Source organism: Aquabacterium sp. CECT 9606 (assembly GCF_918741295.1).
In the GTDB taxonomy this organism is placed as follows: Bacteria; Pseudomonadota; Gammaproteobacteria; order Burkholderiales; family Burkholderiaceae_C; genus Aquabacterium.
This window is the reverse complement of the sequence record NZ_CAKKNB010000001.1, coordinates 1,077,715-1,134,204: the sequence shown is the minus strand read 5'-3', so window position 1 is coordinate 1,134,204 and position 56,490 is coordinate 1,077,715. Positions and strand designations below refer to the sequence as shown.

Below are 56,490 nucleotides of genomic sequence, written 5' to 3'. Positions count from 1 at the left end.
AGTCCACTGCGTTTTCTGGCTGGCCATCCAACGGTGCAAATTGACTTTGCGGCCACTTTGCAGGTCGCTGGCCTCCACGATCTTGCTGATTTTCAGGACACACTCGCGACCCAGGGCATCGCACCACACGGTCAGGCGCCGCAGGTCGGTGTGCAAGGTGATGACCCGCATGGTGGATCGCTGCAACATGCCGTTGTCGTCGATGTACATCACTTTCCAGTAGAAAGGACCTGGGTCGGGCTGATGGGGCGCCGGGCCACTGGGTTTGAACAAAGCACGGCCCAGACCGTCCATCAGGGCAAACATGCCCATCGCTGCCATAGGGTTTGAAGTCAGCCTCATCGCACTCTCCTGCACACGTCTTGGTGATGCAGGAATCGTAGCCAGCGGCCGGCCACTTGAAACCCCCACAAAGAGCGACTGGGCCATGCCAAGTTAGGGGGGGCATGGCGGGCGGTGTCAGTCCCTGATGCCCAGGCTTCGCCAGCTGGCAACCTCGCGCTCGGCAGCGTCCTCCGGCCCCAGGCTGGGAGAGTCGCACCAGATGTCGGCGGCCAACTGCTCGGCCTCATCAGGGCTCAGGCTGGGCCGGAAGGCACGCAGCTCGGCAGAGCAGCGGTCAATCCAGGCGTCACGCTCGTCATCATCATTCATGGTGATACATCGTGTGAGCACTCGCGCAGTGCTGGTCGTGTCCAGTCTAGCCCGAGGTGCAGCATCCGTGCCAAGAATCTACCCAGGCGTGGGCTTCAAGCACAATCGTTGCGCACAGCGTGCTCAAGGAGATTGAATTGGATTGGAGTCAAGAGCTGGTTGCCAGCCTGGTGTGGTTGGCCCAGGCGTTCGCGCTCACCAGCGTAGGGTTCGTGGCCGTGGGATTTGTCGTCACGCGCAGCACCCGCTGGGGGCGCCAATTCCTGCGCCTGGGCTGGCCCTACCTGACGCCCCGGCGCAGTTGGAAACCCACCCTCACTGTGGCCCTGATCCTTTTCCTGGCGATGTTCTCGGTGCGCATGAATGTGCTGTTCTCGCTTTGGTACAACGGTTTTTACAGCGCCTTGCAAGCCTTGGATCAAAAGGCTTTCTGGTTCTTCCTGGGCATCTTCAGCATCCTGGCCACGGTGCATGTGCTCCGGGTGCTGCTCAACGCCTATGTCAGCCAGGTCTTCGACATCGACTGGCGCACCTGGCTGAACGAGCGGCTGACCAAGGACTGGCTGGAGGGCGACGCCTATTACCGGGGCCACTTCCTGAGCGAGCCGGTGGACAACCCAGACCAACGCATTCAGCAGGACATCACCACCTTTGTCACCTCATCGCGCAAGCTGTCGATCGGCACGGCCGATGCGGTCGTGTCGCTGGTGGCCTTCACGGGCATGCTGTGGGGCTTGTCGGGCGCCCTGGCCATCATGGGGGTGGAGGTGCCCCGCGCCATGGTATTCCTGGTGTACATCTATGTGATCGTGGTCACCGTGGTGGCCTTCAAGCTGGGCCGTCCGCTGATCAGCCTGAACTTCCTGAACGAACGCCTGAGCGCCAACTTCCGGTACGCCCTCATGCGCTTGCGCGAGAACGCCGAGAACATCGCCTTCTACCAAGGCGAACACGTGGAACGCACCACCCTCATGAATCGCTTTGCCGCGGTCATCGCCAATGTGTGGGCGCTGTTGTTCAGAAGCCTGAAGTTCGATGGTTTCAACCTCGCCGCCAACCAGTTGGCCGTGGTGTTCCCCTTCATCTTGCAGGCGCCTCGGTTCTTCAGCGGGGCCATCAAGCTGGGCGATGTGATGCAAACCTCGCAGGCCTTTGGGCAGGTGCAGGATGCGCTGTCTTTCTTTCGCATGTCGTACGACGAGTTCGCGCAATACCGCGCCGCCCTCGACCGGCTGACCGGCTTCATGGACGCCAACCAGCAGGCGCGCGCCCTGCCCAGCATCCAGGTCAACGGCCGTGATGATGCCTTGGTGATGAAGGGTGTGGGCGTGTCGCGACCCGATGGCCGCCCCTTGGTGCAGGGCCTGAACCTCACACTGCACGCTGGCGAGAGCATGCTGATCAAGGGTGCGTCGGGCAGCGGCAAAACCACGCTACTGCGCACCCTGGCGGGGCTTTGGCCCCATGCCCAAGGCCAGGTCGACCGGCCGCTGGGCCCCCACGCCTTGTTTTTGTCGCAACGCCCTTACCTGCCACTGGGCAATTTGCGCAGCGCCCTGATTTACCCATCGTTGCTGCTTGAAGACGCCTTGATCAAGGACGCCCTCATCAAGGTGCACCTGGGCCATTTGCAAGCCCACCTGGACGAACCGGCCGACTGGTCCAGCATCCTGTCGCTGGGCGAGCAGCAGCGCCTGGCGTTTGCCCGCGTGCTGTTGAACCAGCCGCGCATCGCCTTCCTGGATGAGGCCACCTCGGCCACCGACGAAGGCCTGGAGCACGCGCTGTACACCTTGCTGCGCAACGAGCTGCCGCACTGCATGCTGGTGAGCGTGGGCCACCGCAGCACGCTGGACGCGTTTCACTCTCACCGGCTGGCCTTGACCCCTGGCGGCCAATGGGCCTTCACCACGGCCTGACTGCGGGTGGCGGTGTAGGATCATGGGCCAGCTTTGACCTGCCCTTGGCGGTCTGTCCTCCATCCTAGATTTGTTGCCACCATGTCCATCCAAGACCGCCTCAACACCTTGGGCATCACGCTGCCCCCCGTGGCCGTGCCAGCCGCCTCTTACCTGCCCTTCACGCGCACGGGCAATCTGGTGTTCTTGTCGGGGCACATCGCCAAGAAGGATGGGCAAGTGTGGGTGGGCCAGCTGGGCAAAACGATGACCACCGCCGAAGGCCAGGAGGCCGCGCGCGCGGTGGCCATCGACCTGATGGGCACGCTGCAGGTCGCCGCTGGCGGCCTGGACAAGGTGGTGCGCATCGTCAAGGTCATGAGCCTGGTCAACAGCACCCCTGATTTCACCGAGCACCACCTGGTCACCAATGGCTGCTCCGAACTGATCGCCCAGGTGTTTGGCGAGCCTGGCCGGCATGCGCGCAGCGCTTTTGGCGTGGCGCAAATCCCGCTGGGCGCTTGCGTCGAAATCGAACTCATCGCCGAAGTGGCTTGACCGATGGATTCGCGCCTTCACCGTTCGCCCGCCACATCGCCCCGCAAGGTGCTCGCCTTGGTCGCACTGGCCAGTTTGGCGGCCGTGGGCTTTGCCCTGTTTGCCCAATACAAGTTGGACATGCAGCCCTGCCCTTGGTGCATCTTGCAGCGCGTGCAATTCTTGCTGATTGCCATCCTGGCCGGGCTGGGCGCCTTGATCGGCGGCCGTGTGATCACCGTGCTGTCGTCATTGCTCATCGTGGCGACCTCGGCATCCGGTGCCGCCTCAGCTTGGTACCAGCACTTCGTGGCTGCCAAAACCTCGTCGTGCAACCTGACCTTGGCCGACCGCATCGTCTCCAGCCTGCACCTGGACACCGCCTTGCCTGCGGCCTTTGAGGTGCGCGCCTCGTGCGCCGATGCCGCCACCAAGCTGGTCGGCGTGCCTTTCGAATTCTGGAGCCTGGCGCTGTTCGTGGTGTTGGGCCTGGCAGGCCTGTGGTGCGCCCTGCGCGCACGCGGCTGAAACCTGCGCCCTTCGTTGGCATGAGCATCCATGGGGCGCCCTCGCCAACGCTGGCGGCCCTGCTTGATTTCCCGGCTGCCCAAGGCGGCCGCCAGCGGCTCGCGTTTGGCCCGGCGATGACCTGGCTGGTGGCCACCGAACTGGCCCAGGTGCGCTCTGTCATCGACACGGCACACGAGCAGGCTCGCCAAGGCCGTTGGTGCCTGGGCTGGGTGGCCTATGAGGCCGCCCCCGCGTTTGACGATCACCTGCCCGTTTGTGCGCCCCAACCAGGCCAAGCGTTGGCCATGTTCGCCGTGTTCGACCAGGCCCTGGCCTGGCCCTCGGCGGCCCAGCAAAGCGCCTGGCAAACCGCACCGTGGCAATCCGCCTTGAGCCCCCACGCTTTCACGGCCCAGGTAGAGGCCATCCATGAGTTGATACGCGCGGGCGAGGTCTACCAGATCAACCTGACCACGCCACTGCGAAGCCGGCTGGAGCCCCAAACCCCCGAAACCGCACTGCAGTACTTCCACGCCCTGCACCGCAGCCAACCCGATGGCTACGCGGTTTACCTGGACGCCACCGCGCAACCCGCCGCCGCGGGCCTCAGCCATGTGCTGAGCGTGTCGCCCGAGTTGTTCTTCCACTGGCAAGGCGACCAGATCACCACCCGCCCCATGAAGGGCACGGCAGCGCGTGGCACCACGCCCGATGAAGACGTGGCCGCCGCCCGGCACCTGCAGACCAGCGACAAGGAGCGGGCCGAGAACCTGATGATCGTCGACCTGCTGCGCAACGACCTGTCGCGCATTGCGCAGGTGGGCTCGGTGCAGGTGCCATCGCTGTTCGATGTGCAGGCTTTGCCCACCGTCTGGCAGATGACCTCGACCGTGCAGGCACGCACGCGCGAAGGCCTGCGGCTGTCCGATGTGTTCGCGGCGCTTTTTCCTTGCGGCTCGATCACCGGGGCGCCCAAGCGGCGTGCCATGCACCACATTGCCGCCCTGGAAGGCGCGCCACGGGGGGTGTATTGCGGCGCCGTGGGCCTGATGGCACCGGGCGGCGAGGTGACCTTCAACGTGCCCATCCGCACCGTGGTCTTGCAGCCAAGCACGCACGCTGGCTGGGATGCCCGTTGTGGCATTGGCAGCGGCATCACCCTGGACGCCACGGTTGAGGCCGAGGCCAAGGAGTGGCGGCACAAGCAGGCCTTTCTGAAACGGGCCGCCCAACCTTTCGAAGTGCTGGAATCGCTGAGGCTGGAAGATGGCCACATACCCCGGCTGGACGCGCACCTTCAGCGCATGGCGCGGGCGGCCAGGCACTTTGGTTTTCCCTGGGATGCTTCAGCGGTTCGTGATGCCTTGATGCAGCATGCCCAGTCGCCAACCCAGGGCATCCACAAGATCCGTCTGCTGCTGGACGCCCAGGGCCAGGCGACATTCGAATCCAGCCCACTGGCTCTCAGCCAGTTGCCCATCCGGGTGGCCTTGGCCCGCCAAGCCATGCCAGTGGCCGACGAGTTCATCGCCCACAAGACCACCCAACGAACGGCCTATGCGCCCTTCAACCCACCGCCCGGCTGCTTCGACACCCTGCTGTGGAACGGCCAAGGCGAGCTCACCGAATTCACCATCGGCAATGTGGCCGTGAAGCTGGGAGGCGAGTGGTTCACGCCGCCCTTGTCGGCCGGGCTGCTGCCTGGCGTGATGCGTGAAACCTTGCTGGCCGAAGGCCGCTTGCGCGAGCGCACCATCACCGTGGACGAGCTTCGGCACGCCGAGGGCATCGCTTTGATCAACAGCGTTCGCGGCTGGATGGACGCCGAATTGCTGCCCACCGAACAACCTGCCGGAGATTGAAAATGCGCTTTCTGCACACCATGCTGCGGGTCACCAACCTGCAACGATCGATTGATTTTTACACCCAGGTGCTTGGCATGACCTTGCTGCGCACCACCGACCGGCCCGAGCAGCAATACAGCCTGTCGTTCCTGGCTTTTGGCGGCGGCAATCCCGGACAGGCCGAGCTGGAGCTGACCTACAACTACGGTGTCGATCAATACGAGATGGGCACGGCCTATGGCCACATCGCCATTGGCGTCGATGACATCGTGGCCACCTGCCAGGCGGTGCGCGACAAGGCCGTGGCCCTGGGTGGTGCCATCACGCGCGAGCCGGGACCCGTCAAGGGCGGCAACACGGTGATCGCCTTCATCACCGATCCGGATGGCTACAAGATTGAGTTGATCGAGCGTGCCATCACGGACTGATCGGTTACTCGGGGCGTTGCGCCGCGATCTGCGGCGTGCTCACCACCACATCGGCGCATTGCGCCCGGTGCATCAGCACATGGTCGATCAGCACCAGCGCCAGCATGGCCTCGGCGATGGGCGTGGCACGGATGCCCACGCAAGGGTCATGACGGCCAAAGGTTTCAACTGTGGCGGGCTGGCCCTCCAGGTCAATGGACTGGCGCGGCACGCGGATTGAGCTGGTGGGCTTGATGGCGATCGACACGCGCAGATCTTGCCCGGTCGAGATACCGCCCAAGACGCCGCCCGCGTGGTTCGAGCCAAAACCTTCTGGCGTCAGTTCGTCGCCATGCTCGCTGCCCTTTTGGGCGACCACGCCAAAGCCGTCGCCAATTTCAACCCCCTTGACGGCGTTGATGCCCATCATGGCGTAGGCAATGTCGGCGTCCAGCTTGTCGAACAAAGGCGCACCCAGGCCCACCGGCACCTTGGTGGCCTCGACCGTCAGGCGCGCACCGCAGGAGTCACCCTCCTTGCGCAGGGCGTCCATGTAGTCTTCCAGCGCCTGGATCTGGCTGGTGTTGGGCGCGAAGAAGGGGTTTTGGTGCACGTGCTCCCAGCCCTCGAAGGCGATGGGCACGTTGCCAAGTTGGGTCATGCAGCCACGGAACTCGGTGCCGTATTGCTCGCGCAGCCACTTCTTGGCCACGGCGCCGGCCGCCACCATGGGTGCGGTCAGGCGGGCCGAGGAACGGCCACCGCCACGCGGGTCGCGCAGGCCGTATTTGTGCCAATAGGTGTAGTCGGCATGCCCGGGGCGGAAGGTCTGCAGGATGTTGCCGTAGTCCTTGCTGCGCTGGTCTGTGTTGCGAATCAGCAGGGCGATGGGTGCCCCGGTGGTCTTGCCTTCGTAGACGCCACTGAGGATTTCGACCGCGTCTGGCTCATTGCGCTGGGTGACATGGCGGGACGTGCCCGGACGGCGGCGGTCCAGTTCGGGCTGGATGTCGCCTTCGGACAAGGTCATGCCGGGGGGACAGCCATCAATCACGCAGCCGATGGCCGGGCCATGCGACTCGCCGAAATTGGTGACGGAAAACAGAAGTCCGAGGGTGCTGCCAGCCATTGCGCGAACCAGGTAATTGCGAAAAACGCGAGACCGCCATTGTCCCCCATGACGACAACGCCCGGACAAAGCCGGGCGTTTTGGGTGGAAGCAAGCCGCTTTAAAGCAGGGCTTGACGCTCGCCGGCTTCTTCTTCCACAGGCCAGTCGCGGATGTAGGCCTTGAGCATGCGATTTTCAAAGTCTTGGCTGTCAACCACGGCCTTGGCCACGTCGTAGAACGACATCACGCCCATGAGGGTTTTTTGCGTCATGACCGGCATGTAGCGTGCGTGGCGGCTGAGCATCATGCGGCGCACTTCGTCGATCTCGGTGTCGGGGGTGCAGGTCAGGGGGTGGTCGTCCATCACCGAGCGCACGCGGGTGTCGCCAATGACACCGCCATTGCGCACCACGGCCTGGATCACCTCTCGGAAGGTCAGCATGCCCACCACGTCGCCGTGGTCCATCACGACCAGGGAGCCAATGTCGAACTGGGCCATGGTGTTGACCGCCTCGGACAGGGGCTGTTCAGGTTGCACGGTGTAAAGGGTGCTGCCTTTGACTCGCAGGATGTCGCTGACTTTCATGGTCGGTCTCCTCTTGTTCAGGGGTTGCACAGTGCGTCTGACGCCGTTGCCTCATATTGCCGCAATATGAGGCAAACGCCAATGGGTGATCAGGCTCAAACGCGCGCAAATTCAAGGCTTTTGAAGCGCAAGCCGTGCAGGAATGCCCATCCAGATCGCCACTGGCTGGGGTTCACCCTGACTTGCGCCACACAATATTAGTTCAGGGATTGTCGCAGGGTCAGCTCGTCCAATTTGGCAGCCGCCCAGAATCCATCCGTGAAACCATCGGGCTTGAGCAAAAGGCGCCCGACCAGTGGCGCCATGACCGTCTGGTCAGGATCACACAGCAGCACAAAACGGCCCCCACCTTCTGCATCGGGCTCATCCAGGCGCGCCACCCAATCCAATTCCACCAAGGTTTCCAGAATGGGCTCGATCTGCAGCGGATCGGTGCGCAGCAAGGCTGCCAAAGCCTCGGCCGAGTGGCCCTTTGGCTGTTCGTGCTGCACCGCGGCCAAAGCCTTGAGCAAGGCCAGGCTGAGCTGGAATCGGTGCCCCGGCGTGTCAGGCCAACGCTTGACCCGCGACAACAGGCTGGGTGTGTAGGCCGCGATCACCGCCCCCATCAGCACGATCACCCAACTCAGGTAGATCCAAACCAGGAAAATGGGCACAGCCGCGAACGCGCCATAAATGGTCGAGTAGATCGGCACCTTGCTGAGGTACAGCGCCAACACCTTTTGACCCAACTCCAGGCTGCCCGACACGAACAGGGCCCCACCCCAGGCGTGCTCCCATCGCACATGCGTGTTGGGCACGAAGCGGAACAGCGCGGCAAACCCACCGGTCTGCAGGCTGAACACAATCAATCCCAGAAAAAATTCGACGCCGCCCGGCAACTCGTCCACCAAGCCCCGGGAGGCCGACAGCAGGTACGAGGTGACCGACAAACTGGCCCCCAGCACCAACGGGCCCAGGGTGAGTGCCGACCAGTACACCAGCACCTTTTGCGCCACAGGCCGGGGCGTGCGCACACGCCAGATCGCGTTGAGGGTGCGGTCGATGGTCAGCATCAGGGCCAAGGCGGTCACGGCCAGGGCGATCAGCCCCATGCCGCCCAACTGGCTGGCCTTGAGCGCGAACTTGGTCAGCGACAGCAGCACGGGCTTGGCGATGGCATCGGGCACGAAGCCCTGGATGAACTGCAGCTCCAGTGTCTTGCGAAAGCGAGCGAACACAGGGAAGGCGCTGAACAAGGCCAGCATCACGGTGAACAGCGGCACCAACGCGATCGTGGTGGTGAAGGTCAGGCTGCCCGCGGTCACGCCCAGGCGGTCCTCCCGAAAGCGCTGACGCAGGGTCACCAGGGTCTCGGCCCAGGGCCACTGCTTCAATGCCAGGATCAGGGCCGACCAACTCTGGTGCGCCGCCTTCCACACAGTCAATTTCGAAATCATCTGGCTATGATGCCAGCCATGCCCGATACCTTTGATCCCTTGCCCGTCATTCCCCTGGGCCAGCACCCGGCCTCGCGCCTGCGCACGATCAACCTCGTGCGCTGGATCGCTTTTGGTTCGCTGGTTGGCCTGATCGTGTTGGGCCTGTTGTGGGAGCTGCAACTCGCCCCGCTGAAAGGCGGCACGGGCATGCTGGCGCTCAAGGTGCTGCCTCTGGTCTTCGGGCTCACGGGCCTGGTCAAACACCGCATGTACACCTTCCGTTGGCTGTCCCTGCTGGTCTGGCTGTATTTCACCGAGGGCGCCATGAGGGCCACCAGTGACACCGGTCTCAGTCAGGCTCTGGCGGGCATCGAGGTGGCCTTGAGCCTGAGCCTGTTCACCGCCTGCGCGGTCTATGTGCGACTGCGCCTCAAGGCCGGCAAGGCCGACCCTGTCAAAACCGCTTGATCACCCATGGCCAGCGACCACGCCTTCCTGGAAGCCTTGCGCCATGTGTTGGGCACTGAGGGGCTGGTCTTGCCTGGCGACGATGCGGATTCAACAGATCTGACAGCCTTCCTGCGCGACTGGCGCGGGCGTTATGTGGGCAAAGCCCTGGCCATTGCCCGCCCACGCGACACCTTGCAAGTGGCCGCCGTGGTCAAGCTGTGCGCCAGCCACGGTGTGAGCCTGGTGCCACAGGGTGGCAACACCAGCCTGGTGGGCGGGTCCATCCCGGATGGCAGCGGCAGCCAATTGCTGATCAACCTTCAGCGCCTGAACCAGGTCATCGCGGTGGATGCCGCCAACCTCTCGATGACCGTACAGGCAGGTTGCCTGCTGGCGCAAGTGCAAGAGGCCGCCTTGCAGGCTGGCCTGCTCTTCCCCTTGAGCTTGGCGGCCGAGGGCTCGTGCACGATCGGCGGCAACCTGGCCACCAACGCCGGCGGTACCCAGGTGCTGCGTTATGGCACGGCCCGCGAACTGTGCCTGGGCTTGGAAGTGGTCACGGCCCGGGGCGAGGTCTGGGATGGCCTGACCGCCTTGCGCAAAGACAACAGCGGTTACGACCTGCGCGACCTGTTCATTGGCAGCGAAGGCACTTTGGGCATCATCACGGCCGCCACGCTGCGCCTGTTTCCGCAGCCTGTCGGGCAAGTCACCGCGCTGGCCACCTGCCCCAGCCTAGACGCCTGCGTGGTGCTGCTGCAAAGCGCTCGTGCCCGTCTGGACGCTGGTTTGACCGGCTTCGAGGTCATGCACGCCTGGCCCATCGCCCTGGTCCGCCAATACCTGCCGGAGCAGGCCCGCGCCATGGCACCCTTGGTGAACGATGCGGTGGAAACCGCCACGGGGCCCGTCCCCGAATGGACGGTCCTCATCGACACTGCTCACACCGACTCAGACCTCGCAGCCCGGGCCGCTCTGGAAGCCTTGTTGGCCCAGGCGGTGGGCAACGGCGTCGTCCTGGATGCCACCATCGCCCAGAACCACGCCCAAAATCAAGCCATGTGGGCCCTGCGCGAAGCGATCCCCCTGGCCGAACGCCAGGAAGGGCTCATGGTCAAGCACGACATCGCCGTGCCCACCTCGGCCGTTCCAGAGTTCGTGCGGACCACGCAAGCGCAACTGGCCCATGCCTTCCCGGGTTGCAAGGTGGTCTGCTTCGGGCACCTGGGCGATGGCAATCTGCACTACAACGTGCAAGGCCCGCCCAGCGCGTCCTGCGCCAGCTTCGTGGCCGACCACGAAGCCGAGGTCAACCGGCTGATCTATGACACGGCCTTGCAATTGGGCGGCACCCTGTCAGCCGAGCATGGCATTGGCCAACTCAAGCGCGACGAACTGGCGCGGCGCAAATCGGAGGTGGCGTTGGACATGATGCAGGCCATCAAGCAGGCCCTGGACCCTCAAGGTCTGATGAACCCGGGGCGCGTTCTGCCCACCTCTCGGTGAGCATTGTTTCGCCATCAAACGGTCACACCCGTTTGCTATCTTGGGGCTTTGTACCCTGATCTTTTGAACCTCATGCGCCTCCAACCCGCTTGGTGGACGACAGCCTTTTGCACTGTCGCCGCAGTCGCCAACGCCCAGACCTCAGACCTTGAGCCCATTGCCGTCCAGGGTCACTACGACAACGCCGTCGGCAGCTCGGAGGCCGCATCGCAAGGGCGGATACGCAGCGAATTGCTCAAGAGCCGCCCCGCCCTTCGGCCCGGCGAATTGCTGGAGTTCGTGCCGGGCCTGATCGTGACCCAGCACAGCGGCGACGGCAAAGCCAACCAGTACTTCCTGCGCGGCTTCAACCTCGACCATGGCACGGACTTCGCCACCTCGGTCAATGGCATGCCCATCAACATGCCCACGCACGGCCACGGGCAGGGCTACACCGACCTCAATTTCCTGATTCCCGAACTGGTCGATCGCATCGACTACCGCAAGGGCCCCTACTTCGCGCGCGACGGCGACTTTGCCTCGGCCGGATCGGCCAGCATCGTCTACCGCCGCAAGCTGGACCAGCCCTTTGCGCAGCTCACCTTGGGTGAGCACCGGTACGCACGCGTGGTTGCGGGCGGCTCCACCACCCTGGCCAGCCAGCAGACCGTGCTGGGCCTGGTCGAGGCCACCCACAACGATGGCCCCTGGACCTCGCCTGAAAGGCTGCGCAAGCTGAACGGCGTGCTCACGGTGAGCGAAGGCAGCCAGGCCAAAGGCTGGTCGGGCAGCTTCATGGGCTATGACGCGCGCTGGCATTCCACCGACCAGGTGCCGCAGCGCGCCATCGACGCGGGCTTGATCAAACGCTTCGACGCCATTGACACCTCGGACGGCGGCGGCACCTCACGCTACAGCGTGTCGGGCGAATGGCGAGACCATGGCCCGGAAGGCGGCCTGCGCTTGTCGGCCTACCTGATGCGCTATGAACTGGACCTGTTCTCCAACTTCACCTACACGCTGGACCACGGCGCCGAGGGCGACCAGTTTGAGCAACACGACCAGCGCACGGTGATGGGCCTGACCGCCACGCGGGACTGGAACCACACACTGTGGGGCCTGCCCTCGCGCAATGAAATCGGTGCTCAACTGCGGCACGACAACATCCATGTCGGCCTGTTCGACACCGTGCAACGCCAGCGCACCGGCACGACGCGCGACGATGCGGTCAAACAAACCAGCCTGGGTCTGTACGCCGAGAACGAGTTGACATGGTCACCCTGGCTGCGCACGGTGCAGGGCCTGCGCGCAGACTCGGTGCAGTTCGACGTGAACAGCTCGCTGGCCGCCAATTCAGGCAGCACCTCGGCCACGCAGCTGTCGCCCAAGTTTTCTGCCATCTTCGGTCCCTGGGCCAAGACCGAGTTCTTCGTGAACGCGGGGCGCGGTTTCCACAGCAATGACGCGCGCGGCACCACGAGTCGGGTCGACCCCAAGACTGGTGGCGCCATCGACCAGGTGCCCGGAATGGTGGCCAGCAAAGGCCACGAGATTGGGGCCCGCACGGAAGCCCTGCCTGGCCTGCAGAGCTCACTGGCCTGGTGGCGCCTGGAATCCCAGTCCGAGCTGGTTTATGTGGGTGACGCAGGCACGACCGAGGCCAACCGCCCCAGCCGCCGCACGGGCATCGAGTGGAACAACCGCTGGATTCCGCAGCCCTGGCTGCTGGTGGACGCCGACCTGGCGTGGACGCGCGCGCGCTTTTCAGACACCGCCCCCGAAGGCGACCGCATTCCCGGCTCCGTCTCGCACGTGGGCTCGGTGGCCATCACCTTGCGCGACCTGGGCCCCTGGTCCGCCAGCCTGCAATGGCGCTACCTGGGCCCACGCGCGCTGGTCGAGGACAACAGCGTGCGTGCGGCCTCGACCCTGCTCACCAACCTGCGCGTGTCGCGCAAGCTGGGAAAGGACATGGACCTAACCGTGGACGTCTTCAACCTGGCCAATCGCAAAGTGAATGACATCGAGTACTTCTACGAGTCCCAACTGGCCAGCGAAGTGGCGCCTCAGGAAGGCCGCCACATTCACCCCGCCGAGCCGCGCACCATCCGCCTCACCTGGACGGCCCGCTTCTGATCCGGACGCCGATTCAATCGGCGAGTTGAAGGCGAAGTTGCACGGCCTCTGGCCGCATCGGCTGCACCCTGACCAGCTCGTCGAGCAGCGCACGGCCGGCAGAAACATCGCTGTTCAGCAAGGCCCCGGCCATGTGCAGCAGCGGATCGTAAGCGGGGCGGAAATCGGGGCTGATGTGCAGCACGGCCAGCAAGGGTTCACGCACTTGCGACAACATGTCCTGGACATCGCTTGAAGGACGCACCAGGCGACCGGCTTCGATGAACTGCTTGCGCGCCACCCAATAGGCGCTCAAGCGGCCTGCCCATGCGGGATCGACGGGCGCCGCCAACACCTCGTCCGGGCTGAGCGAGACTTCATTCAGGAAGGCCAGCAGCCGGTCTCGCGGCAGCGAATCGGGGGCATAGGTGATCCGCGGTGCGCGGTAGGCCACCACCGGAAGGTCATCCGTGTTGGGCAGGGCCTGCCCTGCGAAATGCGCCAAGGCTTTCGGCCCGGCCACCACGCTGCCCAGCAATGCCAACTCATCCTCGATCCCAAAGGCGGCTGGCGGCATCCGCATCTGGCTGGTGGCCAGACGTTGACGCAAACGTTCGACATCAAGGCGACCACCATCGGCCCGTCCCACCAAGCCCAGCACCGGCGTCTCCAGGCTGTTGCTCGCCAGGATGGCAAAACCTTGCGGGTACACGGCGATGAAGGACTGCACGATGCTGCGCAAGGTGGCCAGGTCCAACTGGTGCAATGGCAACCATTGGCAGAACGTCCCGCCCTCGGCCAGGCGCCCACGCACCGCGCGAAAGTGCTCCACGGTGTACAGCGCGCCCGAACCGCTGCGCGCTGGCTGGAAGTTGTCCGAGACGATCACGTCATAGGATTGGGCACTGGTCCGCACATAGCGCCGCGCATCGGCCGCCATCACGTGCATCTGGGGCAAAAGCCCTTCGCCATCGAAAACGCGCTTGAAGTGCTGCGAGGCATCGATGACCTCGGGCAACAACTCGACCACATCGACCTGCAGGCTGGGATCCTGCGCGGCCGAGCCCGAGGTCACGCCGGTGCCCAGGCCCAGAAACAAGGCCCGCTTGGGCGCCGGGTGCAGCAGCAGGGGCAGCAAGGCCTGACGTGCATCGACCAGGCGCGACGAGGTGCTGCCTTCCTGTTGCCGGTTGTTGATGCGCAAGCGCGCCACGCCCTGCGCGTCTTCCACCACGCTGACGGCGGCCATGACGCCCTCACGGTAGCTGACGATGTGGCCACCTTCAGGGATGTCGATGAAGGCCAGTTGCGGGGCCCCGACCACCATGGCCAAGCCAGCCAGCGCGGGGACCCAGGCCCATGGGGTGGACCAAGTCCGCCTCGTGGCCATCAGCAAGTAGGCCAATGCGATGATCAGCAAAGCCAGCTTGGGGCCCAGTGCCGGTGCCAGTAGCACGCCGAACAACGGCGGGGCCAAGGCCGCCGCCAGGGTATTGACACCCAATGAACGCCCAAAGCTGACACCTGCCTCGCGCGCACAGATGCACAGGTGGCTGAACAAGGCCCCCATCACGACCGTGGGCAAGCCAAATGCCATCAGCGCCAGGAAGGCCTCGGCACCAATGGCCAAGGCCATGCGATCACCAGGCACGGCGTGCAACACCCAGGCCTGAAGCCATTCAGCCGCCCACAGGGTGGCCGTGCCCAGCAGACAGGCCACGGCCAGCGCGCACAGCAGGCGGTCGGTCAAGCGCGCGGCATCGGCCATGCGGGCAAGCCAGCGCTGGTAAGCGGCGGCGCCCAGCGAGGTGCCCACCAGGTAGACGGCCAGCAGCATGGCGAAGGTGTAGACCGTGTCCTCGGCCACCTGACTAAGGACACGCACGACGACGACCTCGTAGCCGATGCCCAACAGGCCAGTCATGGCCAAAGCCAACTGAAGACGTTTTGAGCCTGGTACCAAGCACGGGTCTGCTCGATTCGAATTTTCAGGCGCCTCGCCAGGTGCCGGCAAAGTCGTCAAGGCCAGCACTGCACACAGCACATTGAGGCCGACACAAACCATGGCCGTGCGAACCAGGCCGATGTCAGGCACCAGCCAGAACGTGGCCCCCAGCACGCCCAGCACTGCACCGAAGGTGTTGCAGGCATAGAGTGCCGCGATGGAACGCGGGCCCGTGCGCATTTGCGATGTCACCCGCTCCATCGCTGGCAGCGTCGCCCCCATCGCGGCCGTGGCGGGTAAGAGCAGCAAAAAGGTGCCACTGAATGCCAAGCACCATTGCCGCCAAGGCGTGGGCTGCACCCCCGTGAGATCAAGCAGCCAAGCACTGAAAGGCGCCATCACCAACAGCAGCAACAGCCCCCAAGCCGCGATGACCGCTTCGCACACCGCGTACCAGCGCAGGGCTTGCGCACTGCGCTCGATGCGCGGCCCCATGAGCAAGGCGCCCAGGGCCAAGCCGCCAAAGAAAGCCGACACCACAGCCAGCACGGCGGCGGATTCGTGGCCAAGCCACAGCGCGCTCTGCTGGGTCCACACGATCTGGTAGCCCAGGCCGGCAAAGCCGGAAGCCGTCATCAGGAGCCGGGCAGCCCCTTGTCGCCAGACGGTGTTCATGTCAGCCGCTGAACTGGATGCCGTAGCCCCAGGAATCCAGTCGAGCAGGTATCGCATTGAACGCCATGGTCACGCGCCGCGGGCCTTCATTGGGCGGCACAGCATGCATCAGGTAGCTGGGAAATAGCACCATGTCGCCAGGCTGTGGCATGGGGCTGATCCACTTTTCGGCGTTGAAGGGGCCGGTGGCGATGCCGGCATGGTCGTTCTTGAAAGAGAAGTCCGTGCCGCCTGGCGATTTCATGAACACGGTGCGCGACGATTCATGTGTCGGTGTCAGGTACACCACGCCCGAGATGAAGCTGTTGGCATGGTTGTGCATGGCTTGGCGCCCGCCCGTGTCCAGCAGGTTGACCCACATCTCCTTGACCGACCAGCCCATGCGCTCACCAAAAAGCAAGGCCCCCAGCTCGCTCAGCTTGGGCGTGATCAGGGCTGCGGCTTCAACCAACAGGCCGCTGTCGCTGGGGCGCAGCATTTGCGTGTGCGAGAGTTGGGACGAGGCGTTGTTGTCGTGCACCGCCAAGCCGCTGAAGTGCTCCAACAGCCCCGCCAGCAATGCAGGCGGCAAGGCGCCAGGCACCCGCAAGAAGGGCGTGGGGAACAGGCTGATGACCTCGTCCATGGAATCAATCCAACTCAAATGAAAATGGCGGCCACACGTGACCAGGCCCAAAACGCCGCCATGGTGCCGATGCCATAGAGGGCGGCCGTGCGGGCCAGCGACACCGATGGCCAGCGCGACACCGCGCGCCACAGCGCCCAGGCCGCGGCCACCGTCATCAACTGACCGATCTCGACGCCCACGTTGAAGGTCAATAGCGCGACCAGCATGTGGCTCTCAGGCAGGCCGATCTCCTTCAGCGCACCAGCAAAGCCAAGCCCATGCACCAGGCCGAACAAGAAGGCCACCAGCGCGGGCCAGCGCTTGGCGAGCGTCTGCTTGCTGTGCAAGGCCTCAACGGCCACCAGCACGATGGACAGGGCGATCGCAGCCTCGACTGGCGGTGGGCGCAGCGCCAGGAAATCAAGCGCGCTCGCGGCCAGGGTCAGGCTGTGCGCCGCGGTGAAGGCGGTGATCGTCCACAGCAGGCGGCGGTTGAATCCCACCAGAAAGAGCAAACCGATCACGAACAGCAAGTGGTCGATGCCCCCGAGGATGTGCTCGACACCCAACGCCACATAGGCCGTGGCGATCTCGCCCATGCCGCGCCGGTCCTCGGCTGATCCGTAGAGGTGAACCGTGGGCTGCCCAGCGGTCAATGTGTAGACGCGCGTTTGCCCGTCCAGCCAGAAGACCTTCACGAGCGCGGCCGAGTAGGTCTTGCCCACCCCATCGATCGAGAGCGTGCCCCGCATGCCTGACTTGCCACAATGAAGGACGTTCAAGTCGACTTGGCAGCCTTCTGGCCAGATGGGCTTGAGGACGTCGGCGACACCGCCCTTCTCACCGGCCATCCATTGCCACAGGAATTCACCGGGCGCCATTTCACGCAACTGCATTTCGGCCATGCTCATTTCATGGGCCGACGCCGTGCCAGCCAACAAGGCCAAGCCCATCAGCAGGCCATTCAAACAGCGCCTCCACATCATGATGAGGGCCCTTCAAACCTGACCTTGTACTTTTTCTCAAGCGCACGCACGGCCGCGCTGCGTTGCGCAGCCAGGGTGGCATCGATCCAATCCTGCATGACCACTGGGCGCAAGACATCGAAATTGGCCGTTTGCGGGTGCGTGATGCCGTCGACACGGATCGCGCGCCAGCCTTCCTTGGACTGCTGTGCGCGCCATTCGCCCACAGGCGATGCTTCAAGCGCCTTGGCAAAGTCGGCGCCATAGCTTTGCACCAGGTTGGCCAGCGGCCTGGCCTTGAACACACGCAGGCCCGCGTTCACATCGCCCGGCGTGCCAGCGTTCAAAGCCGCCACGAATGCGCGCACGGCCTCTTCGGAGGGCTCGCCAGAGAGCACCGCCTCTTGAAAATCGAACCGGGCGGGCTCGTCGTACTTGGCGCGGTGGCTGTCAAACCATTGGCGCAGCACCTTGTCATCAACCGGCGGCAATTTGGTGTTGGCGTCCACCACGCTCAAGGCCTTGAAGATCACACGTTCGCGGATTGCTGTGTCGCCCTTGTCGACCTGCAGGGCCAAGCCTTCGCGGTACAGCACCTCGTTGTCAAGCCAGACACGGCGCAGCGCCGCCATCTCTTGCGGATTCGGATCGTGGCCGCGCGTGGCCTTGAACGTGTCGCGGGCCTCCTTGTCCACGGCAGCGCCCACCACAATGGTGTTGGGGTCATCGGCCTGGGCAACCAGGTAGTGGTCTACGGCGAACAGCAGGCCACCCAGGACCAGGAAGTGCAAAAGGGGTTCGCGCAGCCAATCAGGCCAGGAAGCGGTGGATGTTTTTTGAATCTGTACTGCACTCATCACATTCAGGCCGGCATGTAGTCAACGCTGAGCTCGGCATCCATGGCGCCCCCCTTTTCAAAGTACAGGCGCATGGCATAGCTCCGTGAGAGCAGCAAAGGCTGGGTCAGTTTCACCAGGCGCAGCTGCACGCCCGTTTCGCCCAACACGGTTTCCTGTCCGGGAAAGACCAGCAGGTTCACGCCAGAGCGCCCTTCAATGCCGATGATCTCGGCGCCTTCGGCCACGGGCGTTTCCACCCCGATCAAGCGGTCAAGTCGGCTGACCTGATCGATCTTCATGCAGACGATGGCTGACGTGGCATCTTTCACCGAAGCACGCGTCCACGGGTGGGTGACCCGCAAGGTGGGCGTGAAAAATTCGCAGGCTCGGGCCGAGGGCAACGCCCAGGTGAGCCCCATGGCCACGCCGGTTTGCAAGACGTGCCGGCGGCTGATGATCTGGTTCTTCATGTCAATTCACCTTTCGATGATGGATTGTCCAAAAGCAATGTGACAAAACACTCAGCCCGCCGGATGGCGGGCTGACAACGCCCCGAACAGCGGGGTGTCCCAGGTCGTTGAAGACCGATTACTTGACGCCCGCCACCAGCGTGGAGCCGCCCACTTCAACGTAGATGGGGTTGCTGTAGAACCACAAGTCCGCCCAGGCGGCCACGTCATACGCGACCATCTTGGTCCCGCCCACCACCGGCAAATGCGCCGGGCAACCGTTGATGGCCCCCGCGCTGGCTGGCCAGCTGACCGCATTGGTCGGCACGTTGGTGCCAGGGGTCGTGCAAGGGATCTTCAGCATCGCCGTGTTGCTGGCGTTGGTGTAGATGTCGGCCAGGGGGTTGCCGTTGGCATCGGTCTCATAAGGCACGGCCGCCGGCAGGTTGGTGCCGCGCAAGCGAACGTACTGCGATGCCGACACGGCCGGGATGCGGTAAGTCATCTTTCGGAACTGGCTGCCGTCCACGCTCGAAGCGAAGGCCGTCCAGGGCGTCGTCGTGCTGCCACTGAAGGTCTTGATGAGGGACGCCGTGGTGTTCTTGGCCGCAGCCGGAACCACCGCCAGACCCGCCGTCGTGCCATCGGCCTTCAGCCAGTTGAGGTTGCGCGGCCATTCACCCGCGTAGTCCGCCGAACCGGGCGTCTTGTAGCCACTGACCATGCCGCGGATCAGATCAATGTGATCGAGCACGGGCGCGTTCATGGGCTGGTTGACGCCAATCTGCGCCAGGGACGGGTTGGGGAAGGAGTACGGCGAGTTGTTCGTGCCGACGGGATCGCGCACGACCACCGAGACCACGATCTCGGCACCCGGGCGCACCACGAGCTTTTCACCCATGGTGGCGCAGCCGCTGGCCGTGATGTCGGTGTTGGTGGTGGCCGCGTTGACCGCCAGAGACTCGACCGACGCGTTCGAGCGTGCGCCCAGGCCAGGGTACGACGCGCAGGCGATGAAGGCCAGGCGGTCGATGATCTGGCCGCTGGCGGCCCAGTTGTTGCCGGTGCGCAGTCCGTCGACGATGGTCTGCGGACGCAGCTTGTCTGCGCCATTGCGAACCATCGTGTAATTGCGCTGGTACTCGCCGGGCAGGAAATCCTGGGTCGAGCGGCGGTCATCCGGGCCAAAGGTGCCCCGGTTATGCCAGTCAGAGCTGGCGAAGAACCAGAAGTTGCGGCCCTCGCCCAACAAGGCATCCCACACACCGCCGATCACCGCGCCATAGACGCCCGTGCCACCGTAGGTCGTGCCTCCCACAGAGTCGACGTTCGTGGTCGAACCCGTGAAGCCGCCATTGCGCAGCGGACGATACTCGCCCCGGTCGCTGGAGGCGCCATGGCCAGGCTGGGTCTCGAAGCCGAAGGCCACATTGGGCGCCGTGTTGTTGAAATTGCGCAGGTGCTCAACGTTGAAGCCGTTGTTGCCATCGGGGTTGAACGGACCGGCGCGCTCCAGGTGAGCAGGCACGTAGTAGCTGCCGTTGGCGTGCTTCTCGGCCATCCACTTCAGCGCTTCCAGCGTCTTGTTGTGGCCCCTGGTCCCGGTGCCGGCGCCGCTGGCGGGCATCAGCTTCTGGGCGGTGGCATTCCAGCTCACGTCGGCGGCGTTCAAGCTGCCCGTGACCGAGCAGTTCCAATTGTTGCCCACAACCGAGTTGGTGGTGTTGCCCCGGCTGGTGTCGGTGTCGCCACGGTCAAAGCAATAGCTCCATTGGGCCAGTGCATTGGCATTGCCCTGAGGCGTGTAGCCAGGCGTGGTGGGCAGGATAGCGTTGTCCAATGAAGCTGGGACCTGTCCGGTGATGATGGACATCGAGGTGTGCTCGTGACCGGCCACCACCGACTCCAGCCCCAGGAACACGGGCTGGTTCTTCTGCGCCCCCAGGTATTCCACCACGGGGTATTGGAACTCCTGCAGGGACTGCCAGCGCCACATGTTGCCCGTGCCGCCCACGCCGCCGCCCACGCCCTTGATGTTGGCCGCGCCAATGCTGTTGGCCCAGGTCGTGGTGGGGCCGCTGCCCGAAACGAAAGGATAGGCCGGTGTTTCCAGCGTCGCGTCTTCCACCAACGTGCAATTGCGGTTGCCATTGCCGCCGTGGCCCGCTTGCACGAACCAGTCCAAGCCAAAGTTGCCTGCGCTCTTCTCCGTGGATTTCTTGATCAATTTCTGCATCGAGATGGAGCCATCCGAGCAGGTCGTGTGGTTGTGAAAGTCGCCAGCCACATACTTGCCAGACACTTTGGCAGCGGTGGCCAAAGTAGGCGCGCTGGCCAGCGTGGCCGCGCCGATGACCGCGATCACCGCGAGGGTGACCTGGCTCTTGCTGAATTTGAATTCCATTCTGACTACTCCTGGTTCGATCTGACTTGGCAAGGCGCCGATAGACCGGACAAGGTTAGGCATCAATGGTGACGTGCCCGTGACGGCACACATGGGCGAATGATCCCATTTGCCCCGGTCCTGCATTCATGAATTTGTCGCCATTGCTCCATAGACTGGATTGGCATACCCATCCACTGGAGTTCTGAATGAAGCTGTTAACCGCCCTCCCTTTCCTCGCTGCGCTCGCCACCGCCCCCACCATGGCTTCGGCTTCCACCGTTGTTCTGGACTTCGAGCAAAACTGGCAATACGGTGAGTCCATCGACAACGTCTACGCCGCCAACGGCGTGTCGTTCACCAACGTGTTGGGCCTGTCCAATGACAACGACTTCACTTACTACAGTGGCGCGCCTTCTCCCGTCGGCGTGGCCATGGCGCAACTGGATGGCGTGGTGAACACCTCGGCGTTCATGAACGTGGCAGCCGGCGTCAATGGGGCCATCTCTTTTTACTACGCCAGCCCGTCTGACGTCTTGGGCGCTGTGAAGGCTTACTCTGGTCTCAACGGGACGGGCGAGCTGCTGGGCACCTTCGACCTGGTGAGCAATGGCACCGGCTACGACGTCTGGACGCCCACCACGTTCAGCTTCACCGGTGTCGCACTTTCATTTGATCTGACGGGCAGCGCCAACAGCGTTGGCCTGGACAACATCAGCATCAATGCCGTGCCCGAGCCAGAAAGCTATGCCCTGGCCTTGCTGGGTCTGGGCGTGGTGGCCGCTTTGAGCCGCCGCACCAAGCGTCAATAAAACAGCCCTTCAGTCGGCGGCGATCTGCCAGTCCAACTGGCAGACTCCCGCCCGCCATTGCTTGAGCCACATCATCCCGACGATGGTCTTGGCATCGGTCAGCAAACCCTGTTGCATCCACAGGTCGAGCTCTTCGGCCGTGGCCGTGAACACGTCCAGGAACTCGCCGTCGTCCAGGTGGCGTTCGCCCAAGGTCAAGTCGTCGGCAAACCAGATCTCGATGATCTCGGTGGCGTAGCCGATCACGGGGTGCATGATGCCGGCCTTGGCCCAGCGCTTGGCGCGGTAGCCGGTTTCTTCCCACAGCTCACGTTGGGCGCAACTCAGGCCACCCTCACCCGCATCCAGCTTGCCAGCGGGAAACTCGATCATGGTCTGGCGCACGGGATAGCGGTATTGCCGCTCCATCACCAGGCCGCCATCGGGCAGCATCGCGACGATCATCACGGCACCCGGATGAACCACATACTCTCGCCCTGCTTCACCGCCATTGGGCAAGCGCACGCGATCACGGCGCAGATCGATGAAGTGGCCTTGGTAGACCTGCCGCGATTCGATGGTCTCTTCGCGCAGGTGGTCATCGTTGAAAGCGGGCTTGGCGGAATCCATCAGTTCAGTGCACCGCGTTGCGGCGCAAATAACGCCATACAAACCCGGGAAAGGCCAGGGTCATGAAGGTCAGTGTGCCCACGGCGTAGAACTCCCAGCGCTGCGGACTGGCCTGACCCAGCTGCGCCTCAAGGGCCCGCCCCAGGCCAAAGACCAGGCCGGCATACACCAGCATCTCCAGCAAGCGCACGAAGAGCGACTTGGGTACCCGCCGGGGGCCCACCAGGAAAAGGCGGTTGTTCAGGAAAGGCGCGTTGGCGGCCAGGATGGCCACCGCCAGCACGGCGACCACCGCCCAGCCTGGGATCAGACCGCCCATGCGCGGTCAGCCCGCCAGCGACTGGGTGATGGCGCGGGCGCACAAGGCCATCAAACCGCCTGGCAGGATGCCCAGGCCCAGCACCGCGATCGCGTTGACGGACAGCAAGGCACGGGCCTCGCCATTGGCCGTGACAGGCGTGGTGTCGGTGGGCTCGTCGAAGTACATGACCTTGACGATGCGCAGGTAGTAGAACGCCCCCACCAGCGACAGCATCACCGCGGCGATGGCCAACTGCAGGTGCAAAGCCGAACTGGTGGTGACCAGCGATTGCAGCACCGCCAGCTTGGCATAGAAGCCCACCGTGGGCGGCAAGCCCGCCAACGAGAACATGAAGATCGCCATCACGGCGGCCATCTGCGGACTGCGCTTGTTCAAGCCCGCCAGGTCAGAGACCTGCTCGGCCTCGAAGCCAGGGCGCGACAGGAACATGATGATGCCGAAGGTGCCCAGGGTGGTCAGCACGTAGGTCAGCACGTAGAACAGCGCCGAGCCATAGCCGTTGCTGGACGACAAGGTGTTGCCCGATACCACGCTCGGCACGAAGCCCAGCAGCATGAAGCCCAATTGCGCGATGCCCGAATAGGCCAGCATGCGCTTGAGGTTGGTCTGCGCGATGGCCGCCAGGTTGCCCAGCGCCATCGAGGCCACGGCCAGGATCATCAGCATCTGTTGCCAATCGGTGGCCGTGTTGATCAGGCCTTCCACCAGCAGGCGGATGGTGATCGCAAATGCGGCCAGCTTGGGCGCACCGGCCACCATCAAAGTGGCGGCCGTGGGCGCACCCTGGTACACGTCAGGGATCCACATGTGGAAAGGCACGACCCCCAGCTTGAAAGCCAGGCCTGACACGATGAACACCAGGCCAAAGACCAGCACCTGTTTGTTGATCTGGCCCGACAGCGTGGCCTTGTAGACCTCGCCCAAATCCAGCGACCCGGTGGCGCCGTACATCATCGACAGGCCGTACAGCAGGAAGCCGCTGGCCAGCGCGCCCAGCACGAAGTACTTCATGGCCGCTTCGGTCGATTGCGAATGGTCGCGGCGCAAGGCCACGAGTGCGTATGACGACAGCGACATCAGTTCCAGACCCAAATAGATGGTCAGGAAGTTGTTGCCGATGATCATGATCGAGATGCCCAGCAAGGCGAACATGCTCAGCGTGAACAGCTCACCCTTGAGGATGTCTCTCGCCCCAGCGTAGGTCTGCGAATAGACCAGGCTGGCCATCACGGCCAAGGTGGCGCACAGGCTCAGCAAGTGCCCCATCGGGTCGGTCACGACCATGCGCTGCATGGCGTAGCTGGAGCTGCTGGCATCCAGCGCACCCAGGTGCAGGCCAGCCACGGCGGCCAGCGAGATCATGGTGAGAATGTAGGTCGGCAGGCGGCGCGGGTGCGTCACGAACAGGTCCACCAGCGCGACCACGCAGGCCATGGCCAGCAACAGGATCTCGGGGGCGACCACGAGCCAATTGAGTTGTGTCATGTTGTTCTCGGGCCTTTAGTTCAACTTGCTTTGTGCAACGTGCTTGAGCAGCTCGGTCACGGACACGTGCATCGCGTCGGTGAAGGGCTTGGGCTGGATGCCCATCCACAGCACGGCAACGGCCAGGATGGCCATGATCAGGAATTCGCGGGCATTGATGTCGGTCAGGCCGCGCACATCGTCATTGGCCACATCGCCCAGGTAGACGCGCTTGTACATCCACAGCGTGTAGGCGGCGCCGAAGATCAGCGCGGTGGCGGCCAGCAGACCGATGAGGAAGTCGAATTGCACGGCACCCAGGATCACCATCCATTCGCCGACGAAACCCGCGGTGCCCGGCAGGCCGCAATTGGCCATCGAGAACAGCAAGGCGAAGGCCGCGAACTTGGGCATGGTGTTGACCACGCCGCCGTAGCTGGCGATCTCACGCGAGTGGACACGGTCGTACAGCACACCGATGGACAAGAACATGGCGCCCGACACGAAGCCGTGGGCAATCATTTGCACCAGGCCGCCGGACATGCCCAGCTCGTTGAAGATGAAGAAGCCCAGGGTGACGAAGCCCATGTGCGCGATGGACGAATACGCCACCAGTTTCTTCATGTCCTGCTGGACCATGGCCACCAGGCCGATGTAGATCACGCCGATCAATGACAGGGTGATCACGATGGGCGCGAACTCGCGGCTGGCGTCCGGCACGATGGGCAGCATGAAGCGCAGGAAGCCATAGCAGCCCAGCTTCAGCATGATCGCGGCCAGCACGACCGAGCCACCCGTGGGCGCCTCGACGTGGGCATCAGGCAACCAGGTGTGCACCGGCCACATCGGCACCTTCACGGCGAAGGCCGCGAAGAAGGCACCGAACAGCAACGACTGCGCCAGGGCCGGCAAAGGCAGCTTGTGCCAGGTCAGGATGTCGAAGCTGCCGCCCGACTTGTAGTACAGGAAGATCAGCGCGATCAGCATCAGCAGCGAGCCAAGCAGCGTGTACAGGAAGAACTTGAACGCCGCATACACGCGGCGCGGTCCCCCCCACACGCCGATGATGATGTACATCGGGATCAGCGTGGCTTCGAAGAAGACGTAGAACAGCAGACCGTCGATGGCCGAGAACACACCGACCATCAGGCCCGACAGGATCAGGAAGGCGCCGTAATACTGGTGCGGTCGGTCTTCAATGACCTGCCAGCCGGCCAGCACCACGATGATGGTGATGAAGGCCGTCAAGGGCACGAACCACATCGAGATGCCGTCGACCCCCAGGTGGTAGAACACATTGAAGCGCTCGATCCAGGCCGATTTTTCGACGAACTGCATGGCCGCGGTGCCGTTGTCGAAACCGGTCATCAAGGGGACGGTGACCAGGAAGCCGACGATGGCGCCGATCAGCGCGATCCAGCGGGTGACTTTGGCGTTTTCCTGCCGGCCGATGGCCAGCAGCAAGGCCCCGAATGCCACCGGAATCCAGATGGCCAGAGAAAGGGTATTGGACATTGTTTGCATGAACTGGCCCCGCGCTCAATGGTGCATGAACACGAACCATGTCATGAGGGCGAACACCCCCAGGATCATGACCAGCGCGTAGTGGTAGAGGTAACCGGTCTGGAACAGGCGGACCAGCGAACTGATGAGGCCGACCAGCTTGGCCGAGCCGTTCACGGCCAAGCCGTCAATCAGGGTCTCGTCGCCGACCTTCCACAGGCCACGGCCCAGCAAGCGTGCGCCAGCGGCCAGCACCTTCTCGTTGAACCAGTCCAGGAAGTATTTGTTCTCGCCGATCACGATCAGCGGGCGCAGCACACGGGCGAAGAAGGCCGGGATCTGCGGTGCAACCATGTAGAACACGAAGGCCGTGACCACACCGCCCAGCGCCAGCCAGAACGGCAAGGTGCTCAGTCCGTGCACGGCCATGGCGGTGGCATCGTGGAACTCGTGGGCGAGCTCTTCCATGGCCGGATGCAGCTCATGGTTCACGAAGATTGAGCTCTTGAGGAACTCACCGAACAGCATGGGCTCAATGGTGAACCAGCCGATCAGGACCGAAGGAATGGCCAGCAGCACCAGCGGCACGGTCACCACCCAGGGCGATTCGTGCGGCGTGTGGGCGTGGCCATGGCCATGGTCGTCATGTTCGTCGTGGTGATCGTGCTCGCCCGGGAAAGGCTTGTGGTGGAAGTGTTCCTTGCCGTGGAAGACCAGGAAGTACATCCGGAAGCTGTAGAAGGCCGTCACGAACACACCGATGATCACGGCGTAGTAGGCGAAATGCGCAGCCGGCAGGTGGCTGGCGTGCACCGCTTCGATGATGCTGTCCTTCGAATAGAAACCCGAGAAGAACGGCGTGCCGATCAGGGCCAGCGAGCCCAGCAGCGACGTGATCCAGGTGATCTTCATGTACTTCCACAGGCCACCCATGTTGCGGATGTCCTGGTCGTGGTGCATGCCCATGATCACGGAACCGGCGCCAAGAAACAGCAGGGCCTTGAAGAAGGCGTGCGTCATCAGGTGGAACACGGCCACGTTGTAGGCCGAGGCGCCCAGGGCCACGGTCATGTAGCCCAACTGCGACAGCGTGGAATACGCGACCACGCGCTTGATGTCGTTCTGGATGATGCCCAGGAAGCCCATGAACAGCGCCGTGATCGAACCGATGACCAGGATGAAGTTCAGTGCGGCGTCCGACAGCTCAAACAGCGGCGACATGCGCGAGACCATGAAGATGCCGGCGGTCACCATGGTGGCGGCGTGGATCAGCGCTGAGATCGGGGTCGGGCCTTCCATCGAATCAGGCAGCCACACGTGCAGCGGGAACTGCGCCGACTTGCCCATCGCGCCGATGAACAGGCAGATGCAGATGACCGTGATCAAGGACCAGTCGGTCTTGGGCAGGGTCAGGGCCGCCAAGTCGTTGCCCTTGGCGAAGATCTCGGTGTAGCTGAGCGAGCCGGTGTAGGCCACGATCAGGCCAATGCCCAGGATGAAGCCGAAGTCACCCACGCGGTTGACCAGGAAGGCCTTCATGTTGGCGAAGATGGCCGTGGGCTTCTTGAACCAGAAGCCGATCAGCAGGTAGGACACCAGGCCCACCGCTTCCCAGCCGAAGAACAGCTGCAGCAGGTTGTTGCTCATCACGAGCATCAACATCGAGAAGGTGAACAGCGAGATGTAGCTGAAGAAGCGCTGGTAGCCGTCGTCCTCTGCCATGTAGCCGATGGTGTACAGGTGCACCGTCAGCGAGACGAAGGTCACCACGCACATCATCATGGCGGTGAGGCCGTCGACCATGAAGCCGACTTCCATCTTCAAGGACCCGAGGGTCATCCATTCGTAGACCGTCTGGTTGAAGTGCGCGCCATCCTGGACCACCGCTTGCAGCATCATGGCCGAGAAGATGAAGGCGATCAACACACCGAGGATGGTCAACACGTGCGATCCGCGGCGGCCAACGGCCTTGCCAAACAGGCCGGCCGCGATCGACCCCACCAGCGGTGCCAAAGGCACGACCAGCAGGTTGTTGAGAGTGAGCTCTGACATTGTTATGGTTCTCCTGGCGCCAGCCGATCAGCCCTTGAGGGTGTCGAGCTCGTCCACATTGATCGACTGTCGGTTCCGGAACAGCACCACGAGGATGGCCAGGCCGATCGCCGATTCGGCGGCCGCCACCGTCAAGATGAAGAACACGAAAACCTGCCCGTCCATGTCACCCAGGTAATGGGAGAACGCGACGAAATTCATGTTGACCGCCAGCAGCATCAGCTCGATGGCCATCAGCAGCACGATCAGGTTCTTGCGGTTCAGGAAGATGCCGATCACGGACATGGCGAACAAGATCGCGCCCAGTGACAGGTAGTGTCCAAGGGTCACAGCGGTCATGCCTGACCTCCAGCGGGGTTGGATTCGATGGGAGCCGCAGGCTTTTCAACCACGGCATCGACCTTGACGACGCGCAGGCGGTCCGCCTTGTTGGCTTTGACCTGCTCGGCCGGGTTTTGATAGTGCGAGTCCTTGCGGCGACGCAGGGTCAGCGCGATGGCGGCGATGATGGCCACCAGCAGGATGACGGCAGCGATCTGCACGGGGAACAGGTAGTGCGTGTAAAGCTCGATGCCCAACGCCTTGGTGTTGGGGTACTTGGCCACTTCAGGCGGGAAGGCCTTGGGCAAGCCCAGGTCGAAGCCACGGGTCAGCACAAAAGCCATTTCCAGGGCGATGACCACGCCAATCAAGCCTGCCAGCGGGAAGTGCTTCCAGAATCCCTGGCGGATCGAATCGATGTTGATGTCCAGCATCATCACCACGAAGAGGAACAGCACCATGACCGCCCCCACGTAGACGAGGACCAGCGCGATGGCCAGGAACTCGGCTTGCAGGAGCATCCAGATGCAGGACGCGCTGAAGAAGGCCAGCACCAGGTGCAGGGCCGCGCTGACCGGGCTTTTCGCGGTGATCACGCGAAAGGCCGCGAACAGCAGCACGAAGGAAAAAACGTAGAAGAGCGCAGTTAAGGTGTCCATGTCTTTATCGGATCAGCGGTACTTCGCGTCCGCCTCCTTGCTGGCTGCGATTTCTTTTTCGTAGCGGTCGCCGACGGCCAGGAGCATGTCCTTGGTGAAGTACAGATCGCCACGCTTTTCGCCGTGGTATTCAAAGATGTGCGTCTCGACAATCGAATCGACCGGGCAGCTTTCTTCGCAGAAGCCGCAAAAGATGCACTTGGTCAGGTCAATGTCATAGCGCGTGGTGCGGCGGGTGCCGTCATCGCGCACGTCGGACTCGATGGTGATCGCCATGGCCGGGCAGACGGCTTCGCACAGCTTGCAGGCGATGCAGCGCTCCTCGCCGTTGTCGTAACGGCGCAAGGCGTGCAGGCCACGGAAGCGCGGCGACATGGGCGTCTTTTCTTCCGGAAACTGCACGGTGATGTGCGGCTTGAGGAAGTGGCGTCCGGTCAGGGCCAGGCCCTTGAACATCTCCGCGAGGAAGAAGCTCGAGACAAAACTTTTGAGTGAGGTTGCGGTGCTCATGGTGGCGGCCCCTTACTTCCAGATGTTCCAGGGAGACATGATCCAGATCCCCACGATCACCAACCACACGAGTGTGATCGGGATGAAGATCTTCCAGCCCAGACGCATGATCTGGTCAAAACGGAAGCGGGGGAACGATGCCCGCACCCACAGGAACATGGTCACGATGACGAAGGTCTTCAGGCCCAGCCAGATCCAGCCCGGGATGAAATTCAGAGCGTGGACCGGGGCCAGCCAGCCACCGAAGAACATGACGGCGGCCAGGGCCGACACCAGGATCATGTTGGCGTACTCGGCCAGGAAGAACATGGCGAATGACATGCCCGAATACTCGACCATGTGGCCCGCCACGATTTCGGATTCACCTTCCACCACGTCAAAGGGGTGGCGGTTGGTTTCGGCCAGGCCCGAGATGAAGTAAACGATGGTGATGGGCAGCAGCGGCAGCCAGTTCCATGACAGGAAGCTCCAGCCTTGGCTGGCAAACATGCCCTTGTCCTGCCCCAGCACGATCTCGCTCATGTTCAGCGAGCCCGACACCATCAGCACGATCACCAGGCAAAAGCCCATGGCGATTTCATACGACACCATTTGTGCCGAAGCCCGCATGGCGCCCAGGAAGGCGTACTTGGAGTTGGACGACCAGCCCGCGATGATCACGCCGTAGACTTCCAGGGAGGTGATCGCCATCAGGAACAGCAGGCCAGCGTTGACATCGGCCAGCACGACCTCGGGCCCGAAAGGCACGACCGCCCAGGCAGCCAGGGCCGGCATGATGGTCATGATGGGGCCGAGGAAGAACAAGCCCTTGTTCGCCGCCGACGGCACGATGATCTCCTTGAAGATCAGCTTGACGGCATCGGCGATGGGTTGCAGCCAGCCACCAGGGCCGGTGCGGTTCGGACCCGGGCGCACTTGTGACCAGCCGATGGCCTTGCGCTCCCACAAGGTCAGGTAGGCCACGCACAGCAGCAAGGGCAGCAGCACGAGCACGATCTTGATCAGGGACCAGACCACGGGCCAAGCGCCTCCGAGGGCGCCCGCGCCGGCTGTGTAAAAGGTGTCAATCATGTGATGTTCCTCCGCCTCAGACCTGGCCGACGCCGAGTTTTTCAACCCGAATGGCGCCGAACTGCGCGCCCAGCGACGACGTCAAGGCGTGACCCGCGGGCACACGCACCACATTGGCGGGCAAGCTCGCGTCGAGCACCGCGCTCAGGGTGGCGGATCCGTTGTCTTGCGACACCCTCACCTGCGCTCCTTCGGCCAGGCCCAGCTCGGCCCACAAAGCCTTGGACAGGCTGGCCACAGGTGGCTTGGCATCGGCGGTCTGCTGCAGTGGCTCGGAACGGCGCACCAGGGCATCCGCGCTGTAAATGGGCACGTCAGCGATGCGCTCCAGGCCGCCAGTCGACCCTTGCAGCTGGATGAGAGCGGAGCTTTGGTTCGACAAGCGAGCAGGGATCGAAGCCAAGTCACCCAAAGCGGCAGCGCGGACTTCTTCCGAGGTCTCGAACTCGAAACCCGGGATGCTCAGCATGTTGCCCAGCACGCGCAGCACCTTCCAGGCCGGGCGAGCGTCGCCCAGGGGCTTGACCACGCCGTGGAAGCTTTGCACGCGGCCTTCGGCGTTCACAAACGTGCCGGAGGTCTCGGAGAATGGGGCGATGGGCAGCAGCACATCGGCGTAATCGTTGGCGCCGGACTTGAAGGCGGACAAGGACACGACCATTTGCGCACCATTGACCGCGGCCCGCGCGGCCACAGGGTTGGCCGCGTCGAACTCGGGCTCGGCGTTGAACAGCAGCACGGCCTTCAGGGCGTTGCCTGACAGCATCTGGCCGGCGTTCAAGCCGCCCTGCTGGGGCTGGGCGCCCACCAGTTGGGCTCCCACGGTATTGGCCGATTCGCCCAGGAAACCAACGGAGGCGCCGGTTTGCTCGCCGATCCAGTTCGCCAAGGCGTGCAGGGTCGAGGCTTGCGGGTGATGAACGGCGGCATTGCCCAGCAGGATGGCTTTCTTCTGACCGGACAACAGCGAGGCGGCCACGGCGCGGGCGGCCTCAGTAGCCGTGCCATTGGCGGGGATGTCCACGCCGCGCTCATTGGCGATCGCCACGGCGATGTCGGCCAGGGATTGGGCCCAGGCGCTGGGCGCCACGACAACGCGCTGCGCGATGGGCAGCAGCCAGTCGTCGGTGGTGGCGCCGATCGCAGTGATTTGCGCACCGCGCTTGGCGGCGTGGCGCAGACGCGAGGCGAACAGCGGGTGGTCTTTGCGCAGGAAGGAGCCGATCACCAGCGCGCGGTCCAGGTTGGACAGCTCGGCGATGGGCAGGCCCAACCAGGTCGCGCCCGGTGTGGCGGTGAAATCGGATTGGCGCAAGCGGGTGTCGACGTTGTCGCTGCCCAGGCCGCGCACCAGTTGGCCCAGCAAGTACAGCTCTTCAACGGTGCTGTGGGCGGTGCCCAGCGCGCCAATGGCGGCCGCACCATGGTCGTTCTTGACGCCCTTCAAGCCGTTGGCCACGTATTCGAGCGCGGTCGTCCAGTCGACCTCACGCCATTGACCGCCCTGCTTGAGCATGGGCTTGGTCAGGCGCTGATCGCTGTTCAGGGCTTCATAGCTGAAGCGGTCGCGGTCGGAAATCCAGCATTCGTTGACGGCTTCGTTTTCCAGCGGGACCACGCGCAGCACTTTGCCGTTCTTCACTTGAACGATCAGGTTGGCGCCGGTGCTGTCGTGCGGGCTGACGCTTTTGCGGCGCGACAACTCCCAGGTTCGGGCCTGATAACGGAAAGGCTTGCTGGTCAGGGCGCCGACGGGGCAAATGTCAATCATGTTGCCCGACAGTTCGGAATCGACCGTGTTGCCCACGAACGTGGTGATCTCGGAATGCTCACCGCGGTGGATCATGCCGAGTTCCATCACGCCGGCGATCTCTTGGCCGAAACGCACGCAGCGGGTGCACTGGATGCAACGGCTCATCTCCTGCATGGAGATCAGCGGGCCCACGTCTTTCTTGAAGACCACGCGCTTTTCTTCTTCATAGCGCGAAGAAGAGGCGCCATAGCCCACGGCCAAATCCTGCAACTGGCACTCGCCACCCTGGTCGCAGATGGGGCAATCCAGCGGGTGGTTGATCAGCAAAAATTCCATCACGCCCTGCTGGGCCTTGATGGCTTTATCGCTCTTGGTGCGAACGATCATCCCTTGGGTGACTGGCGTGGCGCAGGCCGGCATCGGCTTGGGCGCTTTTTCGATGTCCACCAGGCACATGCGGCAATTGGCCGCGATCGACAATTTCTTGTGATAGCAGAAGTGCGGGATGTAGGTGCCGTTTTGCTCGGCCGCATGCATCACCATGCTGCCTTCCTGGCACTGGACTTTCTGTCCGTCGAGTTCGATTTCAACCATGTTTGTTGCTCTGGTGCTCAGACGTAGGCAGGGACCACGCAGGTCTTGTGTTCGATGTGATGAATGAATTCATCGCGGTAATGCTTGATGAAGGCGCGCACCGGCATGGCCGCGGCATCGCCCAGGGCGCAGATGGTGCGGCCCTGGATGTTGTCGGCCACCGAGTTCAGCAGGTCGATGTCTTCGACGCGGCCCTTGCCGGTTTCGATGCGGTCGACCATGCGCCACAGCCAGCCAGTGCCTTCGCGGCAAGGGGTGCACTGGCCACAGCTTTCATGCATGTAGAAGTAAGACAGGCGTTGCAGGCTCTTGACCATGCAGCGGGTTTCATCCATCACGATCAGAGCGCCCGAGCCCAGCATGGAGCCGGCCTTGGCGATGGAGTCATAGTCCATCGTGCACTCCATCATGATGTGCGCGGGCAGCACGGGCGACGACGAACCACCGGGGATCACGGCCTTGAGCTTCTTGCCGCCACGCACGCCACCGGCGAGTTCCAGCAAGGTCGCGAAAGGCGTGCCCATGGGGATCTCGTAGTTGCCGGGGCGCTCGACGTCGCCGCTGACCGAATACAGCTTGGTACCGCCGTTGTTGGGCTTGCCCACATCGAGGAAGGCCTGGCCGCCGTTGCGGATGATCCAGGGCACGGCCGCGAAGGTTTCGGTGTTGTTGATCGTGGTGGGCTTGCCGTACAGGCCGAAGCTGGCCGGGAAAGGAGGCTTGAAACGGGGCTGGCCCTTCTTGCCTTCGAGCGACTCGAGCAGTGCGGTTTCTTCACCGCAGATGTAGGCGCCGAACCCATGGAAGGCGTGCAGCTGGAAGCTGTAGTTGCTGCCCATGATGTTGTTGCCCAGCATGCCGGCGGCGCGCGCTTCTTCCAGCGCCGCTTCGAAGCGTTCATACACCTCGAAGATTTCACCGTGGATGTAGTTGTAGCCCACGCTGATGCCCATGGCGTAGGCCGCAATCGCCATGCCTTCGATCACGATGTGCGGGTTGTACATCAGGATCTCGCGGTCCTTGCACGTGCCAGGTTCACCTTCGTCGGAGTTGCACACCAGGTACTTCTGGCCGGGGAAAGCGCGGGGCATGAAGCTCCACTTCAGGCCCGTGGGGAAGCCGGCGCCGCCACGGCCGCGCAGGGCCGACAGCTTCACATCGGCAATCACCTGCTCGGGCGTCATGCCCTCGCCGCCATCCAGGCCCAGTATCTTGCGCAGGGCCGTGTAGCCGCCGCGCGCCTGGTAGTCCTTCAGGCCCCAGTTTTTACCGTCCAGATCCGCGTAGATCTGGGGATTGATGTGGCGACCGTGGAAAACGGTTTCCTTGCCGGTCGATTGGAATTGGGAAAGGTCCAACATGGGGATGTCCTTGCTCACTTCGCGTTGGCCTTGAGCGTGTCGACCAGCGCATCAAGGCGGTCGTTGCTCATGAAGCTGACCATCTGACGATCATTGACCAGCAGCACCGGCGAATCGGCGCAAGCGCCCATGCATTCGCCTTGCTGCACGGTGAATACGCCATCGGCCGTGGTCTCGCCGGCCTGGATGCCCAGCTTGTGGCACAGGTGCTCCAGCGCCTTCTGCCCATCACGCAGCTGGCACGGCAGGTTGGTGCAGACGTTGATCTTGAACTGACCGACCGGCTGCTGGTTGTACATGTTGTAGAACGTGGCAACCTCGCGCACCGCGATGGGCGCCATGCCCAGGTGCTCGGCGATCAGCTTCTCGCCCTCGGGCGAGATCCAGCCGTTCTCCTGCTGGAAGATGGACAGGCAGGCCATCACCGCGGATTGTTTCTGATCGGCCGGGTACTTGGCCACTTCGCGGTCGAAACGCGCTTTGGTTTGTTCGCTGAGCATGGGTTTGTCAGTCATCTGGCTTCTTAGCGGTCGATCTCACCGAACACGATGTCCATCGTGCCGATGATGGCCACGGCGTCGGCCAGCATGTGGCCACGGCTCATTTCATCGAGCGCGGCCAGGTGCGGGAAGCCGGGGGCGCGGATCTTCAGGCGATAAGGCTTGTTGGCACCGTCGCTGGACAGGTAGATGCCGAACTCGCCCTTGGGGTGCTCGACTGCGGCATAGGCCTCGCCTTCGGGCACGTGGAAACCTTCGGTGAAGAGCTTGAAGTGGTGGATCAGCTGCTCCATCGAAGTCTTCATCTCGACGCGTGATGGCGGAGCCACCTTGTGGTTGTCGGTGATGACGGGGCCGGGGTTGGCACGCAGCCAGTCGACGCACTGCTTGATGATGCGGTTGGACTGGCGCAGTTCTTCAACACGGACCAAGTAGCGGTCGTAGCAATCGCCATTCTTGCCCACGGGGATGTCGAAGTCCATGTGCTCGTAGACATCGTAGGGCTGGTGCTTGCGCAGATCCCACACAACGCCCGAGCCACGCAGCATGGCACCTGAGAAACCCAGGTTCAGGGCACGCTCAGGCGAGACCACGCCGATGCCGACGGTGCGCTGTTTCCAGATGCGGTTGTCGGTCAGCAGGGTTTCGTATTCGTCGATCAGGCCAGGGAAGCGCTGCGTGAAATCGTCGATGAAGTCCAGCATGGACCCCTGGCGGTTTTCGTTCAAGCGCGCGATGGTCTTGGCGTTCTTGATCTTGCTGACCTTGTACTGCGGCATGGTGTCCGGCAGGTCGCGGTAGACGCCGCCCGGACGGAAGTAGGCGGCGTGCATGCGGGCGCCTGACACGGCTTCGTACAGGTCGAACAAGTCTTCACGTTCGCGGAAGCAGTAGATGAGGATGTTCATCGCACCGCAGTCGAAGCCGTGACAGCCCAACCACAGCAGGTGATTCAGGACGCGCGTGATCTCGGCGAACATCACGCGGATGTACTGGGCGCGCACAGGCACGTCGAGGTCCAGCAGCTTCTCGATGGCCAGGCAGTAGGCGTGCTCGTTGGCCATCATCGAGACGTAGTCCAGGCGATCCATGTAAGGCAGCGACTGGATGAAGGTCTTGGACTCGGCCAGCTTCTCGGTGGCGCGGTGCAGCAGGCCGATGTGCGGGTCGGCGCGCTGAATGACTTCGCCGTCCAGCTCGAGCACCAGGCGCAGCACGCCGTGGGCGGCCGGATGCTGGGGCCCGAAGTTCAGGGTGTAGTTCTTGATTTCAGCCATGATTACTTCAAACCGCCGTAGTTGTCTTCGCGGATGATGCGCGGGGTGATCTCGCGTGGCTCGATGGTCACCGGCTGGTAGATCACGCGCTTCTGCTCGGGGTCGTAGCGCATCTCGACGTGGCCCGACACCGGGAAGTCCTTGCGGAATGGATGGCCGATGAAGCCGTAGTCGGTCAGAATCCGGCGCAGGTCGATGTGGCCTTCGAAGATGATGCCGTACAGGTCAAAGGCTTCCCGCTCGAACCAGTTGGCAGAGCTCCACACCTCGTTGAGCGAAGCGACCATGGGCAGGTCGTCGTCAGTGGCGAAGACCTTCAAGCGCAGGCGCCAGTTCTTGGCCACCGACAACAGGTGGCTGACCACGCAGTAGCGAGGACCTTCGGCATAGATCGAAGGTGCGCCATCCTTGTAGGTGGAGTAATCCATGCCACACAAATCCTGGAGCTGCTCGAAGCGCAGTTCGGGATGATCGCGCAAGGTAGTGGCCACGCGGACGTAGTCGGCGCTGGACACAGTCAAGGTCAGTTCGCCCTTGAGGTTGTCCAGGCGCTTGACAGCATCGCCCAGCACGGCGTTCAGCGCGGCTTGCAGGGTGTCGAGTTTGGTGCTCATTGAAACGGTCCTGCGCTTTCAGCGGGCAATGGTGTTTTCACGGCGGATCTTGGCCTGCAACTGCAAGATGCCATAGAGCAACGCCTCGGCCGTGGGCGGGCAGCCCGGCACGTAGACATCGACCGGCACGATGCGGTCACAGCCGCGCACCACCGAGTAGCTGTAGTGGTAATAGCCACCACCATTGGCACACGAGCCCATGGACAGCACCCAACGTGGCTCGGCCATCTGGTCGTAGACCTTACGCAAGGCCGGTGCCATCTTGTTGCACAGCGTGCCGGCCACGATCATCAGGTCAGACTGACGGGGGCTGGGACGGAACAACATGCCAAAGCGGTCGATGTCGTAACGCGCCGCACCGGCGTGCATCATTTCGACCGCGCAGCAGGCCAGCCCGAACGTCATTGGCCACAGCGAGCCGGTCTTGGACCAGTTGATCAGCGTGTCCGCCGTCGTGGTGATGAAGCCCTCTTTGAAGACGCCTTCGATACCCATGTTGATTACCTCATTCCCAGTCCAGGGCGCCCTTTTTCCACTCGTAGGCAAAGCCCACGACGAGGATGCCCAAAAACAGCATGATGGCGGTGAAGCCGGCCATGCCCACTTCCTTCAAGGCCACGGCCCAGGGGAAGAGAAAAGCGATTTCCAGATCGAACAAAATGAACAAGATGGCCACGAGGTAGTAGCGCACGTCGAACTTCATCCGCGCGTCTTCGAAGGCCTCGAAGCCACATTCATAAGGGGAGTTTTTAGCCGCGTCAGGACGACGTGGGCCCAGCAGGAAGCCGAGCAACTGAGGGACCACCCCGACGCCCACACCCACAAGGATGAATAGGATGACGGGCAGGTAATTCTCAAGATTCATCATGACTGGCAGCTCTCAGGCAAGACAGAACAGGCAAACATGCGATTGAAACACATTCGAAAAGCAAAAAGCGCGCTGAGCTGCGAACTCACGCGCGCCTACCTTAGGTGCCTTTGCAACACTGTCCGCGAACGTCAACCGAAATAGCTAGAAGCAGGCTGATCATGGGTGGTGCGAAGACACGGTTTGAACTCTTGGTGCCGACGGCGAGACTCGAACTCGCACAGCTTTCGCCACTACCCCCTCAAGATAGCGTGTCTACCAATTTCACCACGTCGGCATGGGGCTAAAAACAGGCCATGCAGCCTGCTTTGAACATCATTTTCGGCTTGCTTGAGGCTTGCTCACCGAAGACATCTATTCTAACCCGAAATTCAATCTCATTTCGTGGGGATCAGTGCCGCACCAGAAGCCGATTTCGCAGCAGCTGACGCCGCCGCAGACGCCGTGGCCGCAGGTTGATCGAACACGCTGGGCTGATCCGTCGTGGTGCCACGGTGATTGCCCACGAAAGCCAGACCCAGGGTCGACAGGAAAAACACCGTGGCCGCCACCGCCGTGGAGCGCGACAGGAAGTTGGCGCTGCCAGTGGCGCCAAACAGGCTACCCGATGCCCCACTGCCAAACGACGCGCCCATGTCGGCACCCTTGCCATGCTGCACCAGCACCAGGCCGATCATGGCCATGGCGGAAATGACCTGGAGCACTTGCACCAGGGTTGCAAAAATCTGCATGTTGTCAAAACTCCAGATGAATCCGTGCAGCCTCAGGCGGCGCGGGCGATGGCGGCAAAATCGGAGGCCTTCAGTGAAGCCCCACCGATCAGGCCACCGTCGATGTCGGTTTGAGAGAAAAGCTCGGCGGCATTGTCAGGCTTGACGCTGCCACCGTAGAGCAAGGGGACATTCACCGCTTGAGCCTGCGCAGCCTTGAGCTGCGCACGCAGGAAAGCGTGCACAGCTTGCGCCTGTGCTGGCGATGCGGTCTTGCCCGTGCCAATGGCCCAGACAGGCTCGTAAGCCACCACCACCTTGGACAGATCAGCCCCCAGCGTGTCGGCGACTGCCTTCAACTGGCGCCCCACCACGGCTTCGGTCTGGTCAGCCTCGCGTTCGGCCAGGGTTTCGCCCACGCACACGATCGGTACCAGGCCTTGTGCCAAAGCCGCCTTGGCCTTGTCTGCGACCAGTTGATCGCTCTCTGAATGGTAGCTGCGACGCTCCGAGTGGCCCACGATGGCATAGCGCGCTCCGAACTCGCGCACCATGGCACCCGACACCTCACCGGTGTAGGCGCCCTGGGCTTGGGCGGAAACGTCTTGCGAGCCGACGGTGATGGCACTGCCTTGCAGCGTGGCGACCACTTCACCCAGGTAGGGAAAAGGAACGCACACCGCCACATTCGACCGGGGTGCCGAGGCGCTCAGGTCGGCCTCGAGCAGACCTTTGAGGAGTTCGGCATTGGCAGCGCGGCTGCCATGCATCTTCCAGTTGCCAACGACGAGTTTCTTGGACAAGGCCATGACCATCACTGCTGCTGTTGTTGCTCTTGATTGCCACGGTCGCCGCCGCGATCGCCACGGTCATTGCGACCACCGCGATCACCACGGTCACCGCCACGGTCAGAACGTTCGCGCTCGGGGGCCATGCCCTCGGGACGCTCTTGCAGCACCTTCATGGACAGCTTGACGCGGCCCTTTTCGTCGGTTTCCATGACTTTGACCTTGACGATCTGACCTTCAGTCAGGTAGTCGGAGACCTTCTCGACGCGCTCATGGGCGATCTGGCTGATGTGCAGCAGGCCGTCCTTGCCGGGCAGCAGATTGATCAGGGCACCAAAGTCGAACAGCTTGGTGACCGGGCCTTCGTAGACCTTGCCGATTTCAACTTCAGCCGTGATCTCGGCGATGCGCTTCTTGGCTTGTTCGGCCTTGTCGGCATCGGTCGAGGCAATGGTGATGGTGCCGTCTTCGCTGATGTTGATCTGGCAACCGGTTTCCTCGGTCAACGCGCGGATGGTGGCGCCACCCTTGCCAATCACGTCGCGGATCTTGTCCGCGTTGATCTTCATGGTGTACAGGCGAGGCGCGAATTCCGAGACTTCGGTGTTGGCGCCGGACATGGCTTCCGTCATCTTGCCCAGGATGTGCAGGCGAGCTTCCTTGGCCTGCGCCAGCGCCACTTGCATGATTTCCTTGGTGATGCCCTGGATCTTGATGTCCATCTGCAAGGCGGTCACGCCACCCGTGGTGCCGGCGACCTTGAAGTCCATGTCGCCCAGATGATCTTCATCGCCCAGGATGTCGGTGAGCACGGCGAAGCGGTTGTCTTCCTTGATCAGGCCCATGGCGATGCCCGCCACGTGCGCCTTCATGGGCACGCCAGCGTCCATCATGGCCAGGCAGCCGCCACAGACCGAAGCCATCGACGAGGAGCCGTTGGACTCGGTGATTTCCGAGACCACGCGCACGGTATAGCCAAAATCTTCCTTGTTGGGCAGCAGCGGCACCAGGGCACGCTTGGCCAGGCGGCCGTGGCCGATTTCGCGGCGCTTGGGCGTGCCCACGCGACCGGTTTCGCCGGTGGCGAAGGGAGGCATGTTGTAGTGGAACAGGAAGGTGTCGCGGAAGTCGCCGGCCAGCGCGTCGATGCGCTGCGCGTCCTGCTCGGTGCCCAAGGTGGCGATCACCAGGGCCTGGGTCTCACCACGCGTGAACAGGGCAGAACCGTGAACGCGGGGCAGCACGCCCGTGCGGATCTCGATGGGGCGCACGGTGCGGGTGTCGCGGCCGTCAATGCGGGGCTCGCCAGCCAGGATCTGGCTGCGCACGATCTTGGCTTCGATGTCGAACAGCAGATTGTCGACCTTGACGCCATCGAACGCGACGCCTTCGGCCGTCAGCGCGGCCTTGACATCAGCGTAAGCGGCGCGGGTGGCTTGCGTGCGGGCTTGCTTGGAGCGGATTTGATACGCGGCGCGCAGCTTCTCGCCAGCCAGGCCATCGATCTTGGCAATGAAGTCTTCGTCCTTGGCGGGCGCGGCCCAATCCCAGACGGGCTTGCCAGCGTCACGCACCAGGTCGTGGATGGCGTTGATGGCGATGCGGCCTTGCTCGTGGCCGTAGACGATGCCGCCCAGCATGACTTCTTCAGTCAGCTGATCAGCTTCGGACTCGACCATCAGCACGGCGGCTTCGGTGCCGGCCACAATCAGGTCCATCTTGGAGTTGGCCAACTCGGACGGGCCGGGGTTCAGCACGTATTCGCCATTGACATAACCGACGCGGGCCGCACCGATGGGGCCATTGAAGGGGATGCCGGAGATGGCCAGGGCGGCGCTGGACGCGATCAGGGCGACGATGTCGGCCGAGACGTTGGGGTTCAGCGAAACAACGTGGATGACGATCTGGACTTCGTTGTAGAAGCCTTCAGGGAACAGGGGGCGGAGGGGGCGGTCGATCAGGCGCGAGGTCAGCGTTTCGAGTTCGCTGGGCTTGGCTTCGCGCTTGAAAAAGCTGCCAGGGATCTTGCCGGCGGCGTACGTTTTCTCGATGTAATCGACGGTCAGGGGGAAGAAATCCTGGCCGGGCTTGGGGTTCTTGGCGGCAACGACGGTGGCCAGCACCACGGTGCCTTCAACGTCGGCGAGCACGGCACCGCTGGATTGACGGGCGATTTCGCCGGTCTCGAGCGTGACGCTGTGGTTGCCCCATTGGAAGGTCTTGGTGACTTTGTTGAACATGCTCATGGGATGGTTCTCCGGTTGAGTGGCACCCCACATGGGGTGCGTTTTCTTATGCGACGCCACAGGCGTCGGGGGCCCAAATCACTCTGGCGCGATGCCATTCCATCAGGGCAGCGGTGGCTGCTTGCCCTCATGGAATGACAGAGCGTCGCTGGTCGAGTGCCTGGATTTAAAAAACAAAAAGCCTGTGCTGGAAAAAACCAGACAGGCTTCTTGTCATGGTGCCGATCTTATTGGCAAACTTACTTGCGCAGACCCAGCTTCTGGATCAGGGCCAGATAACGGTCAGCGTCCTTGGCCTTGAGGTAGTCCAGCAGCTTGCGGCGGCGGCTCACCATGCGCAGCAGGCCGCGGCGACCGTGGTGGTCTTTCTTGTGGGTCTTGAAGTGGGGCGTCAGATCGTTGATGCGAGCGGTCAGCAGGCCGACTTGCACTTCGGGAGATCCGGTGTCGCCAACGCTGCGGGCGTTGGACTTGACGACTTCTGCTCTGCTTTCTGCAGTGATGGTCATGATTCGTTCTTTCGGTTTCGTGTTGATCGACTTGCGGCACCAGGTGAAACCGACCCGGGCCGTGCTTCTGGCAAATCACCAGAAATTGCCACCCAGAATGAGGGCAAGCCCGCGATTATAGCGATATTTGACAGGGATGTCAGATCTTTGACAGATCCCAGCGCGGTTGCACGTCGAACACCGGATCACGGCGCAAAACGGCCATGCCCACCTGCAGGCGCATGGCCCCCGCCAGGGCGATCATGGCGCCATTGTCGGTGCACAAATGCATTTCAGGGTAGTGAACCCGCACGCCACGCCGCTCGCCCGCCTGGTTGAGCTGTTGGCGCAGCAGGCGATTGGCCCCCACGCCGCCGGCCACCACAATGCGCTTCAGCCCGGTGGCTTTCAGCGCCGCCAGGGATTTTTTGACCAGCACCTCAACGATGGCTGCCTGCGTCGAGGCGGCCAGATCGGCCAGCGGCCCGGCGGGCACATTGGCCATGGCCTTCGCCAGGGCCACTTCATCATCCAGCAGGTTCAACTTTTGCAGTTGGGTGCGCACCGAGGTTTTCAGGCCCGAGAACGAGAAATCAAGGTCGCCACTGTGCAGCATGGGCCGCGGCAGTTCAAACGCCTTGGGGTCGCCCGACTCGGCCAGCTTGGACAAATGCGGGCCGCCCGGATAAGGCAGCCCCATCAGCTTCGCTGATTTGTCAAAAGCCTCGCCAGCAGCGTCGTCCACGGTTTCCCCCAGCAGCTCATAGCGCCCCACCCCGTCCACCCGCATCAACTGGGTGTGCCCACCCGACACCAGCAGGGCAATGAAGGGAAACTCAGGCGGATCGGCCGACAGGAACGGCGACAACAAATGCCCTTCCAGGTGATGGACGCCGACCATGGGTTTGCCCAAGGCGGTGGCCAGGGCGCAAGCTACACCAGCACCAACCAGCAAGGCACCCGCCAGACCCGGCCCGCGCGTGTACGCCACCACATCGACATCGGTCAAGGTGCGGCCAGCCTCGGACATCACCTGGCGCACCAAAGGCACGACCCGGCGAATGTGATCACGCGAGGCCAGCTCGGGCACCACACCGCCGTAGGCCTGGTGCATGTCGATCTGGCTGTGCAAGGCATGCGACAACAATTGCACGGGACCTTGCGCCGGGGCGCTCACCAGCGCCACGCCGGTTTCGTCGCAGGAAGACTCGATGCCAAGGATGCAAAGGGGGCGTTCAGACATCCCGCTAGTTTAGGGGCCCCGTGACAGGCCAACAGGCGGCGCGTTTGTTGCATGATCGCGGACATGAATGAAGCCCGCAGCATGCGCCTGGTGATCGTGGCACCGGAAAACCTCACTGCCGACCCCGAGGCCGATGAATCAGTGCGGGCCGAGGCTGAGCGTTCGCGGATGCTGCGCATTGCGCTGTTGGAGTCTGGCTTCAACATCGTGGCCACATTGCCCGCCGATGTCTTCTTGCCCGAACGCATTGCCCAGATCCAGCCCGACATGATCGTGGTCGACGCCGAAAGCCAAGGGCGCGACATTCTGGAGCATGTGGTGATGGCCACGCGCGGCGAGCGCCGCCCCATCGTGCTTTTTTCAGATGATGAAGACACGACCCATGTGCGCGCAGCCATTGCCGCGGGCGTGTCGGCTTATGTGGTGGCCGGCCTGCCCGCCGACAGCATCAAGCCCGTGATCGACGTGGCCATGGCCCGCTTCGAACATGAAGAAGGCTTGCGGCGTGAGCTGGCCGACGTGCGCGGCCAGCTGGAAGACCGCAAGGTGGTCGACCGCGCCAAAAGCGTGCTGATGAACCAGCATGGCTTGAGCGAACAAGACGCCTATTCAAAGCTGCGCAAGGCCGCCATGGACAAGGGCTTGAAGCTGGCCGAAGTGGCGCAACGCCTGCTGGACGTGACCGACATGCTCGGCTGAGCAAGGCCTGGGCACCGCGCACCAGTTCAGCGCCAAGCCGCCCCGCATCGGGGCAGGATCTTCAAAAAACACCTGGCACAGCGCTTGCATTCATCAGCTGCAAGCGAAATCAACGGCGATTTCGCCACCCCCACTTGAACACCCAACGATGGGCTGTTCAAGACACCCGACAAAGGCGTCTACCGAGGAGTTCCCGCGTTCACCGCAGGACTCCACGGCAGGCGCCTTTTTTGTTTGTTGATAGCCAAGAAAGTTGAAGTGACCATGTCCACACAGGATTTCAAAATGTCCCGTCGCTCCATCCTCAAGACCGCCGCTGCCGCCAGCGCTGTGGGCGTTGTGCCCGGCTTGCAATCGGCCGTTTGGGCCGCAGGCTCCGACAAGCCCGAGCTGGAAGAAGTCAAGATTGGCTTCATCCCCCTGACCGACTGCGCCTCCGTGGTGATGGCCTCGGTGCTGGGCTTCGACAAGAAGTACGGCGTCAAGATCATCCCCAGCAAGGAAGCCTCGTGGGCCGGCGTGCGCGACAAGCTCGTGAACGGTGACCTGCACATGGCGCATGCCCTGTATGGACTGATCTACGGCGTGCACCTGGGCGTGGGCGGCCCCAAGAAAGACATGGCCGTGTTGATGACACTCAACAACAATGGCCAAGCCATCACCCTGTCGAAGAAGCTCTCGGACAAGGGCGCCGTGGACGGCCCCTCGCTGGCCAAGCTGATGCAGACCGACAAGCGCGAATACACCTTCGCGCAGACCTTCCCCACCGGCACGCACGCCATGTGGCTGTACTACTGGCTGTCGACCTACGGCATCAACCCGATGAAGGATGCCAAGGTCATCACCGTGCCGCCGCCGCAGATGGTCGCGAACATGCGCGTGGGCAACATGGACGGCTACTGCGTGGGCGAGCCTTGGGGCCACCGCGCCATCATGGACGGCATCGGCATCACCGGCGTCACCACCCAGGACATCTGGAAGGACCACCCCGAGAAGGTGCTGGGCACCACGGGCGACTTCGTCAAGAAGTACCCCAACACCGCGCGCGCCGTGATGATGGCCATCCTGGAAGCCAGCCAATGGATCGACGCGGGCCTGCAGAACAAGCTGAAGATGGCCGACACGATCGCCGCCAAGTCGTATGTGAACACCAGCGCCGATGCGATCAACCAGCGCATCCTGGGCCGCTACCAGAACGGCCTGGGCAAGACCTGGGACGACCCCAACCACATGAAGTTTTTCAACGACGGCAAGGTCAACTTCCCGTACCTGTCTGACGGCATGTGGTTCCTGACGCAGCACAAGCGTTGGGGCTTGATCAAGGACCACCCTGACTACCTGGGCGTGGCCAAGCAGATCAACCAGATCGACCTGTACAAGCAGGCCGCTGCTGGTTTGAAGATCAGCGTGCCCAAGGAGGTCATGCGCACCAGCAAGCTGATCGACGGCACCGTGTGGGATGGCAAGGATCCTGCGAAGTACGCCGACAGTTTCAAGATCAAAGCCTGAGTCAGGTCAGCAAAGGAGTCCACCATGGTCAGTGCCGTGTTTCACAGTCCCCTCGATGCCAGCGAGGCCCTCAAGGCCTCCAAGGCAGCCGCCGCTTCTTCAGGGTCCACCCCCGTGGCCACACCGAAGGCGCCCGCCAAAATCGCCAAGCAGCCCTTTGACTGGACAGGCTTGCTGATGAAGGTGATGCCGCCCATCTTCGGTGCGGGCCTGCTGATCGGCATCTGGGCCTTGCTGACCATGAACAGCACCACCTTCCCGACGCCCGCGGCCACATGGACGGAGGCGGTGAAGCTGTTCTCGGACCCTTTCTACCAAAACGGGCCCAATGACCAGGGCCTGGGCTGGAACATCTGGTTCTCGCTCAAGCGCGTGGCGCTGGGCTTTGGCCTGGCGGCCTTGGTGGGCATCCCGATGGGGTTCATCATCGGCCGCTTCACCTTCGTCAACAACATGCTGTCGCCCCTGATCAGTTTGTTGCGCCCGGTGTCGCCACTGGCCTGGTTGCCGATCGGCCTGATGGTGTTCAAGTCGGCCGACCCGGCTGCCATCTGGACCATCTTCATCTGCTCGATCTGGCCCATGATCATCAACACCGCCGTGGGCGTGCAGCGTGTGCCTGACGACTACCTGAACGTGGCCAAGGTGCTGAACCTGAGCGAGTGGAAAATCGTCACCAAGATCCTGTTCCCCTCGGTGCTGCCCTACATGCTGACTGGCGTGCGCCTGTCGGTGGGCACGGCTTGGCTGGTGATCGTCGCCGCTGAAATGCTGACCGGCGGCGTGGGCATCGGCTTCTGGGTCTGGGACGAGTGGAACAACCTCAACGTGGCCCACATCATCATCGCGATCTTCGTCATCGGCATCGTCGGGCTGCTGCTTGAACAGTTGTTGATGCAGATTGCCAAGCGCTTCAGTTTCGAATAATCCGGACACCCCTTCAGGAGCCCCAACATGAGTCAATTCATCGACATCCACGGCGCCGAAATGGTGTTCCACACCAAAAAAGGGCACTTCCACGCCCTGCGCGACATCAACCTGGGCATCGACAAAGGCGAGTTCGTGACCCTGATCGGCCATTCAGGTTGCGGCAAATCCACCTTGCTGAACCTGATCGCCGGGCTGATCCGGCCCACCGAAGGCGCCCTGATCTGCGACAACAAGGAGATCAATGCACCTGGCCCAGAACGCGCCGTGGTATTCCAGAACCACTCCTTGCTGCCCTGGCTGACCTGCTTTCAAAACGTCTACCTGGCGGTGGAACGTGTGTTTGGTACCAAGGAGACCAAAGACCAGCTCAAGAAGCGCACGACCGATGCGCTCGAGTTGGTGGGCATGGGCCACGCCATCGCCAAGCGCCCGCATGAAATCTCGGGCGGCATGAAGCAGCGTGTGGGCATTGCCCGTGCGCTGGCCATGGAACCCAAGGTTTTGCTGATGGACGAGCCCTTTGGCGCGCTGGACGCCCTGACCCGCGCGCACTTGCAAGACGAGCTGCTCAAGATCGTGGCCCGCACCAAAAGCACTGTGGTGATGGTGACCCACGATGTGGACGAAGCCGTGCTGCTGTCCGACCGCATCGTGATGATGACCAACGGCCCGGCCGCCACGATTGGCGAGATCCTGACCGTGCCCATCGAGCGTCCGCGCAACCGGGTGGCGTTGGCCGAAGACCCGACCTACGTGCACTGCCGCAAAGAGGTGCTGGACTTTCTGTACACCCGCCACGGCGTGGCCGACCGGAAAGCCGCCTGAATCTGGCATGGCCCTTGCGTACAGGATTTTTGATCGCCTGATTCGCCAGAGCCAGGTGGTCTTCCTCAGCGGGGGTCCGTGGGTCCGCGAAAACCTGCCGGCCTCTTCACGCCTTCCGATCCTTGGGTCGGAAGGCGTCTTTTTTGGCCGCGACCCAAATCAGGGCGCCGGCGACGACCATGGGCACGCAAAGCCATTGGCCCATGCTCATGTTCAGGGCGAGCAGGCCCAGGAAGCTGTCGGGCTCGCGGAAGTATTCGGCGGTGAAGCGGAACACGCCGTAGCCCATCAGGAACATGCCGGACACCGCACCGAGTTGGCGTGGCTTGCGGCCATAAAACCAAAGCAAGGCGAACAGTGCCAGGCCTTCCAGGCCGAACTGGTACAGCTGAGATGGATGTCGCGGCTCCAGGCTGCCCGAGTCTGGAAAAACCATGGCCCACGGCAGCGACGGGTCGGCGAAACGGCCCCACAGCTCGCCATTGATGAAGTTGCCGATGCGCCCAGCCGCCAAGCCGACAGGCACGCACGGGGCCACCAGGTCGGCCACCTCAAAGAACGCCCGCCCGTTTCGCCTGGCGTACAGCCACATCGCGGAGATCACACCCAGCAGCCCACCATGGAATGCCATGCCGCCTTGCCAGACAGCCAGGATCTCGGCAGGGTGACTCAGGTAATAGCCCGGCTTGTAAAAGAACACATAACCCAGTCGCCCACCCAGCACGACCCCCAACACACCGAAGAACAGCAGATCTTCCACCTGTTGACGATTCCAGCCCGCCTGCGCAAACGGCGCACGCTTGGACCGCCAGGTGGCCAGCAGGTAGAACAAGGTGAAAGCGGCCAGGTAGGTCAGGCCGTACCAGTGAACTTTCAGTGGCCCCAGTTCAAGGGCAACGGGATTGATGTGCGGGTGAACAAGCATGGGTGAGGCGGACAAGCCAGTGGCCTGTTTCAGAGAGAAACCGGGGCGAACGATAACCGATGCCGGGCTCATTGATAGGATGTGGTCATGAATCCCACCAACTTGCAGATCATGGCCGCGGCGCTGTTTGGCATTGCGCTCATCCACACCTTCTCGACCAAGTTCTTTGAGCGCCTGGCCCACGCCCGCCCGACCCACGCCGGCCTGTGGCACTTGCTCGGTGAGGTCGAGGTGGTGTTTGGCTTCTGGGCCATGGTCTTGATGCTGGTGATGTTCGCCATGGAAGGCAGGGACTCGGCCACGGCTTACATCGATGGGCGCAATTTCACCGAACCCATGTTCGTTTTCGCCATCATGGTGGTGGCAGGCAGCAAACCCATTTTGGAAGCTGCCGGCCAATTGACCCGCCTGCTGGCGCGCGGCCTGCCTTTGCCTCAGGGCCTGTCCTTCACGCTGGTGACCCTGTCGGCGGTGCCGTTGTTGGGCTCGTTCATCACCGAGCCCGCTGCCATGACGCTGGCCGCCCTGCTGCTGCGCGAACGCCTGTTCATGGCCCCCGTGTCGGCCCGCCTCAAATACGCGGCTTTGGGGGTGTTGTTCGTCAATGTATCGATCGGCGGCACGCTCACGCCATTTGCCGCGCCGCCCGTGCTGATGGTGGCCGGCGTCTGGGGTTGGGACATGAGCTTCATGTTCCACACCTTTGGCTGGAAAGCGGCGGTGGCTGTCATGATCAATGCCATCGGGTTGGTGCTGCTGTTCCGCCAAGAACTGCGCCAGGTGCTGCCCGCCTCCAACAGTGACAGCGGGCCAGCCATCCCCTGGCCTGTCAGTGTGGTCCACCTGGTCTTTCTGACTGGCGTGGTGGTGTTTGCCCATCACCCAGCGGTGTTCATGGCCCTGTTCCTGTTCTTCATGGGCTTCACCACGGCCTATTCGCAATACCAAAGCCCCCTGATCCTGCGAGAGGGCATGCTCGTCGCCTTCTTCCTGGCCGGGCTGGTCGTGCTGGGCGGGCAGCAACAGTGGTGGCTTGAGCCCCTGCTGATGCGCATGGATCACACCAGCGTGTTCTTCGGTGCGACCGCCCTGACCGCCATCACGGACAACGCGGCCCTGACCTACCTGGGCTCACTGGTGGAAGGACTGAGCGACCAGTTCAAGGTGGCCCTGGTGGCTGGCGCAGTGTCGGGCGGTGGCCTCACCTTGATCGCCAACGCGCCCAACCCGGCGGGCGCCGCCATCCTGAAAGACGGCTTCGCCGAGAAATCCATCCACGCGGGCGGCTTGCTGCTGGCCGCTTTGCTACCCACCGCGGTGGCCATGGCCGCCTTCACCCTGCTGTGAACTCGCCCAGATGACCGAAGACCATCCCATCCCCGAGGCGCTGAGGGCCGAACTGTCCGATTGGCGCCGATGGGTGTCGCGCGTGGTCGTGCTGAGTTTTGCCGCCCTGGCTGGGCTGAGCGTGGTGCTCATGACCCGCTTGGGCGAGCATGCCCTGGATGTGTTCTTCAAGGTGCAGCAGCGTTGGTTCTGGGCACCTTTGCTGTGGACCCCACTGTGCACGGTAGCGGTGGTCTGGTGCACACGCAAGTGGTTCGCCGGGGCGGCTGGATCCGGCATCCCGCAAGTCATGGTGGCCCTCGACCCGGAGACATCACCGACGCTGCGGCGGCAATTGGTGTCACTGCGCGTGTCACTGGGCAAGATCGGTTTGACCTCGGCGGGCTTGATGGCAGGCCTGTCCACCGGACGTGAAGGCCCATCGGTCCAGGTGGCCGCTGGTGTCATGCACCACGCGCGCCGTTGGCTGCCCACAGGATCCGGCGTGAAAGACCACGAGCTGCTCGTGGCAGGTGGGGCTGCCGGCATCGCCGCCGCCTTCAACACGCCGTTGGGTGGCGTCATGTTCGCCATTGAAGAGCTGTCGCGCCACCCCGAGCAACGCCGCAGCGGCCTGCTCGTGGCCGCCATCGTGCTGGCCGGCCTGATCGCCGTGTCCATTGATGGCAATGGCACATACTTCGGCGTGATCAAGGTCGAGGCCTTGAGTTGGGCCTTGTTGTGGCCAGGCTTGCTGGTGGCCTTGTCGGCAGGGCTGCTGGGAGGCTTGTTCTCACGGCTGCTCATCCAGTCCTTCAGCCCCAACGCCAGCCGGTTCAGTCTGTGGCGGCGCCAATATCCTTTGCGGTTCGCCGCGGGGTGTGGTTTTGCCGTGGCCTTGATTGGCGTGGCCGCCGGGGGCCTCACCTTCGGCAGCGGCTACGACACCACCAAACAACTGCTGGAAGGCCAGGACAAGACCCCCGGCCTGTACGTGGCTCTGCGCTTTCTGGCCACCTGGCTGTCGACCTGGAGTGGCGTGCCAGGCGGGATTTTCGCGCCCTGCCTGACCATTGGCGCCGGCATTGGCAGCGACATCGCCAACCTGACGGGCCACCCCTATCAAGCCGCCCTGATCGCCCTGGGCATGGCGGGATTTCTGGCCGCGGTCACGCAGGCGCCCATCACCGCCTTCATCATCGTGATGGAAATGGTCGATGGCCACAGCATGGTGCTCAGCCTGATGGCCTGTGCGCTCACCGCCAGCGGAGTGGCCCGCCTGCTCAGCCCGCCCTTGTATGGCGCCCTGACCAACACCTACAAAGCCCCTGCGCCGGCCACCAACCCCGAACGCTGAGCGACAATGCTGCTTTTCGCCACCGCACTACTTTAAGCACACCGCCATGAGCCTGAATCGCCGCTCTAAGAACATCACCGAAGGCGTTGCCCGCGCGCCCAACCGCTCCATGTACTACGGCATGGGCTACCAGTCGGAAGACTTCGTCAAACCGATGATTGGCGTGGCCAACGGCCATTCCACCATCACGCCGTGCAATTCCGGCCTGCAAAAACTGGCCGACGCCGCCATCGAAGGCATCAAGGAAGCCGGCGGCAATGCGCAGGTCTTTGGCACGCCTACGATTTCTGACGGCATGGCCATGGGCACAGAAGGGATGAAGTACTCGCTGGTGTCGCGCGAGGTGATCTCCGACTGCGTGGAAACCTGCGTGGGCGGCCAGTGGATGGACGGGGTGATTGTCATCGGCGGCTGCGACAAGAACATGCCCGGCGGCCTGATGGGCATGCTGCGCGCCAATGTACCGGCCATCTATGTGTACGGCGGCACCATCCTTCCCGGCCACTACAAGGGCAAGGATCTGAACATCGTCAGCGTGTTCGAGGCCGTGGGCCAGTTCACCGCCGGCAAGATGAGCGAAGAAGACTTCTGCCAGATCGAAAAACGCGCCATCCCTGGCACCGGCTCGTGCGGCGGCATGTACACGGCCAACACCATGAGCTCGGCCTTCGAGGCCCTGGGCATCAGCCTGCCTTACAGCAGCACCATGGCCAACGTGGAAGACGAAAAAACGGCCAATACCAAGGAAAGCGCCCGCGTGCTGGTCGAGGCCATCCGCCAGGACATCAAGCCGCGCGACATCGTCACCAAGAAGGCCATTGAAAACGCCGTGGCCGTGATCATGGCCACTGGCGGCTCGACCAACGCCGTGCTGCACTTCCTGGCCATCGCCCACGCCGCTGAAGTGGACTGGAGCATTGACGACTTCGAGCGCATGCGCAAGAAGGTGCCGGTGCTGTGCGACCTCAAGCCCAGTGGTGAATACCTGGCCATTGACCTGCACCGCGCCGGCGGCATCCCCCAGGTCATGAAAATCTTGCTGAACGCCGGCCTGCTGCATGGCGACGCCTTGACCATCACCGGCCAGGCCATGGCCGAAGTGCTGGCCCATGTGCCCGACGAGCCTCGCGCCGACCAAAATGTGATCCGTCCCATCGACAAGGCGATTTACGCTGAAGGCCACCTGGCCATCCTCAAGGGCAACCTGGCCCCTGAAGGCTGTGTTGCCAAGATCACCGGCTTGAAGAACCCTGTGATGACCGGACCCGCACGCGTGTTCGACGACGAGCAATCGGGCTTGGCCGCCATCATGTCCAAGCAGATCAAGGCTGGCGATGTGATGGTGCTGCGCTACCTGGGCCCCAAGGGGGGCCCGGGCATGCCTGAAATGCTGGCGCCCACCGGTGCTTTGATCGGTCAAGGTCTGGGCGAAAGCGTGGGCCTGATCACCGACGGCCGCTTCTCCGGCGGGACCTGGGGCATGGTGGTGGGCCACGTGGCGCCTGAAGCCGCTGCGGGCGGTTTGATCGCCCTGATCCAGGAGGGCGACTCGATCACCATCGACTCGCACCAGTTGCTGCTGCAACTGAATGTGGACGATGCCGAGATCGCACGCCGCCGCGCATTGTGGAAGGCCCCCGCCCCGCGTTACACCCGCGGCGTGCTGGCCAAGTTCGCCCACAACGCCTCCAGCGCCAGCACCGGCGCCGTGCTCGACAAATTCGAATAAGAGCTACGGCCGCCTGAATGAACAAAGCCACCGCAAGGTGGCTTTGTTCATTCAGCGTTTCTTCTTCTTGGGGCCCAGGCCCAGCGACTCCAGGCTTTTCTGGCGCCGTGCCTCACGCCGGGCGTCATCCTTGTCCATGGCCTTGCGCTTGGTCATGCCGGAGGCGTCTGCCCAAGCCCACCAGGCGGCGGCCAGCGCGAAAGGCAGCAACATGGCCCACCACCGATCGGCCCAGGTCCACTGGCCGATGGGCCCGATGCCGGCAAAATTGAGCAGCAGCATGACCACGCCGATCACGATAAACCACATGAAAAACCCCTTTGAAAAATAGTCCGGCGGCGGTCAACCGAAACCAGGCCTGCCTGCGTTACTAGAATACTGCGTAGACTTTACTTCACAGATTGCCCGAGGACCCTCCATGAAATTGCTACCTTCGTTGCTGGCTGGCACCGCTCTTGCCGTGGCCGCTTTGTCGCCCGCCCTGGCAAATCAGGAACTGGCCCAGAAAAAAGCCTGCATGGCATGCCATGCCATGGACAAGAAAATCGTCGGCCCCGCTTACCTGGACGTGGCCAAAAAGTACAAAGGCCAGAAAGACGCCGAAGCCAAGCTTGTGCAAAAGGTGCTCAAGGGCGGTGGTGGCGTTTGGGGCACGATGGCCATGCCGGCCAATGCCCAGGTCAACGAAGCTGAAGCCAAGCAATTGGTGAAGTGGATTTTGTCGCTCAAGTAAACACAAAAGCGCACAAGAGCGCGCCCAGAAAAAAAGCCCCGCATGGCGACCATGCGGGGCTTTTTGCTGGCGTGTGACCGCCAGCCCGACCTTCAACATCAATCGTTGGCGTAGATGTCCACGTCCTTGGTCTCGCGCACGAACAGCAAGCCGATCACAAAAGTGGCACTGGCGATGATGACGGGATACCAAAGCCCGTTGTAGATGTTGCCCGTCTGCGCCACGATGGCGAAGGCTGTGGTGGGCAGCAAGCCGCCAAACCAGCCATTGCCGATGTGGTACGGCAAGCTCATCGAGGTGTAGCGGATGCGCGTGGGGAACATTTCCACCAGCATGGCCGCGATGGGGCCATAGACCATGGTGACGTAGATCACCAGCAAGGTCAGGATGGCCACGATCAAGGGCTTGTTCATCTTCTCGGGGTCGGCCTTGGGTGGGTACCCCGCGGCCTTGAGCGCCCCGCCGACCGCCTTCTTGAACTGGCCATCGATCACCTTCACGGCTGCGGCTTTGGGGTCCTTGTCAAACGCGGCCAAGGCGGCGCCAGACTCCTTGGCGTCCTTTTCGGCCGCCTTGAGCTTGTCCTCGGCCTCCTTGCCCGTGGCACCCGTGGCTTTCAGGTCCTCGAGCTTCTTGGCTGCAGCGTCCTTGCCTTTGATCGCTGCCTCCTTGGCGGCGGCGATATCAGCGTCGGCCACTTTGCCAGGGCTGTACACATTGATCAGCGTTTCGCCCACCTTGATGACCGCGGGGGTGCCGGCCGGCGCGTCCAGGTTTTCGTAGTTCACCGAGTTGTTCGCCAGGTACTGCTTGGCAATGTCGCAAGAACTGGTGAATTTGGCCGTGCCCGTAGGGTTGAACTGGAACGAGCACTCCTTGGGATCGGCCGTCACTGTCACGGGTGCGGTGGCCTGGGCCTGGGCCAACACGGGGTTGGCGGCCTCGGTCAGGGCCTTGAACAAGGGGAAGTAGGTCAAGGCCGCGATCAGGCAACCCGCCAGAATGATTGGCTTGCGACCAATCTTGTCGGACAAGGTGCCAAACACCACGAAGAACGGCGTGCCGATCAGCAGCGCGATCGCAATCATGATGTTGGCCGTGGCGCCATCCACCTTCAGCGCCTGGGTCAGGAAGAACAAGGCATAGAACTGCCCGGTGTACCAGACCACGGCTTGACCCGCCACCAGGCCAAACAAGGCCAGGATCACGATCTTGAGGTTGCCCCATTGGCCGAAGGATTCCGACAAAGGCGCCTTGGACGTCTTGCCTTCGGCCTTCATCTTCTTGAAAGCCGGGCTTTCGTTCATGCTCAGACGAATCCACACACTGACGCCCAGCAAGGCCAGGGACACCAGGAAGGGAATGCGCCAGGCCCAATCGCCGAAGGCTTCTTCGCCGAAGTAGGTGCGCGTGCCCAGGATCACCAGCAGCGACAGGAACAAGCCCATCGTGGCCGTGGTCTGGATCCAGGCTGTGTAAGCGCCGCGCTTGCCGTGAGGGGCATGTTCGGCCACGTAGGTGGCTGCGCCGCCGTACTCACCGCCCAGTGCCAGGCCCTGCAACAGGCGCAAGGCGATCAGGATGATTGGTGCGGCCACGCCAATGGAGGCGTAGTTGGGCAGGATGCCCACGATGAAGGTGGACATCCCCATGAGGAGGATGGTGACCAGGAAGGTGTATTTGCGCCCGATCATGTCGCCCAAGCGGCCAAAGACCAGCGCACCGAACGGCCGCACGATGAAGCCGGCGGCAAACGCCAGCAAGGCGAAGATGAAGCCAGAGGTGGGATCGAGGCCCGCGAAGAACTGCTTGGCGATGATGGCCGCGAGGGAGCCATACAGGTAGAAGTCGTACCACTCGAAGACGGTGCCCAGACTGGAGGCGAAGATGACTTTTCTTTCCTCCTTGGTCATCGGGGCCGTGGACGCCACTGTGCTTGAAGCCATGGTTATCTCCTCATCCTTTGAAAATCGCAGCTCTCGTGAGCTTTACACCCCCCAATCTAGGGGGGGTCGTATCGATTTGTAATAAGGGGGAATGCTAGTACCGGCTTTTATTTGCGCAAAACCACACACAAGGTCAATTGGTCTGGGCCAGCTGGTCAAGGATGGCAGGGTTTTCCAGTGTGCTGGTGTCTTGTGTCACCTTTTCACCCTTGGCCACTACCCGCAAAAGGCGCCGCATGATCTTGCCGGAACGGGTCTTGGGCAAGTTGTCGCCAAAACGGATGTCCTTGGGCTTGGCGATGGCGCCGATCTGCTGTCCCACGTGGGTGCGCAGTTCGTTGGCGATTTGCTTGGCCTCATCACCCGTCGGCCGGGGGCGCTTCAAGACGACGAAGGCACAGATCGCCTCGCCAGTCAGGTCGTCAGGACGCCCCACCACGGCGGCCTCGGCCACCAAAGGGTGAGACACCAGCGCCGACTCGACTTCCATGGTGCCCATGCGGTGGCCTGAGACATTCAGCACGTCGTCGATGCGGCCTGTGATGGTGAAGTAACCGGTTTCAGCGTCGCGGATGGCGCCATCGCCCGCCAGGTAGAACTCGCCGCCAAACTCGGCTGGGTAATAGCTGGTCTTGAAGCGCTCGGGGTCGCCCCAGATGGTGCGGATCATCGACGGCCAGGGCTTGCGCACCACCAGCACACCGCCCTGCCCCCATGGTACTTCCTTGCCGGTTTCATCAACCACGGCAGCGTCAATGCCGGGGAAAGGCAAGCTGCACGAGCCTGGGACGAGCGCATGGGCGCCTGGCAAAGGCGTGATCATGTGCCCCCCGGTTTCGGTCTGCCAGAAGGTGTCGACGATGGGGCAGCGACCACCACCAATTTCGCGGTGGTACCACTCCCAGGCGGCAGGATTGATGGGTTCGCCCACCGACCCCAGCAGGCGCAGACTGCTCAGATCAAAGTTGCGTGGGTGCACGGCGGCGGTGGATTCGGCCGCCTTGATGAGGGCCCGGATGGCCGTGGGGGCCGTGTAGAACACGCTGACCTTGTGGGCTTCGATCATGCGCCAGAAGCGCGCGGCGTCCGGGTACGTGGGCACGCCCTCGAACACCACCTGCGTGGCGGCAATGGCCAGCGGGCCATAGGTGACATAGGTGTGGCCGGTGACCCAGCCAATGTCGGCCGTGCACCAGAACACGTCTTCAGGCTTGAGGTCGAAAGTCCACTTGGTGGTCAACGCCGCGTGCAGCAAATAGCCGCCGCTGGCGTGCTGCACCCCCTTGGGCTTGCCCGTTGAGCCGGAGGTGTAGAGCAGGAACAGCGGGTGCTCGGCACCGACCCATTCGGGCTCACAGGTGGCCGGTTGCACGGCCATGGCTTCATGCAGCCACAGATCGCGTCCGGACTGGAAGGCCACTTTGCCGCCAGTGCGTTGGTAGACGATGACCTGGCGGACGCTGCCAGCGCCTTCCATGGCCAGGGCCTCATCGACGATGGCCTTGAGCGGCAGGCTCTTGCCACCGCGCATTTGCTCATCAGCAGTGATGACCAGCACCGCGCCCGCGCCTTCAATGCGGTCACGCAGGCTTTGGGCAGAGAAGCCACCAAACACCACCGAGTGCGTGGCCCCAATGCGCGCGCAGGCCTGCATGGCCACCACGCCTTCCACCGACATCGGCAGATAGATGACGACGCGGTCGCCTTTTTTGACGCCTTGCGCCTTCAGCACATTGGCCAGGCGGCACACGCGCTCCAGCAGTTCGCTGTAGGTGACGCGCGCGACCTGGCCATCGTCGGATTCGAAAATGATGGCGACCTTGCTGCCCAACCCCGCCTCGACGTGCCGGTCCAAACAGTTGTAG

Annotated in this window: 53 protein-coding genes and 1 tRNA gene (2 of these 54 cut by a window edge); 17 read left to right on the top strand and 37 right to left on the bottom strand. The window is 62.9% G+C overall.

Annotated elements, in window-relative coordinates; genetic code table 11:
* A protein-coding gene (locus tag LQ232_RS05305) for a hypothetical protein (protein WP_230179316.1) crosses the window boundary here: on the bottom strand, window positions 1-342 show its 5' portion. 3 nt of this gene lie to the left of the window's left edge; only the first 342 of its 345 coding nucleotides appear in the window; it begins with the start codon at window positions 340-342; the stop codon falls past the left edge of the window.
* Between the two features lie 117 nt (window positions 343-459).
* A complete protein-coding gene (locus tag LQ232_RS05300; protein ID WP_230179315.1) occupies window positions 460-654 on the bottom strand; it encodes a hypothetical protein in 195 nt (64 codons plus the stop codon).
* 131 nt (window positions 655-785) lie between these two features.
* Between LQ232_RS05300 and LQ232_RS05295 the strand changes: the two genes are divergently transcribed.
* From LQ232_RS05295 to gloA, 5 genes are all read left to right on the top strand, one after another.
* Window positions 786-2,573 (top strand): ABC transporter ATP-binding protein/permease, encoded by a 1,788-nt coding sequence (locus LQ232_RS05295; RefSeq protein WP_230179741.1) that lies wholly within the window; start codon window positions 786-788, stop codon window positions 2,571-2,573.
* Between the two features lie 81 nt (window positions 2,574-2,654).
* Window positions 2,655-3,110, top strand: coding sequence for a RidA family protein (locus tag LQ232_RS05290; protein ID WP_230179314.1), 456 nt, complete (start codon window positions 2,655-2,657; stop codon window positions 3,108-3,110).
* A 3-nt stretch (window positions 3,111-3,113) separates the two neighbouring features.
* Entirely contained in the window at window positions 3,114-3,617 is a 504-nt protein-coding gene (locus LQ232_RS05285; protein WP_230179313.1) for a disulfide bond formation protein B, read from the top strand.
* A 20-nt stretch (window positions 3,618-3,637) separates the two neighbouring features.
* Complete coding sequence (locus LQ232_RS05280) at window positions 3,638-5,461, top strand: chorismate-binding protein (protein WP_230179312.1); 1,824 nt, start codon at window positions 3,638-3,640, stop codon at window positions 5,459-5,461.
* A gap of 2 nt (window positions 5,462-5,463) precedes the next feature.
* Complete coding sequence (gloA, locus tag LQ232_RS05275; RefSeq protein WP_230179311.1) at window positions 5,464-5,871, top strand: lactoylglutathione lyase; 408 nt, start codon at window positions 5,464-5,466, stop codon at window positions 5,869-5,871.
* 4 nt (window positions 5,872-5,875) lie between these two features.
* On the opposite strand, the gene aroC is transcribed toward gloA, so the two are convergent.
* The 3 genes from aroC to LQ232_RS05260 all read right to left on the bottom strand — a co-directional run bounded on the left by aroC (window position 5,876) and on the right by LQ232_RS05260 (window position 8,986).
* A complete protein-coding gene (gene aroC / locus LQ232_RS05270; RefSeq protein WP_230179310.1) occupies window positions 5,876-6,979 on the bottom strand; it encodes a chorismate synthase in 1,104 nt (367 codons plus the stop codon).
* A 100-nt stretch (window positions 6,980-7,079) separates the two neighbouring features.
* Complete coding sequence (locus LQ232_RS05265) at window positions 7,080-7,547, bottom strand: CBS domain-containing protein (protein ID WP_230179309.1); 468 nt, start codon at window positions 7,545-7,547, stop codon at window positions 7,080-7,082.
* A 197-nt stretch (window positions 7,548-7,744) separates the two neighbouring features.
* A complete protein-coding gene (locus LQ232_RS05260; RefSeq protein WP_230179308.1) occupies window positions 7,745-8,986 on the bottom strand; it encodes a YihY family inner membrane protein in 1,242 nt (413 codons plus the stop codon).
* 18 nt (window positions 8,987-9,004) lie between these two features.
* Here LQ232_RS05260 and LQ232_RS05255 point away from each other — a divergent pair, with 18 nt between their 5' ends.
* The 3 genes from LQ232_RS05255 (at window position 9,005) to LQ232_RS05245 (ending at window position 13,039) form a co-directional block, all read left to right on the top strand.
* Window positions 9,005-9,436 carry a DUF2069 domain-containing protein gene (locus LQ232_RS05255; protein ID WP_230179307.1) on the top strand — a complete coding sequence of 144 codons (432 nt, stop codon included), beginning with the start codon at window positions 9,005-9,007 and terminating at the stop codon, window positions 9,434-9,436.
* A gap of 6 nt (window positions 9,437-9,442) precedes the next feature.
* Entirely contained in the window at window positions 9,443-10,924 is a 1,482-nt protein-coding gene (locus LQ232_RS05250; protein WP_230179306.1) for an FAD-binding oxidoreductase, read from the top strand.
* Between the two features lie 72 nt (window positions 10,925-10,996).
* Window positions 10,997-13,039, top strand: coding sequence for a TonB-dependent receptor (locus LQ232_RS05245; RefSeq protein ID WP_230179305.1), 2,043 nt, complete (start codon window positions 10,997-10,999; stop codon window positions 13,037-13,039).
* Window positions 13,040-13,052: 13 nt separating this feature from the next.
* On the opposite strand, the gene LQ232_RS05240 is transcribed toward LQ232_RS05245, so the two are convergent.
* The 6 genes from LQ232_RS05240 to LQ232_RS05215 form a co-directional block, all read right to left on the bottom strand.
* Window positions 13,053-15,638, bottom strand: coding sequence for a fused MFS/spermidine synthase (locus tag LQ232_RS05240; RefSeq protein ID WP_230179304.1), 2,586 nt, complete (start codon window positions 15,636-15,638; stop codon window positions 13,053-13,055).
* 1 nt (window position 15,639) lies between these two features.
* Entirely contained in the window at window positions 15,640-16,263 is a 624-nt protein-coding gene (locus LQ232_RS05235; protein WP_230179303.1) for a putative 2OG-Fe(II) oxygenase, read from the bottom strand.
* Between the two features lie 14 nt (window positions 16,264-16,277).
* Window positions 16,278-17,231: a HupE/UreJ family protein gene (locus LQ232_RS05230; protein ID WP_230179302.1), complete on the bottom strand. Its 954-nt coding sequence runs from the start codon at window positions 17,229-17,231 to the stop codon at window positions 16,278-16,280.
* Window positions 17,228-18,067 (bottom strand): peptidyl-prolyl cis-trans isomerase, encoded by an 840-nt coding sequence (locus LQ232_RS05225; protein WP_230179301.1) that lies wholly within the window; start codon window positions 18,065-18,067, stop codon window positions 17,228-17,230. Before LQ232_RS05225 ends, LQ232_RS05230 begins: the two co-directional genes overlap by 4 nt.
* Window positions 18,068-18,072: 5 nt before the next feature.
* Window positions 18,073-18,519, bottom strand: a complete 447-nt coding sequence (locus LQ232_RS05220) for a copper chaperone PCu(A)C (RefSeq protein ID WP_230179300.1) — start codon at window positions 18,517-18,519, stop codon at window positions 18,073-18,075.
* A 118-nt stretch (window positions 18,520-18,637) separates the two neighbouring features.
* Window positions 18,638-20,902: a hypothetical protein gene (locus LQ232_RS05215; RefSeq protein WP_230179299.1), complete on the bottom strand. Its 2,265-nt coding sequence runs from the start codon at window positions 20,900-20,902 to the stop codon at window positions 18,638-18,640.
* 188 nt (window positions 20,903-21,090) lie between these two features.
* Here LQ232_RS05215 and LQ232_RS05210 point away from each other — a divergent pair, with 188 nt between their 5' ends.
* Window positions 21,091-21,693: a PEP-CTERM sorting domain-containing protein gene (locus LQ232_RS05210; protein ID WP_230179298.1), complete on the top strand. Its 603-nt coding sequence runs from the start codon at window positions 21,091-21,093 to the stop codon at window positions 21,691-21,693.
* Between the two features lie 9 nt (window positions 21,694-21,702).
* Here LQ232_RS05210 and LQ232_RS05205 read toward each other — a convergent pair whose 3' ends face one another.
* From LQ232_RS05205 to tsaD, 22 genes are all read right to left on the bottom strand, one after another.
* A complete protein-coding gene (locus LQ232_RS05205) occupies window positions 21,703-22,302 on the bottom strand; it encodes an NUDIX domain-containing protein (protein ID WP_230179297.1) in 600 nt (199 codons plus the stop codon).
* Window positions 22,303-22,306: 4 nt separating this feature from the next.
* Window positions 22,307-22,621, bottom strand: coding sequence for a DUF2818 family protein (locus tag LQ232_RS05200; protein WP_230179296.1), 315 nt, complete (start codon window positions 22,619-22,621; stop codon window positions 22,307-22,309).
* A gap of 6 nt (window positions 22,622-22,627) precedes the next feature.
* Entirely contained in the window at window positions 22,628-24,109 is a 1,482-nt protein-coding gene (gene nuoN, locus LQ232_RS05195; protein WP_230179295.1) for an NADH-quinone oxidoreductase subunit NuoN, read from the bottom strand.
* A gap of 15 nt (window positions 24,110-24,124) precedes the next feature.
* Complete coding sequence (locus LQ232_RS05190) at window positions 24,125-25,603, bottom strand: NADH-quinone oxidoreductase subunit M (protein WP_230179294.1); 1,479 nt, start codon at window positions 25,601-25,603, stop codon at window positions 24,125-24,127.
* Between the two features lie 24 nt (window positions 25,604-25,627).
* Window positions 25,628-27,643, bottom strand: coding sequence for an NADH-quinone oxidoreductase subunit L (gene nuoL / locus LQ232_RS05185; RefSeq protein ID WP_230179293.1), 2,016 nt, complete (start codon window positions 27,641-27,643; stop codon window positions 25,628-25,630).
* A gap of 27 nt (window positions 27,644-27,670) precedes the next feature.
* Window positions 27,671-27,982, bottom strand: a complete 312-nt coding sequence (nuoK, locus tag LQ232_RS05180; protein ID WP_230179292.1) for an NADH-quinone oxidoreductase subunit NuoK — start codon at window positions 27,980-27,982, stop codon at window positions 27,671-27,673.
* A complete protein-coding gene (locus tag LQ232_RS05175; protein ID WP_230179291.1) occupies window positions 27,979-28,623 on the bottom strand; it encodes an NADH-quinone oxidoreductase subunit J in 645 nt (214 codons plus the stop codon). The genes nuoK and LQ232_RS05175 overlap by 4 nt, the downstream gene beginning before the upstream one ends.
* A gap of 12 nt (window positions 28,624-28,635) precedes the next feature.
* Complete coding sequence (gene nuoI, locus LQ232_RS05170) at window positions 28,636-29,133, bottom strand: NADH-quinone oxidoreductase subunit NuoI (RefSeq protein WP_230179290.1); 498 nt, start codon at window positions 29,131-29,133, stop codon at window positions 28,636-28,638.
* A 12-nt stretch (window positions 29,134-29,145) separates the two neighbouring features.
* The gene (gene nuoH / locus LQ232_RS05165) at window positions 29,146-30,204 is read right to left on the bottom strand and encodes an NADH-quinone oxidoreductase subunit NuoH (protein WP_230179289.1); all 1,059 of its coding nucleotides are present in this window, start codon (window positions 30,202-30,204) and stop codon (window positions 29,146-29,148) included.
* Window positions 30,205-30,220: 16 nt separating this feature from the next.
* Window positions 30,221-32,551, bottom strand: coding sequence for an NADH-quinone oxidoreductase subunit NuoG (gene nuoG, locus LQ232_RS05160; protein WP_230179288.1), 2,331 nt, complete (start codon window positions 32,549-32,551; stop codon window positions 30,221-30,223).
* Between the two features lie 17 nt (window positions 32,552-32,568).
* Window positions 32,569-33,912 (bottom strand): NADH-quinone oxidoreductase subunit NuoF, encoded by a 1,344-nt coding sequence (nuoF, locus tag LQ232_RS05155; protein WP_230179287.1) that lies wholly within the window; start codon window positions 33,910-33,912, stop codon window positions 32,569-32,571.
* A 14-nt stretch (window positions 33,913-33,926) separates the two neighbouring features.
* A complete protein-coding gene (gene nuoE, locus LQ232_RS05150; RefSeq protein WP_230179740.1) occupies window positions 33,927-34,412 on the bottom strand; it encodes an NADH-quinone oxidoreductase subunit NuoE in 486 nt (161 codons plus the stop codon).
* A 23-nt stretch (window positions 34,413-34,435) separates the two neighbouring features.
* On the bottom strand, window positions 34,436-35,689 hold the full coding sequence (locus LQ232_RS05145; protein WP_230179286.1) for an NADH-quinone oxidoreductase subunit D: 1,254 nt from the start codon (window positions 35,687-35,689) through the stop codon (window positions 34,436-34,438).
* Between the two features lie 2 nt (window positions 35,690-35,691).
* Window positions 35,692-36,303, bottom strand: coding sequence for an NADH-quinone oxidoreductase subunit C (locus LQ232_RS05140; RefSeq protein ID WP_230179285.1), 612 nt, complete (start codon window positions 36,301-36,303; stop codon window positions 35,692-35,694).
* An 18-nt stretch (window positions 36,304-36,321) separates the two neighbouring features.
* Window positions 36,322-36,798 carry an NADH-quinone oxidoreductase subunit B family protein gene (locus tag LQ232_RS05135; protein WP_230179284.1) on the bottom strand — a complete coding sequence of 159 codons (477 nt, stop codon included), beginning with the start codon at window positions 36,796-36,798 and terminating at the stop codon, window positions 36,322-36,324.
* A 10-nt stretch (window positions 36,799-36,808) separates the two neighbouring features.
* Window positions 36,809-37,168: an NADH-quinone oxidoreductase subunit A gene (locus LQ232_RS05130; protein WP_230179739.1), complete on the bottom strand. Its 360-nt coding sequence runs from the start codon at window positions 37,166-37,168 to the stop codon at window positions 36,809-36,811.
* A 195-nt stretch (window positions 37,169-37,363) separates the two neighbouring features.
* Window positions 37,364-37,448: transfer RNA gene (locus tag LQ232_RS05125), tRNA-Leu, on the bottom strand.
* 100 nt (window positions 37,449-37,548) lie between these two features.
* Entirely contained in the window at window positions 37,549-37,902 is a 354-nt protein-coding gene (secG, locus tag LQ232_RS05120) for a preprotein translocase subunit SecG (RefSeq protein ID WP_230179283.1), read from the bottom strand.
* Window positions 37,903-37,934: 32 nt separating this feature from the next.
* Window positions 37,935-38,684 carry a triose-phosphate isomerase gene (tpiA, locus tag LQ232_RS05115; protein WP_230179738.1) on the bottom strand — a complete coding sequence of 250 codons (750 nt, stop codon included), beginning with the start codon at window positions 38,682-38,684 and terminating at the stop codon, window positions 37,935-37,937.
* Between the two features lie 11 nt (window positions 38,685-38,695).
* Entirely contained in the window at window positions 38,696-40,915 is a 2,220-nt protein-coding gene (pnp, locus tag LQ232_RS05110) for a polyribonucleotide nucleotidyltransferase (protein WP_230179282.1), read from the bottom strand.
* A gap of 239 nt (window positions 40,916-41,154) precedes the next feature.
* Window positions 41,155-41,424, bottom strand: a complete 270-nt coding sequence (rpsO, locus tag LQ232_RS05105) for a 30S ribosomal protein S15 (RefSeq protein WP_230179281.1) — start codon at window positions 41,422-41,424, stop codon at window positions 41,155-41,157.
* Between the two features lie 139 nt (window positions 41,425-41,563).
* A complete protein-coding gene (tsaD, locus tag LQ232_RS05100) occupies window positions 41,564-42,646 on the bottom strand; it encodes a tRNA (adenosine(37)-N6)-threonylcarbamoyltransferase complex transferase subunit TsaD (RefSeq protein ID WP_230179280.1) in 1,083 nt (360 codons plus the stop codon).
* Window positions 42,647-42,709: 63 nt separating this feature from the next.
* On the opposite strand from tsaD, the gene LQ232_RS05095 reads away from it, so the two are divergent.
* The 4 genes from LQ232_RS05095 to LQ232_RS05080 all read left to right on the top strand — a co-directional run bounded on the left by LQ232_RS05095 (window position 42,710) and on the right by LQ232_RS05080 (window position 46,609).
* The gene (locus tag LQ232_RS05095; protein WP_230179279.1) at window positions 42,710-43,345 is read left to right on the top strand and encodes an ANTAR domain-containing response regulator; all 636 of its coding nucleotides are present in this window, start codon (window positions 42,710-42,712) and stop codon (window positions 43,343-43,345) included.
* 285 nt (window positions 43,346-43,630) lie between these two features.
* On the top strand, window positions 43,631-44,854 hold the full coding sequence (locus tag LQ232_RS05090; protein ID WP_230179278.1) for a CmpA/NrtA family ABC transporter substrate-binding protein: 1,224 nt from the start codon (window positions 43,631-43,633) through the stop codon (window positions 44,852-44,854).
* Between the two features lie 24 nt (window positions 44,855-44,878).
* A complete protein-coding gene (ntrB, locus tag LQ232_RS05085; RefSeq protein WP_230179277.1) occupies window positions 44,879-45,781 on the top strand; it encodes a nitrate ABC transporter permease in 903 nt (300 codons plus the stop codon).
* A 27-nt stretch (window positions 45,782-45,808) separates the two neighbouring features.
* Window positions 45,809-46,609, top strand: a complete 801-nt coding sequence (locus tag LQ232_RS05080) for an ABC transporter ATP-binding protein (protein WP_230179276.1) — start codon at window positions 45,809-45,811, stop codon at window positions 46,607-46,609.
* Window positions 46,610-46,715: 106 nt separating this feature from the next.
* Here LQ232_RS05080 and lgt read toward each other — a convergent pair whose 3' ends face one another.
* Window positions 46,716-47,534: a prolipoprotein diacylglyceryl transferase gene (gene lgt / locus LQ232_RS05075; RefSeq protein WP_230179737.1), complete on the bottom strand. Its 819-nt coding sequence runs from the start codon at window positions 47,532-47,534 to the stop codon at window positions 46,716-46,718.
* Between the two features lie 87 nt (window positions 47,535-47,621).
* Here lgt and LQ232_RS05070 point away from each other — a divergent pair, with 87 nt between their 5' ends.
* From LQ232_RS05070 to ilvD, 3 genes are read left to right on the top strand one after another with little or no spacing between them, the layout of a single operon-like run.
* Window positions 47,622-48,881: a putative Na+/H+ antiporter gene (locus tag LQ232_RS05070; protein WP_230179275.1), complete on the top strand. Its 1,260-nt coding sequence runs from the start codon at window positions 47,622-47,624 to the stop codon at window positions 48,879-48,881.
* A gap of 10 nt (window positions 48,882-48,891) precedes the next feature.
* Window positions 48,892-50,217, top strand: a complete 1,326-nt coding sequence (locus tag LQ232_RS05065; protein WP_230179274.1) for a chloride channel protein — start codon at window positions 48,892-48,894, stop codon at window positions 50,215-50,217.
* Between the two features lie 46 nt (window positions 50,218-50,263).
* The gene (ilvD, locus tag LQ232_RS05060; protein ID WP_230179273.1) at window positions 50,264-51,946 is read left to right on the top strand and encodes a dihydroxy-acid dehydratase; all 1,683 of its coding nucleotides are present in this window, start codon (window positions 50,264-50,266) and stop codon (window positions 51,944-51,946) included.
* Window positions 51,947-51,997: 51 nt separating this feature from the next.
* On the opposite strand, the gene LQ232_RS05055 is transcribed toward ilvD, so the two are convergent.
* Window positions 51,998-52,255 carry a TIGR04438 family Trp-rich protein gene (locus tag LQ232_RS05055; RefSeq protein WP_230179272.1) on the bottom strand — a complete coding sequence of 86 codons (258 nt, stop codon included), beginning with the start codon at window positions 52,253-52,255 and terminating at the stop codon, window positions 51,998-52,000.
* 109 nt (window positions 52,256-52,364) lie between these two features.
* On the opposite strand from LQ232_RS05055, the gene LQ232_RS05050 reads away from it, so the two are divergent.
* Window positions 52,365-52,679 carry a c-type cytochrome gene (locus tag LQ232_RS05050; RefSeq protein ID WP_230179271.1) on the top strand — a complete coding sequence of 105 codons (315 nt, stop codon included), beginning with the start codon at window positions 52,365-52,367 and terminating at the stop codon, window positions 52,677-52,679.
* Between the two features lie 98 nt (window positions 52,680-52,777).
* Here LQ232_RS05050 and LQ232_RS05045 read toward each other — a convergent pair whose 3' ends face one another.
* Window positions 52,778-54,592, bottom strand: coding sequence for an MFS transporter (locus LQ232_RS05045; protein WP_230179736.1), 1,815 nt, complete (start codon window positions 54,590-54,592; stop codon window positions 52,778-52,780).
* 166 nt (window positions 54,593-54,758) lie between these two features.
* Window positions 54,759-56,490 carry the 3' portion of an acetate--CoA ligase gene (gene acs, locus LQ232_RS05040; protein WP_230179270.1) on the bottom strand. It continues 254 nt past the right edge of the window, so 1,732 of the gene's 1,986 nt are visible here — the last part of the coding sequence; its start codon lies beyond the right edge, outside the window — the gene reads right to left on this strand; the stop codon is at window positions 54,759-54,761.

What these genes read in the sequence shown, in the direction of transcription:
- nuoH (WP_230179289.1), bottom strand. Translation starts at nt 30,204, where the DNA reads ATGATTGACACCTTTTACACAGCCGGCGCGGGCGCCCTCGGAGGCGCT.
- tsaD (WP_230179280.1), bottom strand. Translation starts at nt 42,646, where the DNA reads ATGTCTGAACGCCCCCTTTGCATCCTTGGCATCGAGTCTTCCTGCGAC.
- LQ232_RS05235 (WP_230179303.1), bottom strand. Translation starts at nt 16,263, where the DNA reads ATGGACGAGGTCATCAGCCTGTTCCCCACGCCCTTCTTGCGGGTGCCT.
- nuoF (WP_230179287.1), bottom strand. Translation starts at nt 33,912, where the DNA reads ATGTTGGACCTTTCCCAATTCCAATCGACCGGCAAGGAAACCGTTTTC.
- nuoE (WP_230179740.1), bottom strand. Translation starts at nt 34,412, where the DNA reads ATGCTCAGCGAACAAACCAAAGCGCGTTTCGACCGCGAAGTGGCCAAG.
- LQ232_RS05175 (WP_230179291.1), bottom strand. Translation starts at nt 28,623, where the DNA reads ATGGACACCTTAACTGCGCTCTTCTACGTTTTTTCCTTCGTGCTGCTG.
- LQ232_RS05145 (WP_230179286.1), bottom strand. Translation starts at nt 35,689, where the DNA reads ATGGCTGAAATCAAGAACTACACCCTGAACTTCGGGCCCCAGCATCCG.
- nuoL (WP_230179293.1), bottom strand. Translation starts at nt 27,643, where the DNA reads ATGTCAGAGCTCACTCTCAACAACCTGCTGGTCGTGCCTTTGGCACCG.
- LQ232_RS05200 (WP_230179296.1), bottom strand. Translation starts at nt 22,621, where the DNA reads ATGGGCGGTCTGATCCCAGGCTGGGCGGTGGTCGCCGTGCTGGCGGTG.
- LQ232_RS05080 (WP_230179276.1), top strand. Translation starts at nt 45,809, where the DNA reads ATGAGTCAATTCATCGACATCCACGGCGCCGAAATGGTGTTCCACACC.
- LQ232_RS05130 (WP_230179739.1), bottom strand. Translation starts at nt 37,168, where the DNA reads ATGAATCTTGAGAATTACCTGCCCGTCATCCTATTCATCCTTGTGGGT.
- LQ232_RS05280 (WP_230179312.1), top strand. Translation starts at nt 3,638, where the DNA reads ATGAGCATCCATGGGGCGCCCTCGCCAACGCTGGCGGCCCTGCTTGAT.
- LQ232_RS05090 (WP_230179278.1), top strand. Translation starts at nt 43,631, where the DNA reads ATGTCCCGTCGCTCCATCCTCAAGACCGCCGCTGCCGCCAGCGCTGTG.
- LQ232_RS05055 (WP_230179272.1), bottom strand. Translation starts at nt 52,255, where the DNA reads ATGTGGTTTATCGTGATCGGCGTGGTCATGCTGCTGCTCAATTTTGCC.
- LQ232_RS05140 (WP_230179285.1), bottom strand. Translation starts at nt 36,303, where the DNA reads ATGAGCACCAAACTCGACACCCTGCAAGCCGCGCTGAACGCCGTGCTG.
- LQ232_RS05215 (WP_230179299.1), bottom strand. Translation starts at nt 20,902, where the DNA reads ATGGAATTCAAATTCAGCAAGAGCCAGGTCACCCTCGCGGTGATCGCG.
- LQ232_RS05285 (WP_230179313.1), top strand. Translation starts at nt 3,114, where the DNA reads ATGGATTCGCGCCTTCACCGTTCGCCCGCCACATCGCCCCGCAAGGTG.
- LQ232_RS05300 (WP_230179315.1), bottom strand. Translation starts at nt 654, where the DNA reads ATGAATGATGATGACGAGCGTGACGCCTGGATTGACCGCTGCTCTGCC.
- LQ232_RS05265 (WP_230179309.1), bottom strand. Translation starts at nt 7,547, where the DNA reads ATGAAAGTCAGCGACATCCTGCGAGTCAAAGGCAGCACCCTTTACACC.
- LQ232_RS05045 (WP_230179736.1), bottom strand. Translation starts at nt 54,592, where the DNA reads ATGACCAAGGAGGAAAGAAAAGTCATCTTCGCCTCCAGTCTGGGCACC.
- pnp (WP_230179282.1), bottom strand. Translation starts at nt 40,915, where the DNA reads ATGAGCATGTTCAACAAAGTCACCAAGACCTTCCAATGGGGCAACCAC.
- ntrB (WP_230179277.1), top strand. Translation starts at nt 44,879, where the DNA reads ATGGTCAGTGCCGTGTTTCACAGTCCCCTCGATGCCAGCGAGGCCCTC.
- LQ232_RS05290 (WP_230179314.1), top strand. Translation starts at nt 2,655, where the DNA reads ATGTCCATCCAAGACCGCCTCAACACCTTGGGCATCACGCTGCCCCCC.
- secG (WP_230179283.1), bottom strand. Translation starts at nt 37,902, where the DNA reads ATGCAGATTTTTGCAACCCTGGTGCAAGTGCTCCAGGTCATTTCCGCC.
- LQ232_RS05050 (WP_230179271.1), top strand. Translation starts at nt 52,365, where the DNA reads ATGAAATTGCTACCTTCGTTGCTGGCTGGCACCGCTCTTGCCGTGGCC.
- LQ232_RS05070 (WP_230179275.1), top strand. Translation starts at nt 47,622, where the DNA reads ATGAATCCCACCAACTTGCAGATCATGGCCGCGGCGCTGTTTGGCATT.
- LQ232_RS05245 (WP_230179305.1), top strand. Translation starts at nt 10,997, where the DNA reads ATGCGCCTCCAACCCGCTTGGTGGACGACAGCCTTTTGCACTGTCGCC.
- rpsO (WP_230179281.1), bottom strand. Translation starts at nt 41,424, where the DNA reads ATGACCATCACTGCAGAAAGCAGAGCAGAAGTCGTCAAGTCCAACGCC.
- LQ232_RS05210 (WP_230179298.1), top strand. Translation starts at nt 21,091, where the DNA reads ATGAAGCTGTTAACCGCCCTCCCTTTCCTCGCTGCGCTCGCCACCGCC.
- LQ232_RS05230 (WP_230179302.1), bottom strand. Translation starts at nt 17,231, where the DNA reads ATGATGTGGAGGCGCTGTTTGAATGGCCTGCTGATGGGCTTGGCCTTG.
- nuoI (WP_230179290.1), bottom strand. Translation starts at nt 29,133, where the DNA reads ATGAGCACCGCAACCTCACTCAAAAGTTTTGTCTCGAGCTTCTTCCTC.
- LQ232_RS05255 (WP_230179307.1), top strand. Translation starts at nt 9,005, where the DNA reads ATGCCCGATACCTTTGATCCCTTGCCCGTCATTCCCCTGGGCCAGCAC.
- nuoN (WP_230179295.1), bottom strand. Translation starts at nt 24,109, where the DNA reads ATGACACAACTCAATTGGCTCGTGGTCGCCCCCGAGATCCTGTTGCTG.
- LQ232_RS05250 (WP_230179306.1), top strand. Translation starts at nt 9,443, where the DNA reads ATGGCCAGCGACCACGCCTTCCTGGAAGCCTTGCGCCATGTGTTGGGC.
- gloA (WP_230179311.1), top strand. Translation starts at nt 5,464, where the DNA reads ATGCGCTTTCTGCACACCATGCTGCGGGTCACCAACCTGCAACGATCG.
- nuoG (WP_230179288.1), bottom strand. Translation starts at nt 32,551, where the DNA reads ATGGTTGAAATCGAACTCGACGGACAGAAAGTCCAGTGCCAGGAAGGC.
- ilvD (WP_230179273.1), top strand. Translation starts at nt 50,264, where the DNA reads ATGAGCCTGAATCGCCGCTCTAAGAACATCACCGAAGGCGTTGCCCGC.
- LQ232_RS05225 (WP_230179301.1), bottom strand. Translation starts at nt 18,067, where the DNA reads ATGAGTGCAGTACAGATTCAAAAAACATCCACCGCTTCCTGGCCTGAT.
- LQ232_RS05220 (WP_230179300.1), bottom strand. Translation starts at nt 18,519, where the DNA reads ATGAAGAACCAGATCATCAGCCGCCGGCACGTCTTGCAAACCGGCGTG.
- aroC (WP_230179310.1), bottom strand. Translation starts at nt 6,979, where the DNA reads ATGGCTGGCAGCACCCTCGGACTTCTGTTTTCCGTCACCAATTTCGGC.
- LQ232_RS05190 (WP_230179294.1), bottom strand. Translation starts at nt 25,603, where the DNA reads ATGTCCAATACCCTTTCTCTGGCCATCTGGATTCCGGTGGCATTCGGG.
- LQ232_RS05260 (WP_230179308.1), bottom strand. Translation starts at nt 8,986, where the DNA reads ATGATTTCGAAATTGACTGTGTGGAAGGCGGCGCACCAGAGTTGGTCG.
- LQ232_RS05065 (WP_230179274.1), top strand. Translation starts at nt 48,892, where the DNA reads ATGACCGAAGACCATCCCATCCCCGAGGCGCTGAGGGCCGAACTGTCC.
- LQ232_RS05095 (WP_230179279.1), top strand. Translation starts at nt 42,710, where the DNA reads ATGAATGAAGCCCGCAGCATGCGCCTGGTGATCGTGGCACCGGAAAAC.
- LQ232_RS05135 (WP_230179284.1), bottom strand. Translation starts at nt 36,798, where the DNA reads ATGGGTATCGAAGGCGTCTTCAAAGAGGGCTTCATCACCACGACGGCG.
- LQ232_RS05240 (WP_230179304.1), bottom strand. Translation starts at nt 15,638, where the DNA reads ATGAACACCGTCTGGCGACAAGGGGCTGCCCGGCTCCTGATGACGGCT.
- lgt (WP_230179737.1), bottom strand. Translation starts at nt 47,534, where the DNA reads ATGCTTGTTCACCCGCACATCAATCCCGTTGCCCTTGAACTGGGGCCA.
- LQ232_RS05205 (WP_230179297.1), bottom strand. Translation starts at nt 22,302, where the DNA reads ATGGATTCCGCCAAGCCCGCTTTCAACGATGACCACCTGCGCGAAGAG.
- nuoK (WP_230179292.1), bottom strand. Translation starts at nt 27,982, where the DNA reads ATGACCGCTGTGACCCTTGGACACTACCTGTCACTGGGCGCGATCTTG.